Source organism: Variovorax sp. CF313 (assembly GCF_000282635.1).
Taxonomy (GTDB): Bacteria; Pseudomonadota; Gammaproteobacteria; order Burkholderiales; family Burkholderiaceae_C; genus Variovorax.
The window spans coordinates 1-53,544 of record NZ_AKIW01000025.1 but is presented as its reverse complement, the minus strand read 5'-3'; the positions used below and the strand labels follow the sequence as shown (position 1 = coordinate 53,544).

Annotated in this window: 53 protein-coding genes and 1 tRNA gene; 26 read left to right on the top strand and 28 right to left on the bottom strand. The window is 64.8% G+C overall.

The window, feature by feature from the left end:
- Window positions 1–83: 83 nt before the first annotated feature.
- Together frc and oxc are read right to left on the bottom strand one after the other, a co-directional pair.
- The gene (gene frc, locus PMI12_RS08450; RefSeq protein WP_007831046.1) at window positions 84–1,358 is read right to left on the bottom strand and encodes a formyl-CoA transferase; all 1,275 of its coding nucleotides are present in this window, start codon (window positions 1,356–1,358) and stop codon (window positions 84–86) included.
- Window positions 1,359–1,386: 28 nt separating this feature from the next.
- Window positions 1,387–3,219 (bottom strand): oxalyl-CoA decarboxylase, encoded by a 1,833-nt coding sequence (oxc, locus tag PMI12_RS08445; RefSeq protein WP_007831045.1) that lies wholly within the window; start codon window positions 3,217–3,219, stop codon window positions 1,387–1,389.
- 152 nt (window positions 3,220–3,371) lie between these two features.
- On the opposite strand from oxc, the gene PMI12_RS08440 reads away from it, so the two are divergent.
- Window positions 3,372–3,980 carry a Crp/Fnr family transcriptional regulator gene (locus PMI12_RS08440; protein WP_007831044.1) on the top strand — a complete coding sequence of 203 codons (609 nt, stop codon included), beginning with the start codon at window positions 3,372–3,374 and terminating at the stop codon, window positions 3,978–3,980.
- Window positions 3,981–4,142: 162 nt separating this feature from the next.
- Here PMI12_RS08440 and PMI12_RS08435 read toward each other — a convergent pair whose 3' ends face one another.
- The 3 genes from PMI12_RS08435 to PMI12_RS08425 form a co-directional block, all read right to left on the bottom strand.
- Window positions 4,143–5,675 (bottom strand): tripartite tricarboxylate transporter permease, encoded by a 1,533-nt coding sequence (locus PMI12_RS08435; protein ID WP_007831043.1) that lies wholly within the window; start codon window positions 5,673–5,675, stop codon window positions 4,143–4,145.
- Window positions 5,676–5,699: 24 nt separating this feature from the next.
- A complete protein-coding gene (locus PMI12_RS08430) occupies window positions 5,700–6,221 on the bottom strand; it encodes a tripartite tricarboxylate transporter TctB family protein (protein ID WP_007831041.1) in 522 nt (173 codons plus the stop codon).
- Window positions 6,222–6,326: 105 nt separating this feature from the next.
- Complete coding sequence (locus PMI12_RS08425; protein ID WP_007831040.1) at window positions 6,327–7,346, bottom strand: Bug family tripartite tricarboxylate transporter substrate binding protein; 1,020 nt, start codon at window positions 7,344–7,346, stop codon at window positions 6,327–6,329.
- 229 nt (window positions 7,347–7,575) lie between these two features.
- On the opposite strand from PMI12_RS08425, the gene PMI12_RS08420 reads away from it, so the two are divergent.
- The 11 genes from PMI12_RS08420 to PMI12_RS28050 all read left to right on the top strand — a co-directional run bounded on the left by PMI12_RS08420 (window position 7,576) and on the right by PMI12_RS28050 (window position 16,390).
- Window positions 7,576–7,650 (top strand) — tRNA-Arg (locus PMI12_RS08420).
- Between the two features lie 174 nt (window positions 7,651–7,824).
- A complete protein-coding gene (locus PMI12_RS08415) occupies window positions 7,825–9,051 on the top strand; it encodes a tyrosine-type recombinase/integrase (RefSeq protein WP_007831039.1) in 1,227 nt (408 codons plus the stop codon).
- A gap of 186 nt (window positions 9,052–9,237) precedes the next feature.
- Complete coding sequence (locus PMI12_RS08410; protein ID WP_042673052.1) at window positions 9,238–9,750, top strand: hypothetical protein; 513 nt, start codon at window positions 9,238–9,240, stop codon at window positions 9,748–9,750.
- A gap of 110 nt (window positions 9,751–9,860) precedes the next feature.
- The gene (locus PMI12_RS29655) at window positions 9,861–10,067 is read left to right on the top strand and encodes an AlpA family phage regulatory protein (protein WP_081502628.1); all 207 of its coding nucleotides are present in this window, start codon (window positions 9,861–9,863) and stop codon (window positions 10,065–10,067) included.
- Window positions 10,064–10,951 carry a toprim domain-containing protein gene (locus PMI12_RS08405; protein WP_007831036.1) on the top strand — a complete coding sequence of 296 codons (888 nt, stop codon included), beginning with the start codon at window positions 10,064–10,066 and terminating at the stop codon, window positions 10,949–10,951. The genes PMI12_RS29655 and PMI12_RS08405 overlap by 4 nt, the downstream gene beginning before the upstream one ends.
- Window positions 10,948–12,168: an AAA family ATPase gene (locus PMI12_RS08400; protein WP_007831035.1), complete on the top strand. Its 1,221-nt coding sequence runs from the start codon at window positions 10,948–10,950 to the stop codon at window positions 12,166–12,168. The genes PMI12_RS08405 and PMI12_RS08400 overlap by 4 nt, the downstream gene beginning before the upstream one ends.
- On the top strand, window positions 12,168–12,626 hold the full coding sequence (locus PMI12_RS08395) for a hypothetical protein (RefSeq protein ID WP_007831034.1): 459 nt from the start codon (window positions 12,168–12,170) through the stop codon (window positions 12,624–12,626). Before PMI12_RS08400 ends, PMI12_RS08395 begins: the two co-directional genes overlap by 1 nt.
- 3 nt (window positions 12,627–12,629) lie before the next feature.
- On the top strand, window positions 12,630–12,839 hold the full coding sequence (locus tag PMI12_RS08390) for a hypothetical protein (RefSeq protein ID WP_007831033.1): 210 nt from the start codon (window positions 12,630–12,632) through the stop codon (window positions 12,837–12,839).
- A 3-nt stretch (window positions 12,840–12,842) separates the two neighbouring features.
- On the top strand, window positions 12,843–13,370 hold the full coding sequence (locus PMI12_RS08385) for a hypothetical protein (protein WP_007831032.1): 528 nt from the start codon (window positions 12,843–12,845) through the stop codon (window positions 13,368–13,370).
- A gap of 262 nt (window positions 13,371–13,632) precedes the next feature.
- A complete protein-coding gene (locus PMI12_RS08380) occupies window positions 13,633–15,711 on the top strand; it encodes a hypothetical protein (RefSeq protein WP_007831030.1) in 2,079 nt (692 codons plus the stop codon).
- A 178-nt stretch (window positions 15,712–15,889) separates the two neighbouring features.
- Window positions 15,890–16,390: a very short patch repair endonuclease gene (locus tag PMI12_RS28050; protein ID WP_337459788.1), complete on the top strand. Its 501-nt coding sequence runs from the start codon at window positions 15,890–15,892 to the stop codon at window positions 16,388–16,390.
- Here PMI12_RS28050 and PMI12_RS08375 read toward each other — a convergent pair.
- Together PMI12_RS08375 and PMI12_RS28045 are read right to left on the bottom strand one after the other, a co-directional pair.
- Window positions 16,361–17,242 carry a Cfr10I/Bse634I family restriction endonuclease gene (locus PMI12_RS08375; RefSeq protein ID WP_007831024.1) on the bottom strand — a complete coding sequence of 294 codons (882 nt, stop codon included), beginning with the start codon at window positions 17,240–17,242 and terminating at the stop codon, window positions 16,361–16,363. The genes PMI12_RS28050 and PMI12_RS08375 overlap by 30 nt on opposite strands.
- 125 nt (window positions 17,243–17,367) lie before the next feature.
- Window positions 17,368–17,604: a helix-turn-helix domain-containing protein gene (locus PMI12_RS28045; protein WP_081502626.1), complete on the bottom strand. Its 237-nt coding sequence runs from the start codon at window positions 17,602–17,604 to the stop codon at window positions 17,368–17,370.
- A gap of 118 nt (window positions 17,605–17,722) precedes the next feature.
- Between PMI12_RS28045 and PMI12_RS08370 the strand changes: the two genes are divergently transcribed.
- Window positions 17,723–19,012, top strand: a complete 1,290-nt coding sequence (locus tag PMI12_RS08370; RefSeq protein ID WP_007831022.1) for a DNA cytosine methyltransferase — start codon at window positions 17,723–17,725, stop codon at window positions 19,010–19,012.
- 454 nt (window positions 19,013–19,466) lie between these two features.
- On the opposite strand, the gene PMI12_RS28670 is transcribed toward PMI12_RS08370, so the two are convergent.
- Entirely contained in the window at window positions 19,467–19,691 is a 225-nt protein-coding gene (locus PMI12_RS28670; protein WP_157632160.1) for a hypothetical protein, read from the bottom strand.
- 214 nt (window positions 19,692–19,905) lie between these two features.
- Entirely contained in the window at window positions 19,906–20,976 is a 1,071-nt protein-coding gene (locus tag PMI12_RS08365; protein WP_237726057.1) for a GlxA family transcriptional regulator, read from the bottom strand.
- A 124-nt stretch (window positions 20,977–21,100) separates the two neighbouring features.
- Between PMI12_RS08365 and PMI12_RS08360 the strand changes: the two genes are divergently transcribed.
- From PMI12_RS08360 to PMI12_RS08335, 6 genes are all read left to right on the top strand, one after another.
- Window positions 21,101–21,958 carry an ABC transporter substrate-binding protein gene (locus tag PMI12_RS08360; protein WP_007831017.1) on the top strand — a complete coding sequence of 286 codons (858 nt, stop codon included), beginning with the start codon at window positions 21,101–21,103 and terminating at the stop codon, window positions 21,956–21,958.
- Window positions 21,959–21,988: 30 nt separating this feature from the next.
- Entirely contained in the window at window positions 21,989–22,810 is an 822-nt protein-coding gene (locus PMI12_RS08355; protein ID WP_007831016.1) for an amino acid ABC transporter ATP-binding protein, read from the top strand.
- 15 nt (window positions 22,811–22,825) lie between these two features.
- On the top strand, window positions 22,826–23,473 hold the full coding sequence (locus tag PMI12_RS08350) for an amino acid ABC transporter permease (protein ID WP_007831014.1): 648 nt from the start codon (window positions 22,826–22,828) through the stop codon (window positions 23,471–23,473).
- Window positions 23,470–24,159 (top strand): amino acid ABC transporter permease, encoded by a 690-nt coding sequence (locus tag PMI12_RS08345; protein WP_007831011.1) that lies wholly within the window; start codon window positions 23,470–23,472, stop codon window positions 24,157–24,159. The genes PMI12_RS08350 and PMI12_RS08345 overlap by 4 nt, the downstream gene beginning before the upstream one ends.
- 62 nt (window positions 24,160–24,221) lie before the next feature.
- Complete coding sequence (locus PMI12_RS08340; RefSeq protein WP_042673049.1) at window positions 24,222–24,503, top strand: hypothetical protein; 282 nt, start codon at window positions 24,222–24,224, stop codon at window positions 24,501–24,503.
- On the top strand, window positions 24,500–25,909 hold the full coding sequence (locus tag PMI12_RS08335) for an amidase (RefSeq protein WP_007831008.1): 1,410 nt from the start codon (window positions 24,500–24,502) through the stop codon (window positions 25,907–25,909). The genes PMI12_RS08340 and PMI12_RS08335 overlap by 4 nt, the downstream gene beginning before the upstream one ends.
- Before the next feature lie 58 nt (window positions 25,910–25,967).
- On the opposite strand, the gene PMI12_RS08330 is transcribed toward PMI12_RS08335, so the two are convergent.
- The 6 genes from PMI12_RS08330 to PMI12_RS08305 all read right to left on the bottom strand — a co-directional run bounded on the left by PMI12_RS08330 (window position 25,968) and on the right by PMI12_RS08305 (window position 33,531).
- Entirely contained in the window at window positions 25,968–26,885 is a 918-nt protein-coding gene (locus PMI12_RS08330) for an AraC family transcriptional regulator (protein ID WP_049965531.1), read from the bottom strand.
- A gap of 118 nt (window positions 26,886–27,003) precedes the next feature.
- Window positions 27,004–28,053: an ABC transporter ATP-binding protein gene (locus PMI12_RS08325; protein ID WP_007831006.1), complete on the bottom strand. Its 1,050-nt coding sequence runs from the start codon at window positions 28,051–28,053 to the stop codon at window positions 27,004–27,006.
- 26 nt (window positions 28,054–28,079) lie between these two features.
- Window positions 28,080–30,302 carry an ABC transporter permease gene (locus PMI12_RS08320; RefSeq protein WP_007831005.1) on the bottom strand — a complete coding sequence of 741 codons (2,223 nt, stop codon included), beginning with the start codon at window positions 30,300–30,302 and terminating at the stop codon, window positions 28,080–28,082.
- 10 nt (window positions 30,303–30,312) lie between these two features.
- Window positions 30,313–31,362, bottom strand: coding sequence for an ABC transporter substrate-binding protein (locus PMI12_RS08315; RefSeq protein WP_007831004.1), 1,050 nt, complete (start codon window positions 31,360–31,362; stop codon window positions 30,313–30,315).
- A 131-nt stretch (window positions 31,363–31,493) separates the two neighbouring features.
- Window positions 31,494–32,843: a sensor histidine kinase gene (locus PMI12_RS08310; RefSeq protein ID WP_007831002.1), complete on the bottom strand. Its 1,350-nt coding sequence runs from the start codon at window positions 32,841–32,843 to the stop codon at window positions 31,494–31,496.
- Window position 32,844: 1 nt separating this feature from the next.
- A complete protein-coding gene (locus tag PMI12_RS08305) occupies window positions 32,845–33,531 on the bottom strand; it encodes a response regulator transcription factor (protein ID WP_007831000.1) in 687 nt (228 codons plus the stop codon).
- Window positions 33,532–33,858: 327 nt separating this feature from the next.
- Between PMI12_RS08305 and phnD the strand changes: the two genes are divergently transcribed.
- On the top strand, window positions 33,859–34,869 hold the full coding sequence (phnD, locus tag PMI12_RS08300) for a phosphate/phosphite/phosphonate ABC transporter substrate-binding protein (RefSeq protein WP_007830998.1): 1,011 nt from the start codon (window positions 33,859–33,861) through the stop codon (window positions 34,867–34,869).
- A gap of 681 nt (window positions 34,870–35,550) precedes the next feature.
- Here phnD and PMI12_RS08295 read toward each other — a convergent pair.
- The gene (locus PMI12_RS08295) at window positions 35,551–36,456 is read right to left on the bottom strand and encodes a LysR family transcriptional regulator (protein ID WP_007830996.1); all 906 of its coding nucleotides are present in this window, start codon (window positions 36,454–36,456) and stop codon (window positions 35,551–35,553) included.
- 131 nt (window positions 36,457–36,587) lie between these two features.
- Here PMI12_RS08295 and PMI12_RS08290 point away from each other — a divergent pair, with 131 nt between their 5' ends.
- The 5 genes from PMI12_RS08290 to PMI12_RS08275 all read left to right on the top strand — a co-directional run bounded on the left by PMI12_RS08290 (window position 36,588) and on the right by PMI12_RS08275 (window position 40,879).
- Window positions 36,588–38,156, top strand: coding sequence for an MFS transporter (locus PMI12_RS08290; RefSeq protein ID WP_007830994.1), 1,569 nt, complete (start codon window positions 36,588–36,590; stop codon window positions 38,154–38,156).
- 149 nt (window positions 38,157–38,305) lie between these two features.
- Entirely contained in the window at window positions 38,306–38,626 is a 321-nt protein-coding gene (locus tag PMI12_RS08285; protein WP_007830992.1) for a hypothetical protein, read from the top strand.
- A gap of 84 nt (window positions 38,627–38,710) precedes the next feature.
- A complete protein-coding gene (locus tag PMI12_RS08280) occupies window positions 38,711–39,343 on the top strand; it encodes a hypothetical protein (RefSeq protein ID WP_007830991.1) in 633 nt (210 codons plus the stop codon).
- A 329-nt stretch (window positions 39,344–39,672) separates the two neighbouring features.
- On the top strand, window positions 39,673–39,969 hold the full coding sequence (locus tag PMI12_RS28665; RefSeq protein ID WP_157632158.1) for a hypothetical protein: 297 nt from the start codon (window positions 39,673–39,675) through the stop codon (window positions 39,967–39,969).
- 394 nt (window positions 39,970–40,363) lie between these two features.
- Window positions 40,364–40,879, top strand: a complete 516-nt coding sequence (locus PMI12_RS08275) for an ureidoglycolate lyase (protein ID WP_007830990.1) — start codon at window positions 40,364–40,366, stop codon at window positions 40,877–40,879.
- Window positions 40,880–40,889: 10 nt separating this feature from the next.
- On the opposite strand, the gene PMI12_RS08270 is transcribed toward PMI12_RS08275, so the two are convergent.
- From PMI12_RS08270 to PMI12_RS08240, 7 genes are all read right to left on the bottom strand, one after another.
- Window positions 40,890–42,068: an amidase gene (locus PMI12_RS08270; RefSeq protein ID WP_007830989.1), complete on the bottom strand. Its 1,179-nt coding sequence runs from the start codon at window positions 42,066–42,068 to the stop codon at window positions 40,890–40,892.
- A 31-nt stretch (window positions 42,069–42,099) separates the two neighbouring features.
- Complete coding sequence (locus tag PMI12_RS08265) at window positions 42,100–43,110, bottom strand: ABC transporter ATP-binding protein (protein WP_007830988.1); 1,011 nt, start codon at window positions 43,108–43,110, stop codon at window positions 42,100–42,102.
- A complete protein-coding gene (locus tag PMI12_RS08260; RefSeq protein ID WP_007830987.1) occupies window positions 43,107–44,147 on the bottom strand; it encodes an ABC transporter ATP-binding protein in 1,041 nt (346 codons plus the stop codon). Before PMI12_RS08260 ends, PMI12_RS08265 begins: the two co-directional genes overlap by 4 nt.
- 4 nt (window positions 44,148–44,151) lie before the next feature.
- Window positions 44,152–45,051, bottom strand: a complete 900-nt coding sequence (locus PMI12_RS08255; protein WP_007830986.1) for an ABC transporter permease — start codon at window positions 45,049–45,051, stop codon at window positions 44,152–44,154.
- A 19-nt stretch (window positions 45,052–45,070) separates the two neighbouring features.
- Window positions 45,071–46,024 (bottom strand): ABC transporter permease, encoded by a 954-nt coding sequence (locus PMI12_RS08250; RefSeq protein ID WP_007830985.1) that lies wholly within the window; start codon window positions 46,022–46,024, stop codon window positions 45,071–45,073.
- 26 nt (window positions 46,025–46,050) lie between these two features.
- Window positions 46,051–47,712 (bottom strand): ABC transporter substrate-binding protein, encoded by a 1,662-nt coding sequence (locus PMI12_RS08245; RefSeq protein WP_007830984.1) that lies wholly within the window; start codon window positions 47,710–47,712, stop codon window positions 46,051–46,053.
- Window positions 47,713–47,946: 234 nt separating this feature from the next.
- Window positions 47,947–48,303 (bottom strand): cupin domain-containing protein, encoded by a 357-nt coding sequence (locus PMI12_RS08240; protein ID WP_042673053.1) that lies wholly within the window; start codon window positions 48,301–48,303, stop codon window positions 47,947–47,949.
- A gap of 285 nt (window positions 48,304–48,588) precedes the next feature.
- On the opposite strand from PMI12_RS08240, the gene PMI12_RS08235 reads away from it, so the two are divergent.
- Window positions 48,589–48,951, top strand: a complete 363-nt coding sequence (locus PMI12_RS08235; protein ID WP_007830982.1) for a hypothetical protein — start codon at window positions 48,589–48,591, stop codon at window positions 48,949–48,951.
- Window positions 48,952–49,259: 308 nt separating this feature from the next.
- Here PMI12_RS08235 and PMI12_RS08230 read toward each other — a convergent pair whose 3' ends face one another.
- The 5 genes from PMI12_RS08230 to ruvX form a co-directional block, all read right to left on the bottom strand.
- Window positions 49,260–50,006 carry a lysophospholipid acyltransferase family protein gene (locus PMI12_RS08230; protein ID WP_007830981.1) on the bottom strand — a complete coding sequence of 249 codons (747 nt, stop codon included), beginning with the start codon at window positions 50,004–50,006 and terminating at the stop codon, window positions 49,260–49,262.
- Window positions 50,007–50,158: 152 nt separating this feature from the next.
- Window positions 50,159–51,442, bottom strand: coding sequence for a dihydroorotase (locus PMI12_RS08225; RefSeq protein WP_007830979.1), 1,284 nt, complete (start codon window positions 51,440–51,442; stop codon window positions 50,159–50,161).
- 139 nt (window positions 51,443–51,581) lie between these two features.
- Window positions 51,582–52,544, bottom strand: coding sequence for an aspartate carbamoyltransferase catalytic subunit (locus PMI12_RS08220; protein WP_007830977.1), 963 nt, complete (start codon window positions 52,542–52,544; stop codon window positions 51,582–51,584).
- The gene (gene pyrR / locus PMI12_RS08215) at window positions 52,544–53,041 is read right to left on the bottom strand and encodes a bifunctional pyr operon transcriptional regulator/uracil phosphoribosyltransferase PyrR (RefSeq protein ID WP_007830976.1); all 498 of its coding nucleotides are present in this window, start codon (window positions 53,039–53,041) and stop codon (window positions 52,544–52,546) included. Before pyrR ends, PMI12_RS08220 begins: the two co-directional genes overlap by 1 nt.
- Entirely contained in the window at window positions 53,038–53,469 is a 432-nt protein-coding gene (gene ruvX / locus PMI12_RS08210) for a Holliday junction resolvase RuvX (protein WP_042673047.1), read from the bottom strand. Before ruvX ends, pyrR begins: the two co-directional genes overlap by 4 nt.
- Between the last annotated feature and the right edge of the window lie 75 nt (window positions 53,470–53,544).

Below are 53,544 nucleotides of genomic sequence, written 5' to 3'. Positions count from 1 at the left end.
CGGCTCCGCCGGGCCGCAGGTGTCGCCCCCTCGAAGGGGGTGGGCGCTGCCACACGAAGTGGGCAAGCCTGGGGGTGAGCCAACTACACGGCTTTTGATTCCTTCAGGTTGTCGATCTGCTGCTGGGTGTAGCCCAACTCCGCCAGCACCTGGTCGGTGTGCTCGCCCAGCAAGGGCGAGGCGGTGACTTCGGGCTTGAGGTCCGAGAACTTGATCGGGCTGCCGATGGTCCAGTAGCTGCCGCGCTCCTTGTGCGGAACTTCGACGATCGAGCCGCTCTTGCGCAGCGACTCGTCATGCAGCAGTTCCTTCATCGACAGCACCGGGGCGCAGGGAATGTCGTACTTGCGGAAGATGTCCACGGCCTCGAACTTGGTCTTGTCCTTGATGAAGTCCTCGATGGTGGCGAAGATCTGCTCGATGTGCGGCTGGCGGGCCTTGGCCGTCATGTAGTCGGGGTCGGTCTTCCATTCGGGCTTGCCCAGCGCCTCGCAGATCGGCTCCCAGGCGTGACCCTGCACCGTGAAGTAGATGTAGGCGTTGGGGTCGGTCTGCCAGCCCTTGCACTTCAGGATCCAGCCGGGCTGGCCACCGCCGCCGGCATTGCCGCCGCGCGGCACGACCTTGTCGGCGAATGCGCCCATCTCGTGCGGGTACTGCGGGTATTCCTCGAGGTAGCCCACGCTGTCCAGGCGCTGCTGGTCGCGCATCTTCACGCGGCACAGGTTGAGCACGGCATCCTGCATCGAGCAGGCCACCTTCTGGCCCTTGCCGGTCTGCTGGCGGCCGATGATGGCCGTCAGGATGCCGATGGCCAGATGCATGCCGGTGTTGGAGTCGCCCAGCGCGGCGGCCGAGATCGTCGGGGCGGAGTTTTCGCCTTTCCACCAGCCGGTGGTGGAAGCGGAGCCGCCGGCGCACTGCGCCACGTTCTCGTACACCTTCAGGTCCTCGTAGTGGTGGCCTTCGCTGAAGCCCTTGACCGAGGCGACGATCATCTTCGGGTTCAGCTCCTGGAGGCGTTCCCAGGTGAAGCCCATGCGGTCCAGCGCCCCGGGGCCGAAGTTTTCCACCAGCACGTCGGATTCGCGGATCAGCTTTTCCAGCACGATCTTGCCCTCGGGCTTCTTCGTGTCCAGCGTGATCGAGCGCTTGTTGCTGTTGAGCATGGTGAAGTACAGCGCGTCGACGTTCGGAATGTCGCGCAGCTGGCTGCGGGTGACGTCGCCGGCGCCCGGGCGCTCCACCTTGATCACGTCCGCGCCGAACCAGGCCAGCATCTGCGTGCAGGCCGGACCGGCCTGCACGTGCGTGAAGTCGATGATCTTGATGCCGTTGAGGGGCTTGATGCTGCTCATTTGGAAAATCTCCTTGGATGGAATTGAGTTACTTCTTCTTCGCCGTGCTGGGGTTCAGGCTCGTGATGCGCCCGCTTTCCGTGCCCGCGGTTTCGTCGATGACGGCGTTGATCAGGGTCGGCCGGCCCGAGGCGACGGCCTCGGCCAGGGCCTTCTGCAGCTCGTCGGCGGTGGTGGCGTGCACGCCCACGCCGCCAAAGGCTTCCATCAGCTTGTCGTAGCGCGCGTTCTTGACGAACACGGTGGGCGCCACGTCGGCGGTGCCGCTGGGGTTCACGTCGGTGCCGCGGTAGACGCCGTTGTTGTTGAAGACGACGACGCACACCGGCAGGTTGTAGCGGCAGATGGTCTCCACCTCCATGCCGCTGAAGCCGAAGGCGCTGTCGCCCTCGATGGCGATCACCGGCTTGCCCGTGACCACGGCTGCGGCCACGGAGAAGCCCATGCCGATGCCCATGATCCCCCAGGTGCCCACGTCGAGGCGCTTGCGCGGCTCGTACATGTCGACGATGCTGCGCGCGAAGTCCAGCGTGTTGGCGCCCTCGTTGACGACGATGGCATCGGGCCGCGCCTTCACCTGGTCGCGGATCACGCTGAGCGCGCTCTGGAAGTTCATCGGCGAGGGCCGCGCAGCCAGCGTCGCGGCCATCTTCGAGAGGTTCTTGTCCTTGCGCTCGGCGATGGCGCCGGTCCACTCGACCGGGGGCTTGGCCCACTTGGCGTCGATGCCGGCCAGCAGCGCGGCCACGCAGGAGCCGATGTCGCCGATCACCGGCGCCTCGATGGCGACGTTGCTGTCGATCTCGGTCGGCGCGATGTCGATCTGGATGAACTTCTTGGCGCCCTTGTCCTGCGCCCAGGTCTTGCCCTTGCCGTGCGAGAGCAGCCAGTTGAGGCGCGCGCCGACCAGCAGCACCACGTCGGCTTCCTGCAGCACGTAGGAGCGCGCTGCCGCGGCCGACTGCACGTGGGTGTCGGGCAGCAGGCCCTTGGCCATCGACATCGGCAGATAGGGAATACCCGTCTTCTCGACCAGCGCACGGATGTCGGCATCGGCCTGCGCGTAGGCGGCGCCCTTGCCGAGCAGGATCAGCGGCCGCTTGGCGCCCTTGAGCAGGTCGAGCGCGCGCTTCACGGCGTCGGGCGCGGGGATCTGGCGCGGTGCGGGGTCGACCACCTTGATCAGCGACTTCTTGCCGGCTGCGGCGTCCATCGTCTGCGCGAACAGCTTGGCCGGCAGGTCGAGGTACACGCCGCCAGGGCGGCCCGACAGCGCCGCGCGGATGGCGCGCGCAATGCCCACGCCGATGTCCTCGGCATGCAGCACGCGGAAGGCCGCCTTGCACAGCGGCTTGGCGATGGCGAGCTGGTCCATTTCCTCGTAGTCGCCCTGCTGCAGGTCGACGATCTCGCGCTCGCTGGAGCCGCTGATGAGGATCATCGGGAAGCAGTTGGTGGTGGCGTTGGCCAGCGCGGTCAGGCCGTTGAGGAAGCCGGGGGCCGACACGGTCAGGCAGATGCCGGGCTTCTGCGTGAGGAAGCCGGCGGCGGCTGCCGCGTTGCCGGCGTGCTGCTCGTGGCGGAAGGAGATGACGCGCAGCCCTTCGGCCTGTGCCATGCGCGTGAGGTCCGTGATCGGGATGCCGGGCAGGCCGAAGATGGTGTCGATGTCGTTGAGCTTGAGCGCATCGATGACCAGGTGGAAGCCGTCGATGGTCTCGGCCGCCGGCGCGCTGTCTTCGGTCGCGCCACCCTTGAAGGCGCGGACCACCGCTTCGCCGTCAGCATCGCGGCTTTTCGTGGGCTTGAGGGCATCTTCCAGCGTGGTGGCTGCCTCTTTCTCTGTTCTGACTGAAGACATGTCTCTCCTTCTGCATGGGTGAATGGCCAAGGCCCGAGCCGCGACTATGATTCGGGCCCAAGCTTTCGGCCGTTGACCTCGGTCAACTTTCCCGAAAACGGCGACGGCCCCGATGACCGGCGCCGGCAGCGAAATCGAGCAAGACGGTGACCATGACGTTGTTGGAAAACCATCCGGAGAAGAACATCATTCGCGCCCAGCTCCGGCAGAACATCCTGCTCAAGGACCTGAGCGAAGCCGACCGCGCCGAACTGGAAGCCCACCTGGTCATCGTGGACGGCAACAAGGGCGAGTTCCTGCTGCACCAGGGGGTGCGCGAGATGGAGCAGTACTTCATCCTCGACGGCATCCTCAAGCGGGTGGTGAGCAACCCGGAGGGCAAGGAAATGATCCTGCGCTTCGCCGACGAGAACGACATGGAGACGAGCTACGCCGCGCTGCGGCTGGGCACGCCCACGCCCTACGGCATCGTGTGCGTGACGAAGGCGCGGGTCGCGAGCCTGCCGCTGAAGGAATGGATCGCGTTCCTGAACCGGCATGCGGAAACGAAGGAACTGTTCGAGTTCCTCGTGATGCGCGGCATGAGCGAGATCATGGCGCACACGATCACGCTGCATCTTCTGGACGCCGCCGGGCGTGTGCACCGGTTCATGCGCAAGCACCCTGAACTGGAAGACCGGATTCCGAGCAAGGAGCTGGCTTCTTATCTGAATCTCTCGGCGGAAACCCTTAGTCGGCTTCGCAAGCGCGGGAAGATATAGCTCTCTCGGTTGTCCGGGGGCGTGCGAATGACACCGGGCACTCCCCTGCGCGAATGTCTCCCGGCCTGCGGCCTCCTCCTTTATTTCGCTGCGCAAGGCACCCCATCGGCGTGAGCGCGCCCCGAACAACCCGGGTCAGCGCGATCACAGGCAAGTTGCTGGTCAGTCCACCGGCCGCTCGACCGCAAACTCGTCGGGCTTCTTCGGCTTCCTGATCACGGCCAGCGCCTTCGAGATCAGCGGCCAGAACAGCAGCACCAGCGCCAGCGTCGTGATGCCGCCGACCAGCGGGTTCGAGAACATCACCATCACGTCGCCCTGCGAGACCAGCATGGCCTGGCGGAACGAGTCCTCGGCCTTGTCGCCGAGCACCAGTGCAAGCACCAGCGGCGCCAGCGGAAAGTCGAGCTTCTTGAAGAGGTAGCCCACCACGCCGAAGCCGAGCATGAACCAGATGTCGAGCATCGCGTTGTGCACGGTGTAGGCGCCGATGGCGCAGATCACGATGATCACCGGCGCGATGATCGAGAACGGAATGCGCAGGATCGACGCGAACAGCGGCACGGTGCTCAGCACCACGATCAGGCCGACGATGTTGCCGAGGTACATGCTGGCGATCAGGCCCCAGACGAAGTCCTTCTGCTCCACGAACAGCAGCGGCCCCGGCTGCAGGCCCCAGATCAGCAGGCCGCCCAGCAGCACCGCTGCGGTCGGCGAGCCGGGAATGCCGAGTGCCAGCATCGGCAGCAGCGCGCTGGTGCCGGCCGCGTGTGCAGCGGTCTCGGGCGCGACCACGCCTTCCATCTCGCCGGTACCGAACCTGGCGCCCTTCTTCGACATCTTCTTCGCGAGGCCGTAGCTCATGAACGAGGCCGGCGTCGCGCCGCCGGGCGTGATGCCCATCCAGATGCCGATGAGCGAGCTGCGGATGGAGGTCACCCAGTATTTGGGCAACTGCTTCCACGTCTGCCACACGACCTTCGGATCGATCTTGGCGCTCTTGCCCGAGAACTTCAGGCCCTCTTCCATCGACAGCAGGATCTCGCCGATGCCGAACAGGCCGATCACCGCGATCAAAAAGTCGAAGCCGCGCATCAGCTCGGGCTGGCCGAAGGTCAGGCGCAGCTGGCCGGTGACGGTGTCCATGCCCACGCTGGCGAGCGCGAAGCCCAGCGCCATCGACGCGAGGATCTTGAAGGGCGAGCCCTTGCCCATGCCGACGAAGCTGCAGAAGGTCAGCAGGTACACCGCGAAGAACTCCGGCGAGCCGAACTTGAGCGCGAACTTCGCGACCAGCGGCGCGAGGAAGGTGATCATCACCACCGCGAGAAAGGCGCCCACGAACGACGAGGTGAAGGCCGTCGTCAGCGCGGCGCCGGCCTGCCCGTTCTGCGCCATCGGATAGCCGTCGAAGGTGGTGGCCACCGACCACGGCTCGCCCGGTATGTTGAACAGGATCGAGGTGATGGCACCGCCGAATAGCGCACCCCAGTAGATGCACGACAGCATGATGATCGCCGAGGTCGGCGACATCGTGAAGGTGAGCGGCAGCAGGATCGCCACGCCGTTGGCGCCGCCGAGCCCGGGCAGCACGCCGATCAACACGCCGAGGATGATGCCCACGAACATCAGGCCGATGTTCATCGGCGTGAGGATCACCGAGAAGCCCTGCATCAGGGCGCCGATTTCTTCCATTTCGCTTGTGCTCCTTGAACGGGTTCAGTAGCCGAGGAATCGAAGCGGATCGAGCGCGCCCTTGAAGAGCGGCACCTTGAACCAGACCTCGAACATGCAGAAGAACAGCGTGTTCACGGCCAGCGCGGCAAGCACGCTCTTGGTCCATGCGTACTTGCCGAGCACCACCATGAACAGCGCGATATACATCGCCGACGCCACGTAGATGCCGAGAACGGAGATCGCCAGCACGTAGACCGTGGCCGGCACCAGCACCGACAGCACGCGCTTGAGCTGCACCGGGTCGACGAAGACCACGGTGTTGCGGTTCCTGCCGAGCAGCGACTGGTAGAGGATGCCGGCGCCGGAGATCGTGATGATCACGCCGATGAAGAACGGAAAGTAGCCCGCGCCGGGACCGTCGCTGGTCCAGCCCGCGCCGAGCTTGCGCGCCTCGAAGACCACCACCAGGCCGATCGCCAGCAGCAGCAATGCGACCGCCGCTTCGACCAGGTGCGTGGAGATGCCCGGACGCGCCGCGCCCTCGGATGTTTCGTCGTGCTCCATGGAGCCCCCATCGTGATTGTGTGAGAGAAGAAAGCGACGGATGCGGCACGCCCGCGGTCCGCCGGTCAGCCGGCCTCGGTCGGCAGCGCTCGCAGCCGGTGCGGCCTACTTGGCGCTCGCGAGGAAGCCCGCCTCGGACATCAGCGTGCGGTGCGTGGCCTCGGCCTCGGTGAGCCACTTCGCGAAGGCGTCGCCGGTCATGAAGGTCGGGTTGAAGGCGCCCTTCTCCATGTATTCCTTCCAGTCGGGCGTGGCGGCCACCTTGGTCAGCAGGTCCTTGTAGAAGGCGAGCTGGTCGGGCGTAACGCCGGGCGGCATGAAGATGCCGCGCAGCATCGTGTACCTGGTGGGCACGCCCGCCTCCTTGCAGGTGGGGATGTCGTTCCACGACTGCGTGTCGGTGACCTTGGCCTTGAAGGGCATGCGCTCGTCGTCGAACACGCACAGCGCGCGCAGCTTGCCCGCGCGCCATTGCGCCACCGCCTCGATCGGGTTGTTCACCGTCGAGTTCACATGGCCGCCCACCAGCTGCACCGCCACCTCGCCGCCGCCCTTGAACGGCACGTAGATGAACTTGGTGCCGGTGGCCTTCTCGAGAGCGACCGTGATGATCTGGTCTTCCTGCTTCGAGCCGGTACCGGCCATCTTGAACTTGCTCGGCCCCGCGGCCTTCACCGCCGTGACGTACTCGCCGGCGTTCTTGTAGGGCTCGGCCGCGTTGGTCCAGAGCACGAACTGGTCGAGCGCCAGCATCGCGACCGGCGTCATGTCCTTCCAGTTGAAGGGCACGCCGGTGGCCATCGGCGTGGTGAACAGGTTCGACAGCGAGATGACGATCTTGTGCGGATCGCCCTTGGCTTCCTTCACCGCCAGGAAGCCCTCGGCGCCCGCGCCGCCCGACTTGTTGACGACGATCAACGGCTCCTTCATCAGCTTGTACTTGATGACGATGCCCTGCAGCAGCCGCCCCATCTGATCGGCGCCGCCGCCGGTGCCGGCGGGAATCACGAACTCCACCGGCTTGGTGGGTTCCCATGCGAGGGCAGGCGCGGCGGTTGCCAGCGCCAGGACCGCCGCGGCAGCGGCTGTCGCGCGACCCAGAACGTGCGAAGCGAACTTCTTCATCAGGCTGTCTCCTGTGTAGTGTTTCGCTCTTTTTTGTTCTTGGATCTGAGCAGAGATGCAACGGGCACGATGGTGCGCGCCACCGATTCACGCCGGCTTGATCGCGGTCAACTTTTCTGAGATTTCGTATCGGGGTAAGCCCGCGCTGGCAGGGCCAGCGCATCCCGTCATCGGGAACCCTATAAAATCGCGGCGCGCAGCGGGCTTCCAGCTTCCTGCGCCTCCATCCGTCTTCGTAGTTCAATGGATAGAACGGGGTCCTCCTAAGACTCAGATACAGGTTCGATTCCTGTCGAAGGCACCAAGGACCCGGTTCACGGCGTCTCACCAAGCATCAGAACCCGCACGTTTCCCCAGCGTAGCGGGTTTTTCTTTGCCTCAAGCCGTGTCACGGCGTAGCATCACATCGCGGAGAAATACCGTTATTTTTGACGGTATTTTCGGAGCGCCGGCAACGGAATACCGTCAAGGAGCAGCGATGGCACTGACAGACACTTTCGTTCGGCAGGTAAAGGCCACCGGCAAAGCCATCGGCGACAAATATGCCGATGGCGGCGGCATGTACTTGCTGGTCAAGGCGCCGGGCAAGTACTGGCGCCTGGACTACAGCATCCACGGCAAGCGCAAGACCTTGGCGTTGGGCGTCTACCCCAGCGTGACGCTCGCCAAGGCCCGCCAACGGCGCGACAAGGCCCGCGAACAACTGGCAGATGGGATTGATCCTGGCATCGCCAAGCACGAGGAAAAGCGGGCGAAAGCCGACGCTGCGGCGAATAGCTTCGAGGCCGTTGCGAGGGAGTGGCTGACCAAGACCGCCAGCAAGCGCGCCGCGATCACGCAGGCCAAGGTCACGAGTTGGCTTGAGAAAGACGTGTTTCCGTTCATCGGGAAGCTGCCCGTTGCCAGCATCAAAGCCAAGGACGTGCTCGACAAGGTCGCCCGTCGCATGGAAGCGCGAGGTATTCACGAGAGCGCCCATCGGATCGTTCAGATTTGCTCGCAGGTGTTCCGCTATGCCGTCGCCGTGGGGGTGATTGAGCGCGACGTGACCACCGACCTGAAGGGGGCGCTGGTGGCGGTCAAGAAGGCCAACTACGCCGCCATTACAGAGCCCAAGCAGGTGGGTCAGCTCATGCGCTCTATTTACGCCTATGCGGGCCATCCCTGCGCCGTGGCGGGGCTGAAGCTTTCGCCGCTGGTGTTTGTCCGCCCGGGCGAATTGCGCGCCGCGGAGTGGGCCGAGATGGACCTCAACGCCGCCGAGTGGCGCATCCCTGCCGCCAAGATGAAGATGAAGATTGAGCACCTGGTGCCGTTGTCACGGCAGGCTGTGGACATTCTGCGGGCTCTGCAGCCGTTCACCGGCCACGGCCGGTACGTGTTCCCCAGCATCCGCACCGGTGAGCGCTGCATGAGCGAGAACACCATCAACGCGGCGTTGCGCGGCATGGGCTACGCCAAGGACGTGATGACCGCCCACGGGTTCCGGGCTATGGCCCGCACCATCATGGATGAAGTGCTGGAGGAGCGCGCCGACCTGATTGAGCATCAGCTTGCCCACATGGTGAAGGACCCGAATGGCCGAGCCTACAACCGCACGGCGCATCTGCCAGCACGACGGGCCATGATGCAACGGTGGGCCGACTATCTCGACAAGCTGCGAATCGGTGCAGAAGTGATCCCGCTGCGCAAAGCGAAGAAGTAAATCATTCTTGCCAAGCCACGTGCGCTGGCGAGGTCAGCGCACGTGGCTTCGAAGCTCTGGGTTTGCCGAGATGAGTGGCGCGCAGTAAGCAAAGCGGTCGCGTGGATAGCATTGATACCTTCCGGTACCTCATCATGACCCGGGGCCATCGACGCGACCAACGAGATGCGGACGGATAGTGGAGGCATGATCGACAAAGAACTTGAAGAGCAGATCCAGATTTTGACCGCATGGGCACGTCGGAATATGACGTATGAACAGGCGACTTTCCTCTTCGCCGTGCACAAGGTCGTGCTTGATGATCTCAAGGCCACGTTCGATCGATCGAACAAGGACCATCAGCAAGCATCGACCATGTTGGCCGAAGCGGGGGCAAGCGAACTCAAGACCGCGGCGTTGCTGAAGGAAATGGCTGCGGAGTTGGAAGCGGCGATGCCGCGTTTGCTGCGCCAGGCGGCCGCGGCGGGAGGTGCGGTCTACAAACGCCAAGCATCCAAAAGGGCGAAGGACGCAGCTGATCATCGACACAGCAGCCCTGGAGGTGCTCGAGAAAAAGCAGAATCGATCCGACGCGAATGGGCCAGCGGCAAGTACTCAACCCGCGAGAGGTGCGCGGAAGAGGAACACGCAGCACTCGGAATGTCATATTCTTCGGCAATCAAGGCGCTGCGAAACGTGCCGAAACCGAATCCGTCCTAGCCGATGCGTGGCACTGGCTAGCCGGTGCGGCGCACTGGCAATTCACTAAAGTCCTCGCTTTCTCCACAGTCACTCCCGTCGCGCCATGGCGCATTTTCAAGGGGTGTTGAGTGGCACAGCGTGTTATTCGGGTTGCAGACCTGGCAACTACCAAGGACAGGACCGGGCTGCTGCCTGTCAGTCCCGCAACCGTTTGGCGGTGGGTTCGTGAAGGGAAATTTCCGAAGCCGTTCAAGCTCGGCGAATCCGTCACTGTCTGGGATGCTGCAGCCGTCGAAGAATTTATTGCCAGACGCGCCGAAGGCGGTATGCCATGAGCGCCACGGATCAATTCCTGAGTGCAATGGAAGCAGCCGGCCTGACGCCGCCGGACCCGCTCCATGCCGACGGCGATATTCACCGCTTCAGCCCTACAGGCAAACGCGGTGACGATGCCGGCTGGTACGTATTTCACCCCGACGGCGTGCCAGCCGGAGTATTTGGTGACTGGCGTTCTGGGGAGTCACAGACCTGGTGTGCCAAGGGCGAAGACGAGTTGAGCGACGCCGAGCGGCAGGCCATGTGCCGGCGCATCAAGGACGCACAGCGCAAGCGCGCTGCCGAGGAGGTGCGCGTGCATGGCGAGTCCGCGTCGAACGCGCTCGCTGCATGGGAGGACGCAGGCCCGGCGGTGGCGCATCCGTACCTCGCGGCAAAGGGAGTGAAGCCCTACGGCGTCCGAATGGATGGGCACCGGCTGCTCGTCCCGATGCACGACGCCACCGGCAAGCTGAACAGCCTGCAGATCATCTCCCCCGATGGCACAAAGTGCTTCATGCCCGGTGGCCGAGTGCGGGCTTGCTACCACGCAATCGGAAAGCCGATGGGCCGCGTGTTCGTCTGCGAAGGTTACGCCACCGGCGCGACGATTCACGAGGCCATGGGCGATGCAGTTGCGGTCGCCTTCAGTGCCGGGAACTTGCTTCCGGTTGCCGTGGCACTGCGCGCCAAGTACCCATCCCTCGAGATCATCATCGCAGCGGATGACGACTGGAAGACGCCGGAAAATCCGGGTCTGAGTGCGGCGAGATTGGCAGCGCAGGCGGTGGGCGGCAAGGTGGCGGTGCCCGACTTCACCGGTCTGCCACGCGACGACAAGGACACCGACTTCAACGACTTGCATCAGCTCGCTGGCGCGGTTCGGATCGGAGAACAGGCATGAACGCCGGTCTTGCCGCGGTGCGGGCCGGCATGGAGGCCGCAACCCCCGTGCCTGGCGATGTGGTGGTATTGATCAACGGCGCCGACCTGACGCCTGAGCCGATTCGATGGTTGTGGCCAGGGTGGCTGGCGCTTGGGAAGCTGCACATGTTGGCCGGCGCTACTGGCCAGGGCAAAACCACGATCGCCATGAAGATGGCGGCAACAGTCACGGTCGGTGGGCATTGGGCCGATGGTTCGCGCTGCGAGCCGGGCAACGTGTTGATCTGGAGTGGCGAGGATGACCCCGCCGATACCCTGTTGCCGCGCCTCCTGGCGGCCGGCGCCGACCGCACGCGCTGCTACTTCGTCAGCGGTGTGCGGGTCGAGGGTGAGGTGCAATCTTTTGACCCGGCCCGCCACATGGCCGCGCTGGAAGAACAGGCTCGAGCCGTCGGCGGCGTGAAACTGCTGATCGTCGACCCCGTCGTTTCCGCCGTTCGCGGCGACAGCCACAAGAACACCGAGGTGCGGCGCGCTCTGCAGCCCGTGGTTGATCTTGCGAGCCGAATCGACGCAGCGGCGGTCGGCATCAGCCACTTCAGCAAGGCTGGCGCCGGGGCTGATCCCGCGAGCCGGGTGGTCGGATCGATCGCCTTCGCGGCGGTGGCCCGCGTCGTGTTGGTGGCTGCAAAGGTCAAAACCGAAAACGGCGAAGACCGGGGCGTCCTTGCCCGCGGGAAGTCCAACATCGGCCCGGACGAGGGGGGCTTCGAGTACAGCATCGAGCAGGTGGAGCCCTCGCCCGGCATCGTTGCCAGCCGCATTGCCTGGGGCCAATCGGTCGCAGGCACGGCGCGGCAGTTGTTGGCAGAGCCGGACGAACATCGGAGCAAGGCCACCGCGAAGGGCAAAGCCGAAAGCTTCCTGCGCGAGCGCTTGACCGCGCCGACGCCGGTCAATGCCTTGATGCGCGAAGCCGGGGAAGCGGGCCACGCCTGGCACACGGTTCGACGTGCCGCTGACAGCCTTGGAGTCGTTCCCAGGAAAGGTGGTCTCAAGGAAGGCTGGTACTGGCAGCTTCCTGAAGATGCCCAGAAACCTCCGAAGGTGCCCACGCGAAACGATGGGCACCTTCGGCAGAAATTGGGCACCTTCGGTGAATCGGGAGATGCTGCCGGCTGCAGCCCTGCGGTCGACGCTGTGCCGAATGGCGCATGCTCTGAGGAGGTGCTTTGATGAAACCCGTCGACCTCTACCGCGCTGTTCACGACGCTGGCATGTACCTCCGCGCCGACGGCGACAAGCTGGTAATCGGCCCGTCCGAGCGGTTGACTGCCGAGCTTCGGCAGCTTCTGCGCGAACACAAGTCCGCGATGCTCGCGTTCCTGGCCGACGCCCACCAGACCCTCGCCGACCTATTGGAGGCCGCGATGGGCGTGTGCGACCAGCATGGCGACGGCCTTGCCGCCCGCGCCGACATGGAGCGGGATTGTCTGTCGATGCCGTTGCACCTTCGGGGTGATTTGCTCGATCACTTCCGCGGGTGCCACGCGGCACCGGATGAACCGGCCAGGCGCGACTGGCAAGAAGTCGACAAATCGATCGAGGGAAAAGGGAGTGCCCCGACGAAGACCAGTTCGCCACGAGGCGTTGCGCGATCCAGCGCGATCGGGCACATCGCCCAGAAGGAGTAAGCCATGAAGGTTGTCACCTATCGTTTCCGCGCTGACGGCGCCGCCGTCCCCGATGCGGCTGTGCACATGGAGCGCTTGCCGTTCGCTGAGTTCGCTCGCATCCATGGTGGCGCGCTGATTGACCCGCCTGCCGGTTGGGCACCTCCGCCCGACGGCTATTCGTTGTGGCGCACTGCCAGGGGCGAGGTCATGGCAGTGCGGGACGAGGCCTGAACCATGGCCACTATCGCCGTTCCGGTTGCAGCCGGCAATTCGCTGGCCGCCGTCAAGCCCAAGCACAGGGCGAAGAATCGACCCGGCGAAAGCCTGCACAGCCAGCGGCGCCTCGAAGCCGTTGACCAGCAGGTGAAGGCGCTTCACTACCGCAAGATGGGCCTGACCTACGCCGAGATCGCGGACAGGCTCGGCATGGGCAGCCCGCAAACCGCATGGAGCGCCGTGGAAAGCGCGCTCAAGCGCACGCTGCAGGAGCCCGCTGACGACGTTCGGAAGCTGGAGCTTGGGCGACTTGATGCGATGTTCATGCCCGTCTATGCCGACGCCTGCCGAGGTGACCTTGCCGCGCTCAACTCGGCGCTGAACATCATGACGCGGCGTGCTCGGATGCTGGGCCTGGACGCGTCGGTGCGGACCGAGAACCGCACTGACCTCACCGCGAACAGCGCGGCCGGCGTGCTGATAGTGGGTGGCGTCATGACGCCCGAGGCCTGGGCTGCCGCTTCTAAAGAGCAGTCGAACGGTTGATGCAGGCGGGCGTTGGGTCTCGAAGTGACCTCGGCAAGGGCTAGAGCACACCGGCTATGTTCAGCCGCAAGTTGCCCGCCGGCGCGTCGTCAAATACTTCCGTGTGGTACTCACTACGGCGCCCGAAGACTCAAGTGAAGCATCGGCGAAACAGTTGCGTTCGCGCTGCCCTCAAGGTCCCAGCGTATGCTGAGCATGGTTCAGAGGCGCAGCCAGATCCGCGGCGCAGGCATTATTCCTATCCTCCTTAGAAAGCAAGGCAATGTCGTATTCCATCGAAAGTTTTTGGCGCCAGAGGCTCGCAGCTGTGCAAGCTCCCGGGGAAACGCTTAAGTCGAACGGCTGGGCGGTGATCAAGCAAGGCGACGAGTCTTACGTTCAAGCGGATCTCTCGCTGCGACCCGATAGCACTGACCTCAGCCAGCCAGTGTGGCTAATCGCGGCCCCCGGGGCCGTGGGCAAGACGACGCTGGCCAAGGCGATCTGTGCGGCTTCCAACGCGGTCTATGTCGACCTCGCCCAGGCCACTGCCGTAGGCGGAAGCTACGTGGTGGGCGGCTTGGTACAGAACGGCCTGTTGAGTCAATGGGAGGCCGGTCAGACTACGCTGGTCATCGATGCTCTGGATGAGGCCCGGCTTCGCGTAACGCAGGCCGCATTTGAGGACTTTCTAGCGGACGTAGCCAGCGTCGCCCAGAAGGGATCGCTCCCACTGGTTCTCATTGGCCGTGTCGGAATCGTCGAGGAATGTTGGGCAATATTGAACGACAAGGCGGGTCTGGACTGCCCCATATTTGACATTGAATTGTTCGATGCGGAGCGCGCCATCGCGTTCGTGGTCGCTTCCCTAACCAAGCTCGCAAAGAAGGAGTACCCCGACCTCAAGCAGCCGCTCGAGACTCACCCCAGCAAGTATCGGCAAGCGGTCGAGACACTCGTAGAGCGGCTGACGATTGCATCTTCGCAGGACGGCAATCGATTCGTTGGATACGCGCCCGTGCTCGAGGCAGTAGCGAAAGTCATTGCCGGCGAAACGAATCCGTCGCAAGTCGGACCGGCCACGCTGCGCATCTTGGAAGGCAAGATCCTGGAGCGCCTGGTATCGGAGATACTGCAACGCGAGTCGACAAAGCTGGTGAACCAGATGAGGGCCAGCGTTCCCGGTTTCCCGGTCGATGCCACGGTTTACGGCGAGACCGAGCAGTTGGTGCGGCTATCAAGCCGAGTACTTGGGGTTGCCACCCCAGCGATACGGATGGACCTTCCGCAGCATGCGATCGGCCCGTATGAGCATGCCGTTGCGACCTTCCTAGAGCAACACCCATTCCTGGACGGCTCGGGCAGGGCTCCGTCAGGCGCCGTTTTCAGCGCGTGCATCGTTGCCCACGCGCTTCTGCACTCGAATACCGACCTGAGGAGCGCTGCGGAGGCGTACGCACGTAAAGATCACCATGCTCCGAATCCTTTCCTCTTCGACTTCTATCGAGGATCCCCGCAAGTCGGTGAAAAGCTGCCGGCTGCGCACATCGGCTTGTTGTTCGAGTCCGTGCAGGCCAAGTCGCAGTCCGGAGAGGTCGCGAGGCTTTCCGTGGAGGGCGACGCAGACGAAGAACTGGTTGACGTCGAAATCACAGTCGGTAGCGGGCCCCAAGATTCAAGGGTCTTCGAGATGTTCGCGGAGAACGGTGGCACCCTCCAATTCGGTCGCCGCGTTGCTGGAGTGAGCGTGGACGCCGGTGGTATGGACATCGAAATGGGCGAAGGTGGGCAGCTCGAACTCGTGGCGCCCCTAGCCCTGAATGTCCGAACGCTCTTGTTGCACTGCTCAGAACTAGTTGTGAAGCTAGAAGCATCAAAGCATCCGACGGGCGCTGGCAGCTCCGATCAAGCCGACACTGCGGCAGTGCTCGAAGCTCAGCAGTTCGAATCGGCAGAAAGCACCCCTTTAGTGACGGTGCGGCACGGTGCTGAACTCCAGGTGACTTGGCCAGGTTCCAAGGCATATCCGTGGACAAATTTTTCGTCCGAAAGCGGGCCGGCGGAGGATCCCGCCACGGCGGACGCGCTGCGCGCTCTTCGCCGCTTGGTCATGTCGTTCAGATCGCACAGCAAGGGCCAACTCGCACGCTTCCGCGGAAAGATCGAGCATGCTCGAATGACGAAGGGTGTCTTAGGCGAGTCGGTTCGCCACAAGCTGATGGGCGATGAAGTACTGACCATCGAAGGGGCCATGTACGTGCTGGATCCGAAGCGCCTAGGCGACCGCGTCGGCGTTTCTTTTCTGGACATCAAGCTCAAGCGGTACGGGCCCGCGGTTCGCGCCTACGTGCAGGGCGTCTGAGTTGTTGCCGGGTCACGATGGAGGCTTGCTTCTATCGTGGCGCTAGCGGCGCTGGCCCCATGCCGCCCGAGCCTAAGGAACATGCCCGCGACGATGGCAAAAACCTCCTCAATGCGCGCATCATCGATATTGCTGCACCGGGCGTGTCGGTGGTTCAAAGACGCTGTCCCAAGTTACCATGGAGTTTGGGCGCTCTGTTATGCCATCCAACCTGCCCCCTACATCGGACTCGTCGCCGCTTCCACCGACAGCAGCCCGAAGCGCGCTGATGGGCCGCATTCGCTCAGTCGACACCAAACCCGAGCTTGTTGTCCGTCGAATGCTGCACCGCCTTGGATACCGGTATGTGCTGCACGACAAACGACTCCCCGGCAAACCGGACCTCGTGTTCCCTCTGCGTAAGGCGGTCATCTTTGTAGACGGTTGCTTTTGGCACGGACACGACTGTCGGCTAGGGTCGAAGCCAAAAACCAACGCGGCTTTCTGGCAAAACAAAATCCTGGGCAACAAGCGTCGCGATATGCGGCACAGGCGGACCCTGCGCAAGCTCGGCTGGCGCGTGGCTACGGTATGGGAATGCAGTACGCGCCTTGGCGACTTGTCACGACTCGAGAGGCGTCTTGTGCGTTTCCTAGAAGCCCCTCGCTCCCTAGAGCGCAAACAGGGGGAGGTCGTCTAGTACTGACTGGGCGGAGTCCCGCGGCCCGAGGGCCAAATAGAGCGCATCAACAGCTGGGCCGGGGGTACCCCCACGAATCAGGGAGACCAGCGATGCCGCAGCATATCGTCCGCGAACGTCCGCCCCTTCGAATGAATTCAGATGGGCGTAGAAACGGAACGCGGATCCGCGCAAGACGAACTCAATTAGATACTTTAGTACGTTGGCCTCGAAGAGCGGTTGATACAACCGATCGCTTCGCGTCGTACGCTTGACTGCAATCGCCAAAAGAAACCCCGTCGCCTCTATGGTGCCTTCTAGGAGCTTGTGGGCATTTTCTAGCAGCATGAGATTCGCCGCACTCAAGTTGTCGATAGGCCGCAGGAATGCAGCCATCGATGCCGGCATTGGGTCCGGCAATCGCACACCAACAATGTCTGGCGACGAGAGGCCAAGCTCCATCCCGCGCCGTTTCAGGGCAGCCTCATGGGCTTGTATGGATGCACGCACTTCGGGCTTGAAAAGCTTGGTTGCATCGTAGCCACGAGGCAACTTGACGATAGCCACCTTCCTTGTCGGCGTAGGTACGGCATCGGTCGGGCACGTGAACACACCTGAGTCCCACACCCCTCCGTCCATGTAGCGATTCCACGCCGCCGCTGCGCCCCAGAGAGCACCGGCCTCAAGCAACTCAAAGACGTCGCCTTCAACCTTCGCAATGGCAGACGTCCCCAAGTCGAACTCAGCCCCAAACAGCACAGGCCCCGCCAACCGCGCATTCGACTGAAAGCGTGCCAGATACTCGCCATACGTTCGGGTTGGCGCGGGGTCGTTATCGGTACCTGGAATGAAGTCAGCGAAAGTGCAGTTCATCGCCGGTATCTGGTTGAACCGAAACTTGGTCGCCCGTTTGCCTACGGGGCTGGCTCGCAAGTCCTCCGAGCAGCCGCCATATGGACAGCTTGGGCAAGTGTTTGCGTGATCGAACTCGAAGGCCACTATGCGTCCTTATGGGTGCCCACTTCCCGGGCAGTCGCGAACAAGACGTCCAGGTCGGCACCAAGCGCAGTCGCGATGCGCTGCATCACGTCAAGACTGGGATTTCGTACACCACGCTCGACTCCGCTTACGTAGGTTCGGTCCATATCGGCCCGCTCCGCCAACTCCTCTTGACTGAGCCGCAGTAACTCTCGGTGCCGACGCACCGCCGCACCAAAATGGTCAGCCAATCTCATGCGGGGAGGCTATTTTTTAGTTGACTATTGGTCCACGGAATATGAGTCACATATTCGAACTACGACGACAAGCTCCCAGGCATTGATGCCAAGGCACGCATCCCGGTACACTCGATAGATGCCTAAAAGTTTCACAGACTCGCCGGTCGAGCCCGGCAAAACGGTGCCCCGCGAATCCCCTCCCACGGCTCTGTCGCTTTTTTCAGGATGTGGCGGTTTCTGCGAAGGGATCGAGTCGTCCGGGTTCGAGGTACGAGCAGCCGTTGAACTGGATAAATACGCATGTGAGACCTACCGCCACAACTTCCCCCGGACGAAGTTGTTCGAGGGCGACGTCCAATCGTTCTTGACCGAAGGAACCGACCACGTCGAAAGCTTCAGGGTGAAGGGCGTTGACCTAGTTTTCGGTGGTCCGCCGTGTCAGGGATTCAGTCAGATCGGCATGCGCCGGCTAGATGATGAGCGCAATGAGCTGTACCAACAGTACACACGCATCGTTGCCAAGCTCAAGCCCCGCGTCTTTCTGATGGAGAACGTGCCAAATCTAGCCTTGATGAACAAAGGGCACTTCAAGCACCTCATCCTGAAGGAATTCGCGGACCTCGGCTACAGCAATACCGTGATGCTTCGAGTCTCAGCAGATGACTACGGCGTTCCGCAGACTCGCCAACGGGTCATCTTTGTAGGGACTCGGGACGAAGAACAACTGAACGTCGATCTGGGGTCGCTTTGCGAATGGGTACTTGAGGGTCTCAAGGTGGCTCGACCAGTCACCGTCGCGGAAGCTATTAGCGACCTCCCCGCCAAGATCGTTGACAGTGGGGACGTGATGCCCTACCCCAAAACGACAAAGTTGACCCCTTTCCAGAAAGATATGCGGCTGGACCACGACGGCACGCACTACACAAAAGCCGGAAAGCGCAAACGCGGCCTGGGCAACGAACAGGTTGTGCTGCACAACCACCACACAAAGGAAATGCAGGCCAAACGGGCTCACCTTATCTCGTTCCTCAAACCAGGAATGAAGGCGGACAGCCTACCCAAGCATATTTGGAACGGCGCTAGGCCGGAGAAATGGCGGCGACTGCACCCCGACCTGCCCTCGTACACCATCCTTGCCCAGATGCATCGAGACATGAGCGAATGGGTGCATCCGCACCTCGAACGATGGATTACCGTTAGAGAAGCGGCGCGGCTTCAATCCTTCCACGATGGCTTTGTCTTCAAGGGCAGCGAATGGCAGCAACTCAAGCAAGTCGGCAATGCCGTGCCGCCGCTTCTTGGCAACGCATTGGGGCATCTAGCGCAGGAAATTCTGCGCGCCCTCGACAGCAAGCAGCAAAGCCAGGCCATCCGCTCCACTGGGGCGCGCCCGGCCACGGTGCAAAGGCTCCTCGTGCCAGCCTGAGCAAATTTGGGGGTTGCGTTTTGCAGGGGCAGGGCGCACTTCTCACCTTCAACAATGTTGGCATAAGGGCAGCGAGCCGTGGTGCAATGGCTGTGCACGCCTCCAGGCGGCCCGCTGGCGGGTTTTCCCGGTGCAGTGTGCCCCCGGGCCCTTCCTCAATGGAAACAGGCCCCTAGAGGGCTCGGCGGCTTCTTCTGAGGCGGAAACGTACCAGGGCAAATGGTGTTGCGCATGAGCAACGCTGTGCCGTTTGCCGGTATTTTTGTCGGTATCTTTCCATTGGAAAAAGAAAAAACCCAATACTGGCGCAGCCTGCAGCGGGTTTTGCGGTTCCTGTCGAAGCACCACGTTGATGTCCAAAAATGTCCATCAACGTACGGCCGAACCGCAGTTCTCCCCTTGAGACATCAGCGAACCGTCCAGAGTCGTCCAAGACAATGTAACGCCATCCGGATCATTTGGCGTGCGCGCGCGCGTGTTCGTCCTTCTTCTTGAACAGGATCCACGGCTCCTGCCGTTCGCCGCCCTTGGCGATCTTCACCAACTCCCACAGGCCCTCGAGCTTCTGGCCATGCAAGCTGCCATCCGCATCGAGAAGACGTCCAGAGCCTTTATGCACCGTCAAGCGGGTCGCGACCATCCAGCGGCCTGCGGCAGCACCTGACGGGTTGGTGACCATCTCCCTTGCGATGAGACAGCCGCTAAGGTGACGTTGGATCTTTCAGTAGCGCACCCATGGTTCGTAGGAGAACTTCTGCCTCGCGGTTGCCGAGGGGGTAACCCTATCATGCGGTAGGAGCACTGGGGCTTCTGCTTTGCAGTGATTGCCGATATCCCTCGGCCTCGCGCGAATGGGTACTATCGGCCAAACCGGTCGTTCGGATGGGCCACGGTCATGCGCCTCCCTCCAACGCCCGCCGCAAACGACCTGGCGTCATCCCGAACTGCGTCTGAAAGTGGCGGATGAAATGTGACGCGTCGGCGAATCCGCATTCGAAGGCAATCTCGTTGATGCTGATGTCCGAGGTTGTGAGCAGCCATCGCCCGTACTTCAGGCGCAGGGTTCGGTAGTAGTCCGACGGGGTGAAGCCGGTTTCGGCGAGGAAAGCCCGTTCGAGCTGTCGCGGGTTCGAACCTACGAGGCGCGCGATGACGGCGATCTCCAGCGGCGGTGACAGGTTCTTCTCCATCAGCAGCACGACCTGACGCAGCTTGTCCTTCTCGGTCGTGATGTAGCCCAGCGCCTGACGACGCGCCATGTGGCTGCTGGACTTTCGCGGCGCGACGGTCATCTGGTGGATGACCTTGGCTGAGGTACCCGGGCCGCAATGCCGGCGCGCCAGTTCGGCGGCGAGTTCGATGATCGAGATGCCTCCGGCGCAGGTGATGCGATCCCGATCGACGTGGTAGTCGGTGTGAGTAACGAATGGATGGCCCGGAAACATGGCCTTCCAGTCATCGACGTGGAACGGATGAACGCAAGCGACGCGCTCGTCCATCAGTCTGTGACGGGCCAGCACGAAGCTTCCGGTGCAGACGCCGATCAATGGAATGCCGGCCTCCGCCACTTGCTTCAAATAGCGCGGATAGCCCGCGGGGACGCGATCGATCTGCGGTAGCAGACCGCCGATCACCGCCAAGTAGTCAAAGTCGAACGTGGACGAGAAGGCCTGCTGTACCGGCACCTCGATGCCGGAGCTGGCACGCACCGACTCGCCCTCCAGCCCGAGCACGCGCCAGGTGCAACGGACTTGGCGGCTGCGGTCGCCCATGTCGGCGGCGTGGCGCAGCGCATCACTGAGTCCGGCCAGCGACAGCAACGGAAACGTTGGCCACAACACGATGCCAATACGCAGTTCGGCCTGACGTGGCGAGCTGACCCGCGGAGGCGACTCGGCATCGAGCCAATCCAGCGTGGCTGTCTGGTGTGGCGGTGGCGCGGGTTCCCCGCCTCGGCGGCTCACCGGGATATCCCTGAATGTCGCATACGTTCTATTGTTGCTCGCACCGATACAGGAGGGTTTCGGCGTTCATTTCTACCATTTGCTCACGTCCTCTTTCTAGCCCTTCAATCTTTTCGGAGCCTCCATGAACATCGGCAAACTGCCCCGCCCCCTGTGTGCCCTGCTCACCCTCGTCGGCCTGCTTGCGAGTGTGCAGGCTCAAACCATCGAGGTGAACAAGCTGACGATCGCCTTCACCGGCGACATGCCCGGAACCGGTTATCAAGACGGCAAGATGATTGGCTACGACGGCGAGATCCTACAGCGCGTGGCCGACGCGCTGAAGCTGCAGGTCAAGCCTGCGCTGATGGAGTGGTCGGGCACGATCGCGTCCGTGCAAGCCAAACGCGTCGACGTGATGGCTGGCACCATGGGCTGGACCGAGCAGCGCTCGAAGATCATGACCTTGAGCGACCCGATCCACTACTTCAAGAACGGGATCATGCAGTCGTCCAAGACCAACTGGGCGACGCTAAAGGACCTGGAAGGCAAGAAGGTTGGCACGATCACCGGCTTTTCCTTCATTCCCGAGCTGCGCAAGATCACCGGCCTGCAGCTCAGCCAGTACGACACTTCAGACGCAGCGGTGCGCGACCTGCTCGCCGGCCGTATCGATGCCGTGATCGGCGACCCGCCGGTCGTGCAGTACGCCATCTCGCGCAACCCGCAATGGAACTTGCGCTTCAACGCCTTCACCGACAACAACCCAGACTTCCCGCTGCTCACCGGACTTGGTCAGGTGGTGTTCGGCCTTAACAAGGATAGCCCGGAACTGGCTAAGGCAGTGAACGCCGAGATCGCCAAGCTCTGGCAGGGCTGCGAGATCAAGAAGATCGGCGAACGTTACGGCCTGGTGCAAGACGTCTGGTATGTGCCAGTCGGCAAGAACTTCCGCGCCAGCGTGGATCGCCCGGCCGGCTGGCAATTGCCCGGCTGCAAGTAAACCGGTCCGTCATTCAGGCCACGTCAGTCGATGAACGCTATCGCTCCAGCCATCACCCCAGCCAGCGCGCAAGCGCTGCTGCGCGTCCAGTCCCTGCGCAAGTCGTTCGGGAGCCTGGACGTGCTCAAGGGCATCTCGTTTGATCTGCAGCGCGGCGAGACGCTGGCGTTGCTAGGCCCCAGCGGCTCGGGCAAGTCCACCTGCCTGCGCTGCTTGAACTACCTGGAAAAACCCACGGAAGGCTCAGTCTTTCTAGAAGACGAGCGCATCGGTCAGGTGCCGGATCGGCGTGGTGAATTGCGCCTGATGACGGACACCGAACTGGCGCCGCAGCGTGCCGAGATGGCGATGGTGTTCCAGCTCTTCTATCTGTGGCCGCATCTGAGCGTGCGCGACAACGTGGCGCTCGGTCCGATCGAGTGCGCGGGCCTGAGCCGCGCCGAGGCCTACAACCTGGCCGATGAGATGCTGGAGAAGGTGCATCTGCGCCACAAGGCCGAAGAGTACCCGGAGCGCCTGTCCGGCGGCCAGCAGCAGCGGGTCGCGATCGCGCGAGCGCTGGCGCAGCGGCCCAAGGTGATGCTGTTCGACGAACCAACCTCGGCGCTCGACCCGGAACTGGTCGGCGAGGTGCTGGGCGTCATCAAAGAACTCGCGGAAGAAGGCCGCTCGATGATCCTGGTCACACACGAGATCAGCTTCGCTCGCGAGGTGGCCGACCGGGCGATCTTCATGGACGGCGGACACATCGTCGAGCAGGGCACGGCCATCGAGGTCATCGACCGGCCGCAGGCGGCGCGCACCAAGGCCTTCCTGTGTCAGGCGGGCGGCCGTGTCTCGTCTCAGCGCTGAAAAACCTGAGCGGTGATGAATACCTTTCTTGCCATCATCAAGACCTTGTCTGTCGGCGCGCTGACGGCCTTGCAGGTCTCTGTGGGCGCATTCCTGATCGCGGCGCTGTGCGGGCTGGCATTGGCGCTGGCGCGCACCTTCACTCACCGCCGCCTCGTGCAAGGCGCCATCGCGGCCTACAGCGAATGGATGCGCAACGTTCCGGCGCTGGCGCACTTGTTCGTCCTGTACTTCGGGCTCGCGTCCGCCGGCGTCCGGCTGTCGCCGGTGACAGCTGCCTGCGTGGGCTTAGGCCTGGTCGGGGCGGCCGTGTTGTGCGACATCTTCACGGCCGGATTGAGGTCCTTGCACACTGGCCAGCGCGAAGCTGCATTGGCCATCGGCCTCACGCCGACGCAAGTGCTGCGCTGTGTGCTGCTACCGCAGATGCTGCGTGTCACCTTGCCGTCGCTGGGCAACTACGGCAGCCAACTGGTCAAGGACACCTCCATTGCGTCGGCCATCGCTGTTCCCGAAATCATGTTCTACGCCCGCAACCTCGTGACTTCCACCTTCGAGACCACGCTGATCTATCTGGCCGCAATGGCACTCTACGCCGCCATCGTTCTGCCGATCATCTGGGGCTTCGCGAATGTCGAGCGCCGACTGGGAGTGGGTCGATGATCGAATTCTTCGCCACCTGTGCCGACTACTGGGGGGACTGGAGCGGGCGCCTGTGCAGCGCCGCGCTGGTGACCGTGGCACTGTCGCTCGCCGGCTTCGGCCTGGCGGCATTGCTCGGTTCACTGTTGACCTGGGCGCAGCGCAGGGGATCCCGCGGGCTTCAGCGCACCGCCGGCGTCTATGTGCAGTTCATCCGATCGGTGCCGCTGCTCGCGCTGCTACTGGCCATCTACTTCGCGCTGCCACAGGCCGGCGTCACGCTGTCGGGATTCTGGGCAGGCGTGTTGGGCCTGGGTCTGCAGGGGTCGGCCTACGTGGCCGAGATCCTGCGCAGTGGTCTCGGTTCAGTGCACAGGGGCCAGCGCGAGGCGGGCCTAGCCGTCGGCATGACGCCGCGGCAGGTCTTCGTGAACGTGAGCGCGCCGCAAGCCCTGCGCGTGATGATGCCGCCGTTGCTCAATGCCTATGTCTCGCTGCTGAAGGACAGCTCGCTGTGCGCGCTAATTGCTACCGATGAGCTGATGCTCACCGCGCGAGCGATCAGCAGCGAGTCCTTCCTGCCGCTGCACATCTTCCTGCTGGTGGGCCTCTTCTACTTCGCCATTGCATTCCCGCTGTCGCTGCTCTCGCGCTGGCTGGAGGCGCGGTTGGCGCGCGGCCGCCGTGTGATGGGCGGCGCAAACTGAGCGATGACGATGGCAGACACGTCATGCGCCGATCTCCGACGCGACGACCTCACGAACCCGTAATGAACATTCCCTATCTCGACGACGCGCGCATCGACGCGCTGCTGGTTGTCCCTGGCTGCGCGTCCGCGCTCGAAGCTGCCTTCACCGACCTCGCCCTTGGCCGCGCTACGGTGCATGCCCGGCATCGCACCGATTGCAGCGCAGTCAAGCTCAGCACGATGGGCGCGCTGTGGTCAGCGCGCCAGGTGTGGCCTGCGGTTGGCTTGCACTGGAGCGCAGCGGCCTGGCGAACTGGTCCGGCGCCACGAACCACGCTGCGTTCTGAAGGACCTGTGCCATGACCACCCTGGACACTGAACTCGCATTCGCAACCATCGGACGCCTGCAGGCACTACTCGATGCCGGCGAAATCTGCAGCCGCGAACTGGTCGATTTGCATTTGTCGCGGATCGCGCGGCTGGACCCGGGCCTACACGCCTACGTCGATGTGCACGTGGCACAGTCCCAGTCCGCGGCCGATGGCCTCGATGCACTGCGGCGGGCCGGCGTGAAGCTCGGTCCGCTGCATGGCGTGACCGTAGCGGTCAAGGACCTGTTCGACATCGAGGGCTGGCCCACATCGGCGGGGTCGGTCGCACGGCCGCCCCGAATCGGCGAGGTCACCGCCACGGCCGTGCACAGGCTGCGGCAGGCCGGCGCAGTGGTGCTCGGCAAGACGCACACGGTGGAGTTCGCGTTCGGCGGATGGGGCACGAATGCCGTGATGGGGACGCCCTGGAACCCCTGGGACCTGACGACACGACGAGTGCCAGGTGGCTCGAGCAGCGGCTCCGCAGTGGCGGTGGCCGCCGGGATGGCGTGCGCGGCGATCGGCACGGACACCGGCGGCTCGGTGCGCATCCCGGCCGGGCTGTGCGGCGTCGTCGGACTCAAGACCACACACGGCATGGTGAGCCGTCACGGCCTGGTCGAGTTGTGCCCGACGCACGACACGGTCGGCCCGATCACGCGCGACGTTGCTGACTGCGCATTGCTGCTCGATGTGATCGCAGGGCCCGACCCGCTCGACGCGGCATCGCGTTCGTCTCCGGTGCGAAGGCTCGCGCCATCGCTGCGCTTTCCAGTCGCGGGTATGCGGGCGTGGGTGCTGCCGGACGGAGAGCGGCAGCATGTGGACGCCGAGGTGCTCTCGGTCTATGACGCGGCGTTGCAAGCCTTCCAGGACCTCGACGTCACGCTGGTGCGCCAGCCCTTGCCGACGTCGCTGACCGAAGCGATGCAGATCGCAGGTCAGTTGATGAGCGCCGAGGGTTACGCGAATCTCGGCGCGCTGTTCGAGCGCGACGACCTGGACTTCGATCCCCATGTGCGGCGCCGCATTCTGCTCGGACGCGACATCAGCGCGGCCCGCTACCAGCAACTGCTCGCCGCTCGGGCGCACGCCCAGGCGGCGATGCAGCAAGCCATGATGAACGTGGACGTCTGCATCTTCCCGACCAATGCCATCGCAGCGATTCCGGTGTCCGATGTGGACGAACTGCTCACGCCACTGTCGCTTTTGGGGCGTTTCGTGAACTTGCTCGATCTCTGCTCACTGGCCTTGCCCGCCGGCTTCACGCGACAAGGCTTGCCGGTGTCAGTGCAGGTGATTGGTCCCGGCCTCGGCGAACTGCAGGCCTTGCAGCTGGGCCACGCATACCAGCAAGCCACGTGCTGGCACCTGGCTCACCCGCGGGGCCTGGACTGAACGCGATGATCAGCAGGTGGCTTAGTTCCGATGACCCTAGTGCTCCAGTCGATGGGGTTCAGTCCAAGCCGCTGCGTCGGCCCAACTCGCCGAGCGCTCTGTACTCAGTCGGCGTCAGGCCCTTGCGTTTGAGGAAGTGCCTGTTGAAATTCGAAATGTTGTTGAAGCCGACGGCATAGCAGATGGCGCTGATCTGCCGGTCGCTATGGAGGAGCAACTGGCAGGCCTTGGCCACCCTCAGCTCGGCAACGAAGGCGGTGAATGTTCTGCCGGTGAGCTTGCGGAACTGGCGGGAAAGCGCCGCCTCGTGCATCCCGACCATGGCGCCGATCTCGGGCAGGCTGAATTCCTGCATGTAGTTCACCCGGAGGTAGTCCAGCACGGCGTAGATCTTTCCCGACCGGCAGCCGGCCAGGGGTTGCGCCTGCCCGTACTTCAGCTTCGTCAGGACCCTTGTGTCCTTCCATCGCGCGAGCTCGTCCAGAAGCGCCGAAAAAACCGAAAAGCGCTCCAGCCCTCGGCTTTGCTCGATTCGCGCCAAGTACTTCATAGCGGCTTCCCGGAACCCGACGAACTCGACGCCCTGATGGGCCCTGTCCAGAAGGCTTTCGGCCTCGCGCAGCTCCGGCAGCAGGACCATGCTCTTGCGCAAGGGTGCATCGGCGAATCGCAGAACGGGATTCGTCGCCGCGCGAGCGCCATCGGCCGTGCCCGTGAACCGGAAGTTGTGCGGCAGGCGCGGGCCGATCAGGACGACATTGCCCGATGCGAAGCTGTGGATCTCGTCACCGACGAAAGCACAAGCAAACGGAGCCATGATGACGTGGAGTTCGAAATCCTGGTGGTAACGCAAGCGCCCGGGTTGCCATGGCACGCCATGCTCCGAAAAAGACAGGCAGGAATTCATGTCGAACAGCGACTGGCGAGGCTGCAGGTTCCTCGACTGCCTGTCGTCGAATTCGGGAAGCTGCAGCAAGGGATTGCAATCTTCCCCACCGGCGGCAACCGCCGGTTGTCGGAATCTCATCTGCATGATCTGAAGGCTATCTCGCCGGCGTCGACACCGATGTCCTGCGAACGCAGCGGGCGCCCGCCTATTTCACCGAGGAAACGATGGAAACGCCGTGGTCGGCCAGGTGCAGGCTCACTGGCGCGCCATGCGCCAAGGTCTGCCTGACTTCTGGCGACACCACGAAGATCTCGCCGAGCTGGCTGGAGAACGTGTACTCGACGGTGCTGCCAACGTAGGTTCTCTTGATCACCCGCGCCGCGAGGCCGTCGTTGGAGACGGGCCTGATGACCCAGGCCTCCGGACGCACCGCGACCTTCACGGGGCCCTGACCGATTCCCGCAGGTGCGGCGATGCTCAGGGTACCCAGGCCAACCCGTCGCTGTTCATCGCAAAGCCCATCGAACAGCATGGCCTCGCCCATGAAGCCCGCAACGAATTCGGATTGCGGCGATTCGTACAGTTCGTGCGGTGCCCCGCGCTGCGCGATCACCCCCTGATCCATCACGATGATGTGATCGCTGACCGCCAGCGCCTCGCTTTGGTCATGCGTCACGTAGGCCACCGTCAGGGAAAGGCGCTGCTGCAGCGAGCGGATCTCCTCGCGCATGGAGCGCCGCAGCCGGGCATCCAGGTTGGACAGCGGCTCGTCGAACAGGAGCACAGCAGGCTCCAGCGCAAGCGCACGCGCCAGCGCGACCCGCTGCTGCTGGCCACCCGAGAGCTCACTGGGCATGCGCTCGTTCATGCCCTTGAGGCCCACGGTCTCGAGCATCAGCCCCGCCTTTTCCTTGGCCTGAGGCGTTGGCAGGCCTGACATGCGCAGCCCGTAGGACACGTTCTCGATGACGCTCATGTGCGGGAACAACGCATAGCTCTGGAACACAAGGCTCACGTTCCGCAGCGCCGCACCGAGCGTGGTGACATCCGTGCCGTCGATGAAGATGCGGCCCGAGCTGGGGCTTTCCAGGCCCGCGATCATCCGCAGTGTCGTGGTCTTTCCGCATCCCGACGGTCCGAGGATGGTGGTCAGCGTTCCCTTCGGAACACCGAAGCTGATGTCCTTGACGACCATCGGCGCGCCGGCACCCGTGCCGTAGCTCTTGGAGACGTTCTTGAATTCGATGCCGTACATGAGTTTCTTTCGCTGGAGGATTGGGATCACGGCGATGCAGTTGCCGCCGGGCTGCGATGCACGTCGGACGCGCCGGCGGGTGTTGCCGCCGCGGAAGCTCTTCTGCCCAGGCGGCGATTTCCGACCCGCCACTGGACCAGGCCCGTGACCAGTGCCATCAGGACGATCAGGACGGTGCTGTATGCCAGGGCCACGCCATAGTCGCCCTGGCCCACTCGCCCGATGATGAAAGTAGTGGCCAGTTCCGTCTCGGCCGTCACGAGGAAGATCACGGCGGAAACGGTGGTCATCGATCTCACGAAGCTGTAGATGAGCGATGCGGCCAGAGCAGGCTTGAGCAGCGGCAGCGTGACCGACCAGAGCGTCCGCGCCGTCGAGGCGCGAAGCATCAGCGAGGCCTCGTCGAGCGACTTGTCGAGCTGCTTGAATGCCGCGGCACCGGCCCGCACGCCCACCGGGAGATTCCGGAAGATGAAGCACATCACGATGATCAGGCCGGTGCCGGTCATCTCCAGCGGCGGAACGTTGAACACCAGGACATAGCTGACGCCCAGGACGGTCCCCGGAATCGCGAAAGCCATGAGCGCCGAGAACTCGAACACGCCCTGCGCGCGGAACTGGACACGGGCCAGCAGCCAGGCGATCAGCAGGCCCATGGCTGCCGTGAGCGGTGCCGCAATCGCGGCCAGCCGCACCGTCGTGAAGAGCGAGTCCCAGGCCACGCCGATCCATTGCACGGCACCACCCTCGATCGCAACCTCGAAGGCCGTGCGGAAGTGGGCAAGGGTCGGCGAATAGTTCCGTCCCCAGGTCTGCACAAAGCCGCCGCAGAACGCGAAGACGTAGACAACCAGAGTGAAGATCAGCCAGGGCACGACCACGCACAGCGCCGCGCGCCGCAGCCCGTCGGGCAGGCGCATCGCAAGCCCTGCGTCGCCCTTGCCCGAAACGGTGGTGAAGTTCTTCCGGCCGAGGACGCGGCGCTGCAGCGCGAAGACGCCCAGGGCGAACACGGTGAGGATGAGCGCGAGCGCGGCTGCCCTGCCCTGATCGAACTGGGCGCCGACGATGGCGAAGAAGATCTCCGTGGACAGGACCGAGAACTGCCCGCCGACGACGATCGGGTTGCCGAAGTCGGCGATGCTCTCGATAAAGCCGACGAGAAACGCATTCGTGAGCCCCGGCAGCATCAACGGGAAGGTGACGTACAGGAAGGTGCGCCAGCCGCCCGCGCGCAGGGTCTGCGATGCCTCTTCGAGCGAAGGGCTGATGCCCTCGATGACGCCGCGCACGATCAGGAAGGCGATCGGTGTGAACGCGAACAGCTGCGCAAGCCAGACGCCGAACCAGCCATAGAACCAGCGCGTAGGCTCCACGCCGAAGGCCCACTCGATCAGTTGGTTGACGATGCCCGCCCTCCCGAACAGGAGGATGAGGCCCAATCCCACGACGAAGGGAGGCGTGATGATGGGCAGAGGCGCGAGGAATCGAAGCGCGTTGCGGATTCTGGAGTCGCTGCGGTTCTCGATCAGGGCCAGCAGCGTTCCGAGCACCGTCGTTGTGAGGCCGGTCAGCGTGGCCAGTGCCAGCGTGTTCCACGCGACGCCGCAGCTCTGCGCGGAGTATGCGCAGCCGATGCCCCAGATCCGCTCGCTCGCGATCCGTGCGAGCCAGGCCGCAACACTGGGGTGGCCGCTGTCGTCGAGGAAGGCGCCGGACAACGACCTGAAGACCGGAAAGGCGACGAAGGTGACCAGCAGACTGCTGGCGCCGAGCACCGCCGCCGCGACGAACAGGTCGCCGCGGAATGCGCCGGTTCGCGCCATGCCGAATGCGGCCAGCATAAGAAGCGAACACAGCACCAGCATGGCCCCCCAGCCGAAACCTGGCTGGCTTGCGCCGTGGATCACGCTAGTTGCGGGCAATCCGATGGCGAAGCCCTGGAGAAGCATTCCCGCCACGCCCAGCGCGCTGCACCAAGCGAGGAGGCGGCCCTGGGCGACCCCCGGCGTCATGCGCAGGGATACCAGCGCAACGACCAGCGGCCAGACCCCCACGGCAAGCCAGGGACGCCGATGCAGCAGAATCTGGGCGAGCGCGCTGGAGCTGTCATGCCCGGCAAACAATTCGCCGATGCTCTGGAGTCCGGACAAGCCTTCGGGCAGCGCATACCAGGGGAGGACGCAGAAAGCGACGAGGCCGATGATCGACCAGACCACGATCGGTCGGTTGTTGTCGTTGAGTTTCATGCCGGACCGATCAACGTGGCAGGGAATTGACCTCGCGGTCCCAGCGTTCGATCAGGCGCTTGCGCTCTGCCGATTGCCCGTACTTCGCGTAGTCGTAGTCGATGAGGCGGATCTTGCGGAAATCGGGAACGTGGCTGTCCAGCCTGGCCGACTTGTTCGAGGGCAGCTGGAACTGATGCGCCGCGGCTGCCAGCTGCTGCGCCGCCGGCGTCAGGGCCCACTCATAGAACTTCCTCGCGTTATCGAGGTTGCGTGCGCCCTTGACGATCGACATCGATCCGATCTCCGCGCCCGTTCCCTCGCAGGGTGTCGCGGTCGCGATCGGAAAGCCCTGCATCTGCTCGCTGGGCGCGTCATGGACGAAGCTGATGGAAACAGTGGTCTCACCGCGGGCCGCAGCCTTGATGGGACCCGTGCCGGAGCGCGCGTACTGCCCGACGTTCCTGTGCAGAGCCTTCATGTACTCGAAAGCCTTGTCCTCCCCCATCAGCTGCACCAGGGTCGCGATCATGGTGTAGGCGGTGCCCGAGCTCGCCGGGTTGGCAACCTGGATCTCGCCGCGCAGCGCCGGTGAGAGCAAGTCCTTCCAGCACTTGGGCTCGGGCAGCTTCTTCTTCGCCAGCAGCTCGGTGTTGAATGCAAAACCCAGCGGACCGGAGTACACGCCGACGGTCCGCCATTTCGATTGTTCGGCCTGCGACTGCGACCAGGCGTGGAGCTGCGGGAGGGACGGCGACCTGTACTCGAGCGTCAAGTCCTGCTCCGCGGCCTGCAGATGGGGATCGCCCGTGCCGCCGAACCACACGTCGGTCTTCGGATTGCTGCGCTCCGCCAGCAGCTGCGCCAGCGCCTCGCCACTGCCTCGCTTGAGCACATTGACCTTGATGCCGGAACTGCGGGCGAAGGTCGTGCTCATCAGCGAGCACCATTCGTCCTGGACGGAACAGATGACGTTCAGCTGGCCTGCGCCCTGCGCGTGGGCGACAGGCACGCCGGTCAGACCGGTCATGCCTGCCATGGCGAGGACCGCGAGAGCGGCAAGCGCGTTTTTCTTCTTCATGTTCGTCTCCTTGACGGTTGAAACCAGAGAAATTTGTGAAAGCACTGCCCCCAGCCACGCGAAGGCTGTGAAAAGGCACGGATTGAAGGACGCGGCAAGCGCAGCGATGCGGCACGCCGCGCCGTCGGCGGTCAGGGCCCCTGGCTCCAGCGAACCACGGCGTCGACGCCGATGACGCGGCCGCCGTCGACGCGGTTGTGAATCTCCATGGTCGCGCCCATGGCTTCCGCGATCTGCCGACAGATGGACAGCCCCAGCCCAACACCGCCCTTGGTCGCCGAGAACGCCTGGAACAGCCTCGGGCGCAACGCATCGTCCAAGCCGGGCCCACCGTCCCACACCACCAGTTCGATCGTTGCGGCATAGGCGCGCATCAGGATGCCGAGCCGGCCGCCGTCGGGCGTGTGATGTATCGCGTTCGCAAGCAAGTTGCGAAGCAGCTCGCCGAGCATGAGCGGATCGCCGGTGGCGCCAAGCCCATCGTCGCCTTCGAGCGCGAAGTCCAGGCGCTTGGCCGCGACGAGCGGTGCGAGCTCCATTACCGCGTCCAGGGCCACGGCGTGCAGCAGCACGGTCTGCAGCCGGCCCGCACGCTTGATCTGCTCGAGCTTGCTCAGGCTGAGCAGCTGATTGGCCATGTCCGTCGCCCGATCCACCGTATGCAGCATCTGCGGCAGGATCTCGGAGGCCGGCACATCGCCCGCGATGGCCGACTGCAGCTGAGTCCGGAGCACCGACATGGGGGTGCGCAGCTGGTGCGACGCGTCGGCGAGGAAGCGGCGCTGCTCTTCCACCCATTCGCGCTGCCGCAGATGGAGTTCGTGCATACGCGCCATCGCCGGGCGCAGCTCGGACGGCCCGTCGTAGAGACCGACATCCAGTTGCGGCGCATCGAGGGCCTGGCGGGCACGCTCCAGCCATCGCGAGGTCATGGCCACACCCGAGATCACCACCAGGGACATGCCGACGGCTGCCACGCCGATCCATCCGAGCAGCTGCCCGGGGAGCTCGTCCCAGACCTCGAAGCGTGCACGCATCGGTTCGGCAAACTGGACGACCACCTTCCGGTCAGGAGCGTGGGCGTCCTTTCGCAGGGCCGCCACGGCCCGCACGGAGGTCCCGCTCCGCTGGCTCACATAGAAGCGGGGATCACCGGACTCCGGCAGGGTCGCCGTCCACGGAAATGCCTCGAGCATGCGGTCGCCCGCGATCAGGCTTCCGTCGATGGCACTGACCCGATAGAACGATGGCACCGGCGGCACCGGGCCCTGAACGCCTTGCACCTCGCCACCGCCTGCCGCGTCGATCCGCCCAAGCTTCGCGACGAGGCGGGCATCCTGCTCGCGCGCCAAGGTGATCAGGCCCGCCACCAGATGGACGAGCACGAGGCACGCGATCAGGAGCCATAGCCCCCCGAGGAGCCATAGAAGCAGGAAGTGCCGAAGCGACCCAGCGCGCGGCGGTTGAAGCGGCGACTTCATGTCAAGGGGATGGACGCTGCGCTGCCACCGACGCGTCGTCGCACAACAGATATCCGACTCCCCGCAGGTTCAGCACCTCGACATTCGCGCCGACCAGCTTCTTCCGGAGCCGGTGTACGACGACGTCGATGGCGTCCGCCTGCGCCGCGTCCGCGCCGAACACCGCGTCCCTCAGTACCTCCCTGGGGACGACGTGCTCGACGCGTGACATCAGCTTTTTCAGGAGATCGGCCTCGCGCTGCGAGAGATCGAGCGGACTCTGGTCCTTGTAGAAAACATTGGCTGACGCCTCGTAGCGCAGTCGTCCGCACCTGAACTCCCCGTCGCGCCCGAAGCGGCGGGTCAACGCGCCAACGCGCGCGATCAACTCCTCCAGGTCGAACGGCTTGGCCAGATAGTCATCGGCCCCTGCGTTGAGACCGGCGATCCGGTCCCCGACAGCGCCCCTGGCAGTCAGCACGAGCACCGGGGTCGCATTTCCGTCGCCGCGCAGACGGTGAAGGAGCTCGAGCCCGTCGAGCCCGGGAAGCGAGAGGTCGAGCACGATGATGTCGAAGCTCTTCTTGCGAGCCGCGGCCAAGGCCTCGACGCCGTCGCTGCAGCACAGCAGTTCGAAGCCGCGCGACGACAAGCTGCGGGAGAGCACCCCCGACAGGTCAAAGTCGTCTTCCACGAGCAAAAGCTTCATGGACGAATGGTGCCATCAAGGGCCTTGCCATGAACTGGGGCTTGCACCACGCACAGTCGAAAGACAGTCGAAAGAAAGACCGCCCGGCCTGAAGCCGATGCCGCCGGGCTCGCACTTGCGCCCCGGGCGACCGGCACGTTCATGGCCGCCGGCATCCATCTTCCGGACTCGAGTCTTTCAACATGCTTTCGCACAGTCACCGTGCTTTTCCTCTCGGCACCAGCGCATGACGACTCAATCATGGATTCGGGGCTGCGCATCTGGCTGCTCAGGTGTCCGCTCCCTTGCCCACCAACGACACATGCTGAAAAAGCATCAGGAGACACAGTGAAACGACGTCATTTTTTGATCGGGGCCGGCGCTGCCGGATGCACACCCGCCTGGGCGCAAGGCACGCCCCAGGCCGCAAAACCGCCCGGGCCTCAGCCCACCGCCCGGCTGGCCTTCGGACTCATCAGCCCCCGGGATCCCGAAGTCATGCTGAAGAACTGGAATCCGTTCCTCGATCGGATGGCGCTTGCAACGGGTACTTCGATAGACCGGCGCGTGTTCGGCGCCGCCGACGAGATCGTGAAGGAATTCGCAGCGGGGAGCATGGATGTAGCGTGGCTCGGAAATGCAGCCGCGCTGGACGTCGTGGAGATGGGGGTCGGCAGCGTATTCGCCACCATGGTGAACCAGGGCAAGGCTTCCTATCGCTCGATCCTCATCGTGCCGCAAGACAGCAAGCTGCGCGATCTCGAGGACCTGATCCGCTCGGCCCCGCAGCTGCGCTTCGGCGATGGCGACGAAAAGAGTGCTTCGGGACATCTCGTCCCGATGTACTTCGCTTTCGTCAAGAAGGGAGTGATCGACCCGGCGGGACTGTTCAGGGAAGTCCGGCGCGGAAGCCACGAGGCCAACCTGCTGGCCGTTGCCAAGGGGGAGGTCGATGTCGCGACCAACAACACTTCGGAGCTGGACAACCTTCGCTCCCGGCGCCCGGCCGACGCCGCGAAGATCCGCGTGCTGTGGGAGTCGCCTGACATTCCCGAATCCCCGATGGTCTGGCGCACCGAGCTGCCGCAGCAGCTGAAACAGAGGATCGCCTCATTCACCTACGGATTCGGTACCAAGGATCCGGAGGAGAAAAGGATCCTCTGGGACATCAACAAACTGACCGGCTGGCGCCAGTCCTCGAACCGGCAGCTCATCACCATCGCGAACCTGGAAATGTTCAAGGCGAGCCAGCAGATCATGCGCGACCCCGGGCTGAGCGAGAAGGAGCGGATGCAGAAGGCCGGCGCGGTCATGCAGCGCGGCTCGAGGATGGAGCAGCTGCTGCGATCTACGAGCTAAGAATGATCTGAACAAGTCCACAGTCCTGTCGCAGGACGTTGAAGAGACGAAGGTGGAGTGCACCATTTGCCGCAAGGTTGCTCTCGTGGTGAAAGTTGAAGTAGATCGACTGGCGGTTGGCCACAAGCGTGAAGCTGCTGAAATCCCAGTTTATCGCTGCATTGCCGTGGCATGTCGAGCAGGGACGCGCCGCCTTGCAGATCAACATTTGAGATCGAAGAATCTCTTGCGAATCTGATAGAGCCTTACTTCTGCCTCTGCTCGTGCCTTGAACGAAGTGCCCTTCAACTTCGAAGATGTAGTGCCTGAGCCTCGGGCCACCTATACCGTGCGTCTGGCGGACTATGGCCTGCGCCGGGACCAGGACCAGTTCTCATCAACAAGGAAGGCAATCAATGGCGGTGGCACCGTGCACGGTCAATGCGAACGCCTGGGTTCGGGCCGCAGACCGGTCGGCCGTGCTCCGCTGGTCCCTATGGCCACTTGCTGCTACAGCCGGCATTCGTTGTCCAGAAGCGAATGTCGATTGCCAGTCTGAAGCTGCCGTCGGCAAATGGCGGCCGCACATAGCCCTACGCCGCGTAGTCTGTGCTCGTAATACGGGCGCTCGCGCTCATCGAGGACCGCGTACGAGGCCTCCAGGTTCGCGTGGTCCGGTTTCAGCCAGGCGTCGAGGCGGCGTTACGCCACGCGCAGCGTGCGGCGTGGTCGCCGCGCGGGCTTGTCCTGGCGGGCCCACTCGGCCTGTTCGATCAGGCGGCCGAGCTCGACCACGGCCGGACTGCGCTCCTTCGCGTCGCCTTCGCCGTAGGCCAGCGTGAAGTCCAGCGTCGGCAGCGCGGGCAGGCCGTCGCGCTCGTCCAGCGCCACCATGCCCGGGCGCAGGTTGTCGCGGGTGAACGTGGCCACCGCGAGGCCGCTCAGCGCGACCGTGCGCAGGTCCTGCAGGCTGTGCGAGCTGAAGGCGCCGTGCCAGGGGATGCCGGCCTTGTTCAGCGCATCGATGCTGACCTGGCGGCACACGCAGGGCGTCGGCGAATAGGCCAGCGGCAGCGAGGCGCCGTCGGGGCGCTCGAAGCCCTCGGCAGCGGCCCATACCATCGGCAGACGCCGCAGCAGCGTGCCCTCGACCGCGCCCGAGACCGACACCACCACCGCCAGGTCGAGCTCGCGCTCGCGCACCATCGTGGCCAGGTCGAGCGTCAGACCCACGCTCACCTCCAGCCGGACGTTGGGGCAACTGCGCGAGAACTGGCGCAACAGCTGCGGCAGGCCCTCGCTCATGAAGCTCTCGGGCACGCCGAAGCGCACCGTGCCTTCGATGGGCGAGCAGCGGAAGTGCCGCGTCAGCGCGTCCTGCGCCTGAAGGATGCGCTCGGCATGGCGCAGGAAGTCCTCGCCGTCGGCGGTCAGGCTCAGGCGCCGCGTGGTGCGGTGGAACAGCGGGCGCCCGACCAGTTCTTCCAGCCGGCGGATCTGGTGGCTGACCGCCGATTGCGTCAGGTGCAACTGCTCGGCGGCACGGGTGAAGCCGTTGGCCTGGTGGACGGCGATGAATGCCTGCAGCAGGCCGGTGTCGAAGCTCATGGCGCTAGATTAATGAACCAGCTTCTTGAATGGAAGGAAATTTAATCATTTGCGTAATGAAATCAGGGTCTTGAGAATGCCTGGAACCTCCTGTTTCCACTGTCGACCTTCTTTCCTTTCACGACGCGCCGATGTCTTCTTCCACCCCTCGCCATCCCACCCTTGCGCTGGCCGCCATTTGCCTGGCGGCACTGTTGTTCGGCCTGGAGATCTCCAGCGTGCCGATCATCCTGCCGGTACTGGAAGCGCGGCTGCACGCCGACTTCCAGGACCTGCAATGGATCATGAACGCCTACACCATCGCCTGCACCACGGTGCTGATGGCCACCGGCACGCTGGCCGACCGCTACGGGCGGCGCCGCGTGTTCGCGCTCACCGTAATGGCCTTCGGCATCGCATCGCTGCTGTGCGGCCTGGCGCCCAGCACAGCGGTGCTGATCGCCAGCCGCTTCTTGCAGGGCATGGCCGGCGGCGCGATGTTCATCTGCTCCATTGCGATCCTGTCGCACCAGTTCCCCGACGGCAAGGCACGCGGCCGCGCCTTCGCGATCTGGGGCGTGGTAGCCGGCATCGGTCTGGGCTTCGGCCCGGTGATCGGCGGCGTCATCGTCGCGCTGGCCAGCTGGCACTGGGTCTTCCTGGTGCACGCGCCGCTGACGTTGCTGGGCCTGGCACTGATCATGGCCGGCGTGGCGGAGTCCAGCGACCCGCAGGCCCGCCAGCAGAAGCTGGACCTCGCCGGCATCGCCACGCTGACCGTCGCGGTGCTCGGGCTCACCTCCCTCATCACGCAGGGAGAGGGCCTGGGCTGGACCAGCACGGCCGCGCTGGGCTTGGCAGCGGCAACGGTGTTCAGCCTGATCGCGTTCGTCGCGGTCGAGCGATTGCATCCGCATCCGATGTTCGACTTCTCGGTGTTCAAGATCCGCGACTTCTCGGGCGCCATCCTCGGCTGCATCGGCATGAACTGCAGCTACTGGCCGTTCATGATCTACCTGCCGCTGTACTTCTCCGCCGGCCTGGGCTACGACACCACCACTGCCGGGCTGGCGCTCCTGTTCTACACGGTGCCCTTTCTTGTGATGCCGCCGATCGCGCAATGGCTGCTGCTGCGCTACCAGGCGCGCTTCGTGATCCCCGCCGGCCTGTTCCTGATCGGCCTGGGCTTCGCGCTGATGAAGCTGGGCAGCAGCCTCACGCACCTGGGCAACTGGACGGTGTTGCCCGGCGCGCTGATCGCCGGCATCGGTCTGGGCCTGACCACCACGCCCGCGACCAACATGACCACCGCCTCGGTGCCCGCCAACCGCGCCGGCATGGCCTCGGGCATGGACGTCAGCGCACGCCTCATCACCCTGGCCATCAACATCGCCGTGATGGGGCTGGTGCTCGTGGCGGGCATCCTGGCCGCGCTGCGCACGGCGCTGGGGCCGGCGCTCGATGCAGCGCGGCTGCGTGCGCTGGCCGAGCGGCTTGCCGGCGGGGACGTGGCGGGCGCGCAGCAGATGTTGGCGACGCTGGCTGCACCGGATGCCGCCGGCGCGATCCTCCAGGCCGCCGTGACCCATGGCTTCGGATGGGTCATGCTGTACGGCGGGCTCGGAGCTTCGTTGACCGCAGGGCTCAGCCTTGCGGTACTCGGTCGTCGGCGCGCCTCGCCCGCACAGGACGTGTTGCCCGGCGTGGCTCGCGGGCACTGAGGCTCCATCGAGCCCCGGGCGAGCATTTCGCTACCGCCTGCAGGCATCGGCAGAGCTGCCGCGGAGCGCAGCGAGCACCGGACATCGACTTCGATTTGACGGGCTCGCCTCGGTCGATTGCACAATTGCTGCTCACAGGAGCGAACCGAATGCCAGCCCTTCACCTCGTCGAACGCCTCGGAAACACCCACAAAGTCAAAGACGCCGCCAACCCGTACGAATACGACTGCGGCTATTGGGTCGTCTCAGTGCCGACCGCCGAACGGCTCGTGGCCGAGGGCGGAGACCTTTACCTTCATGACGGCCAGAACGAGCCGCCCCGATTCGGCGGAAAGATCGTTGGCTTTCGCGTACACCAAGGCGGCCCTGAGAACGGGCGCCTTGTCTTCCGCATCCAGGCGACGCCGGAACACAGGGGCGTAAAGACGGGGCGCGAAGGTTGGGGAAACGAGAAAAAGATTGTTTGGTAAAGCTCCCATGCAAGCCGTTGAAGGTGCTGGCGTCGCGGGCGGCTGAACTGCTGCATTGCGATAGGAATAAAAGGAGCAAGAGTGATGACAGCCAAGGATTTGCCTGGACAGAGAGTAATCCTGCGCGGCAGCAAGGCATTCAGGAAGAACCTTCCTCGCGAAGCCATGTACAAAACTGCTACCTTCTTGGTGAATCACCACTGGGGAAACGCGCGGGAGGTGGCAGACGGAATGGGTGTTCTCCTTCTCACCTGGAACCAAGCCTTCTATCGGTATGGGCAGTTTGACTTCTTTAAGCTTGAGCGATGCATAGAGAAGAATATGTCCTATCTGGAGAGCCTCCGTACGCGGAACATCTTGGAATTCGGCGAAGCTGACGAGTCTCTCGTTCGAAGGCTCTTCAAAGGTTTTTCTGCTGCGCTGGCGATTCGGAGCGGATCTAAAAAGGGAACGCAGAGTCCCGTTGCCACTGCTAAAGCGCTGCATCTTCTGGCCCCAAGTTTCTTGCCTCTTTGGGACGACAAGATCGCACGCGGCTACGGCTGTCACTACGCAAAAGACCCTGTCGGAAAGTATCTCGATTTCCTGTGGATGACGAAAGCCATTGCAACTGGTTTGTCGAAAAATTTGCAGAATGGCGCTGACGGATCTAGCGCGATTAAGGTCATCGACGAGTACAACTTTGCACGTTTCACAAGAGGCTGGGTTGATGCCTAACAGGTTCTTCGAAACGGACATGCAGCGGTATTGCGCCGCGCTTGTCGACATGGGCTGCTTCCTACTGCTGCAACTGGCGGCTCTTGGCCCGGTAGCTGATACTTCAGCAGTCGCTCGAGCGCGAAGCGGACTTCTGCTAGTCAATCACGATTCATCCCAACGCACCGAGCAGGATGCGCCGAATCTGCAGAGGTCGACTAAGTCATTGAGCGCGATTCGACAACGGCCCTTTTGAGCCGTCAGGGACGGCGGCACGATTGCGGGAATGCATGCCTCGGATGCGAGCGCCAGATGCCCGCTGTTGAGCCACATAAGGAGTGGCTTACAGCATGAGCGCCCCCGATATGTACGTGCGCCCGCCTTCGGATGCCGCGTCGCGTAACACCATGCTATGGCGATCTTGCATTCCATTCCTCTATGAAGCGAGAGGCACGCGACTTCATGCATTCGATCGCGGCTTCACGGGTCGGCTGCTGGGTAACCAACAGCACGCAGCACCGCGTGATTTCGTGCCGCAGTTCGGCCCGCGCGGTGTAGGCGCCATCAAGAGAAATCTCGAGCTCTACCGAGCAGCTCCAGCCTTCAGGCAGATCGGAATCCATCAAGACAGCGGGCATGGTCTCTGAAGCATGAGTGGATCGAAGCGTTGCAGTCCGTGAGCGAAAGCTCCTGGTGGCAGACTGTGCGATTTCATGCGCTTCTCCAGTGTGTCGACGAACCGGCACCGCTTTCTACCGTCTGAGCACAGAGCGTTTGGCCGTCAAGTCACTGTAGAAGTTGCACCGCATGCGCACATGAGCGGTTCGCCCCTTCTCCACCGAGACAAACGCCCCGCCGCTCCTGCGACCGCTCATGACAAAGCGCCTGCCGCCGGGCATCGTAGGAAAGTCCCTCTCAGCCGGAGTCGCTTTTTGAGGATACCGGTCGCCTCGCCAAATGCCATGTTCGGCTCAGTCGGCAGCGTGCCGGTCACACCCGGCACATGACCCGCGTGGGCCACATTTCTGCTGCAATCGAGACATGAACAATGACCTCCCAACAGGCGCCGTGGCACTCGTGGCGAAGCCGTTGACTTCCCAAGCCTTCACGCCGTATGGCATCGCGATCGAGGCGCCCGCCGTCGAAGGCCGGCCCATCAACGGCGGCAATGCGCGGCGCTTCGACCTGCTCGACGACCTGCGGCTCGACGCCGAAGGCGGCCGGCCGATGCTGGCGCTGTTCCGCGCGCAGGCGCGGCGCTTTCCGCACGAGGTATCGGAGATGGAGCGCCATGCGCTCGGCAGCCAGACCTTCGTGCCGCTGGGCGACAGGCGCTTCGTGATCGTGGTCGCCCGCGCGGGCGAGGCGCCCACGTCAGCGAAGCAACTCGCGGCCTTCGTCACCGACGGGCGCCAGGGCGTGGTGCTTGCGCCCGGCACCTGGCATCACGCGCTGCTGGCGGTGGATGCGGGCGACTTCGTGGTGATCGAACGCGCGGGGGGCGGCGTCGATTGCGACATCTGCCTTCTTCGGCAGAGCGGCAGCGTGCGGCTCTGAAGCCCCGGCTTCAGCCCACGATTCGCTGTGCCAGCGCAACCAGCGACCGGTCCGACCCGGCCGGCCCGAGCAGCGAAATACCCAGCGGCGCACCCTCGCGCGTGGCCAGCGGAATCGACAGCTGCGGAAAGCCCGCCAGGCCCGCAATGCACAGCATGCGGATCGCGCGGTTGCGGTAGTCCTCCATCGAAGCCTCGCTGTCGCTGCGCAGCGGCGCGATGTCTGGCATGGTCGGCAGGAGCAGCACGCCGTCGGTGCCGAGCAGGTGGGTCAGGTGCGCGCGAAAGGCCGTGCGGAAAATGCGCGCGGTCGTCACCTGCGCATCGGTCACTTCGCGCGACCAGGCAAAGCGCTCGGCCACGCCCGGTCCGAGCGGCGGCGCGTAGCGCTCGATCAACGGTCCGTCGGTGAGCCAGGCCTCGCGCGACTGCAGGTAGCGGAAGTGCCAGTACATCGCGTCGAAGGATTCCAGCGCCACCGTCGTGCCCTGCGCGGGGCCGAGCAGGTCCTGCACGCGGCCGGCCGCGCCCTGGAGCGCATCGGCCGCGGCGGGCACGGCCAGCGCCCAGACGTCATCGGGCCGCAGCAGCCGCACGCGCTCGGGCAAGGTGGCCGCGTCGGCACCCAGCAGCACATCGGCCACGCGCGCAAATGTGCCGACGTCGCGCGCAAACCAGCCACAGGTGTCGAAGCTCGGCGCCAGGTCGAGCGCGCCTTCGAGGCTCACGCGGCCGTGCGTCGGACGCAGGCCGTACAGGCCGCAGTGGTTGGCCGGCGCACGCACCGAGCCGCCGGTGTCGGTACCAAGCGCGAAGTCGCACAGATTCGACGACACCGCCGAGGCCGAGCCCGACGACGAGCCGCCCGCGATGCGCAGCGGCGCGCCGCCATTGACCGGTGCGCCGAAGTGCGCGTTGTTGCCGTTCATCGAGAACGCAAGTTCGTCGGTCACGGTCTTGCCGGCGAAGCGTGCGCCGGCATCGAGCAGTTTCTGCACCGTGGGCGCGGTGCGGGTCTTGATGCCCGACATCGCCAGCACGATGGGGTTGCCGCCGCCCGTGGGGTAACCGGCCACATCGAACAGGTCTTTTGCTGCAAAGCTCAGGTCGACGAGCGGACCGGTCGCAGCGCGCGGCACTGGCGCATCGGGGTACGGAACGAAGGCGTGGGCGGGGTCGTGCAGGGGCATGGCGATGGATGGGGCGTGTGGGGGTGGTCAGTCAGGCGACGAGCACCGGCGCGATGGCCGCCGCCGCATCGGTATGAATGCAGCGCACGCGATGACTGGGTGCAAGCTCGAGCACCGACGGCTGCGCCGCGCGGCAGGCATCGCTCGCGAGCGCACAGCGCTCGGCAAAGGCACAGCCGGGCGGCAACGCGGACAGGTCGGGCGGCGCGCCGCCGATGGTTTCCAGCCGCGTGCCGCGTGCCAGCGCACCATGCGCGCGGCTCTTGAGCAGTGCAATCGTGTACGGATGGCGCGGCGAGCGGATCAGCTCGCGCGCAGTGCCTTCCTCGACGATGCGGCCCGCATACATCACGGCGATGCGATCGGCCACCTCGACGGCGGCACCGATGTCGTGCGTGACGAAGATCACCGACAGCCCCAGGTAGCGTTGCAGCTCGCGCAGCAGCAGCAGGATCTGGATCTGCACCGTGGCGTCGAGCGCGGTGGTGGGCTCGTCGGCCAGCAGCAGCTGGGGCTTGCAGGCGAGTGCCAGCGCGATCATGGCGCGCTGGCGCATGCCGCCCGACATCTCGTGCGGATAGGCCTGCAGGCGCCGTTCGGGGCTCGGAATGCGCACGCGCTCGAACAGCGCCAGCGCGCGTTGTTGCGCCTCGGCCTGCGTGACCGATTCGTGCCGTCGGATCGACTCGACGATCTGCGCGCCCACCGAATACACCGGATCGAGCGCCAGCAGCGGCTCCTGGAAAATCATCGATGCGACCTTGCCGCGGAAGTCGGCCAGCTCGCGCTGCGACATCGCGAGCACGTCGCGCCCGGCCACCTGCACCGTGCCGCCCATGCGGGTGCGGCGCTCGGGGTGCAGTCGCAGCAGGGTGCGCATGGTCACGCTCTTGCCTGAGCCGGATTCACCGATCAGCGCGACGACCTCGCCGCGCTGCACTTCAAGGCTCACGCCGCTGACGGCGTGCACCGGCTTGCGACCTCCGCTGAAGGTGACGCTGAGGTCGCGCAGGCGGACCATCGGTTTATCGTTGTCGCTCATGCTGCTTTCCTCGGGGTTTCGATGGCCATCGGATGCCCGCTGCCCGCCTCGTGGATCAGGCAGCTCACCGCGTGCTGCGAGCCGGTGACGATGCGCTCGGGAACGACCTTGGCGCACACCGGCGCGGCCAGCGCACAGCGCGGATGAAAGCGGCAGCCCGAGGGCGGGTTGATGGGGTTCGGCGGATCGCCCGCGAGCGCTGCTTCTTCGGTGCGGTGGTCCGGGTCCATCGACGGCATGGAAGAAAGCAGCGCACGCGTGTAGGGGTGAGCGGGTGCGCCGTACAGCGCATCGGCCGGGCCGATCTCGGCCACCTGGCCGAGGTACATCACCATCACGCGGTCGCTCACGTAGCGCACCACGTTGAGGTCGTGGCTGATGAACACGTAGGTCAGCCCGAACTCGGCCTTCAGGTCGAGCAGCAGGTTGATGACCTGAGCCTCCACCGATTTGTCGAGCGCGGAGACGGCCTCGTCGAGAATCACCATGCGCGGCTGCAATGCGAGGGCCCGCGCGATATTTACGCGCTGCCGCTGGCCACCCGAGAGTTCATGCGGGTAGCGCTCGGCAAAGCGTTGCGGCGACAGGCCCACGCGGGCGAGCAGGTCGCGCGCACGTTCAACCGATTCGCGCCGCGACACTCCGTGCACCTGCGGCCCGAAGGCAATCGAATCTTCGATGGTGAGGCGCGGGTTGAGGGAGGCGTAGCTGTCCTGAAACACCATCTGTACCTGGCGGCGGAATTCTTTCAGCGGCAGGTCCCGGCTGCCGACTTCGCGGCCGTCGAACACGACTTCGCCGCGCGTCGGCTCGATCAGCTGCATCAGCAGTCGGGCGGTGGTCGACTTGCCGCAGCCCGACTCGCCGACCACGCCGAGCGTTTCGCCCTTGAGCACCTCGAAGTCCACGCCGTCGACCGCCCGCACGACGCCACCGCCGCGGCCGAGCGGGTCTTTCTTGAGCGGGAAGTGCTTGACCAGGTCCTTGATGGTGAGGAGCGGTTGGGCGGGGCCGCCGATATCCTTCAGTGCGTCCATGGCTTCACCCCTTGTTGTCCATCGCCGAGCGAAGCCCGTCGGACAGGATGTTGAAAGAGATCGAAGTGATGAAGATCATCGCGCCCGGCAACGCAGCGACCCATGGCTGCACGTAGATCGCAGTGCGCAGCGTGTTGAGCATCAGGCCCCATTCGGGTTCCGGCGGTTTCACGCCCAAACCCAGGAACGACAGGCCCGAGGCCAGGATCATCGACACCGCGATCAGGCTGGTGGCGTAGACGAAGATCGGCCCGAGCACATTGCCCAGCACATGCACCCGCACGATGATGAAGGGGCTGGCGCCCGAAGCGCGCGCCGCTTCCACGTAGTCGCGAGTGCGCACCTGCGTGGTGACGCTCTCGGCCACGCGCGCGATCTGCGGAATGAACACGATGGTCAGCGAGATCAACGAATTGACCACCCCCGCACCCAGCGTGCCCGACAGGGCGATGGCCAGCAGCACCGAGGGAAAGGCGTAGAACACGTCGATGGTGCGCATGATCAGCGTGTTGGTCAGCCCGCCCGCATAACCGGCGACGATGCCGATGATCGTGCCCAGCACGAAGGCGCACAGCACTGGCGTGATGCCGATGAACAGCGACAGCCGCGCGCCGACGATAAGGCGCGAGAGCATGTCGCGGCCCAGCTCGTCGCTGCCCAGCGGAAGGCCCTCGGTGCCTATGGGCTTGAGGCGCTTGAGCATCGACGACTGGTAGGGGTCGGCCGGCGCGAACCATGGGCCGAAGACAGCGAGCGCGATCAGCAGCAACACGACGATGGCCGCGCCGACGGCGACCGGGTCGCGCCGCAGACGCAGCCACACCGAGACCCAGTAGCCGCGAGAGCGCTGGGCCGGCAAGGGTTCGACGGCAACGGCGGAAGAGATGGGAAGCACGGTGGACATTGCTTGGCGGCTTTCTTCTTCAGGCGCGCGCGATGCGCGGATCGAGCAAGGTTTGCAGCACGTCGACCAGCAGGTTCAGCAGCACGAAGAACAGCGCCAGCACAAGGATCGTTCCCTGCAGCAGCGGCAGGTCGCGCTGGAAGATGGCCGAGTTGAGCAGGAAGCCGGTGCCCGGCCACGAGAACACGGTCTCGATGAGGATCGAGCCGCCGAGCAGATAGCCCAGCTGCAGGCCCATCACGGCCAGCGCCGTGGGCGCCGCGTTCTTCACCATGTGGCGGAACACGCCGAGGTGAGTGAGCCCCTTGGCGCGCAGGCCCACGATGAACTCCTGGTCGAGGATGTCGGCCACCAGCGCGCGCACCGTGCGCGCGATGATGCCCATGGGAATCACCGACATCGTGAGCGCCGGCAGCAGCAGGAACTGCAGGTGCGCCCAGTCCCACGCCCAGTCGTCCGAGCCGCTGGGGCCCGCGCCGGTGGCCGGCAGCCACATGAGCTGCGACGAGAACACGATCACCATCACCATGCCCAGCCAGTAGTGCGGCACGCTCACGCCCAATACCGAGAACACCGAGGCCAGCCGGTCGACCCACGAGCCGCGAAAGTAGCCCGCTACGAAGCCGAAGAGGCAACCCAGCACGAACCCGATGAAGGTGGCCACCACCGCCAGCCGCAGCGTGTTGCCCACGGCGGTGAACACCTCGCCGGCCACCGCGCGATTGCTCGCGATGGACACGCCCAGGTCGCCGTGCATCGCGCGCCACAGCCACATCGCGAACTGCTCGGGCAGCGAACGGTTGAAGCCGTACAGCTCGCGCAGTTGCGCCTGCAGTTCGGCGGACGCATCGGGCGGCAGGATCGACACCAGCGGATCGCCGGGCGCGATGTGCACGAGCAGGAAGCACACGAGGGCCACGCCGATCATGATCGGCACGGCGTAGATCACGCGGCGCAGGAGGTAGGCGAACATGGCTCGTGGCTGGCTGCGGGAGGGGGTCAGTCCATCGTCATGGTGGCGATGTCGATGAACCAGCTTTTCGGTTGCACCACGTTCTTGATCTTGGACGAGAGTGCGCGCGGCCCCACGTCGTGGGCGATCCACACGAACGGCGCGTCGTCCACGATGTGCGTGTGCAGCTTTGCGAGCGCGGCGTCGCGCACCTTGTCGTCGAAGCTGGTGCGCGCGTCGGCCACCAGCTTGTCGACCTCGGGGCTGCCGTAGTAGCCCCAGTTGTTCGACACCGGTGGGAAGGCCTTGGTGCTCACGAAGCGCACCATCGCGAAGAACGGGTCCATCGCTGCGAAGCTGATGTTGACCGCGTTGGCGCCATTGGCCGAGGGGTCCTTCGCGCCCTTGCGCCAGTTGGTGAAGAGCGTGTTCCATTCGATCACGTCGAACTGCACGTCGAAGTAGCACTGCTTGAGCGACTGCTGCGCGAACTCGTTCATCGGCAGCGGCTGCATCTGGCCCGAGCCCGAGGCCGATATCTGCACCTTCACCTTGATCGGTTTGGCCGCGGAGTAGCCGGCCTGCGTCATGAGGGCCTGCGCGGCCTTCACGTCGTAGCGGATGTCGAAGCTGGGCTTGCCGAACCACGGGTGGCCCGGCGGCACCGTGCCTTTAGGCTCGGCCATCATGCCGCCCAGCAGCTGCTTCATGCCGCCGCGGTCGATGCACAGGTTGGCCGCCTGGCGCACGCGCTTGTCGAGCCAGGGCGAGCCTTCGGCGAACGAGAGTTGCCATGGCCATACGTGCGGCTGCGCGTTCGAATAGATCTTGAAGCCGCGTTGCGTGATCTGCGCCATGGCGTCGGGCGCGGGCGCCTCGATCCAGTCGACCTGACCGCCCAGCAGCGCGGCGGTGCGCGCATTGGCTTCGGGCATCGGCAGCATCACGACCTTGTCGATCTTCGGCACGCGCCTGGCGTCCCAGTAGCCCTTGTTGGCGGCCAGCTCCAGCCGCTCGCGCGCCACGAAGCGCGTGACCTTGAACGGACCCGAGCCGGCGGGGTCGGCGGCGAAGGCGGTCCAGGCGGCCTTGGCCTTGTCGGCAGGCGTGGAACCTGCGGCGACATCGAACTTCTTCTGCCATTGCGCGGGCGAGGCCATGAACAGGTTCGTGAGGTTGATCGGCAGGAAGGCGTCGGGCTCGCTGGTGGTGAGCTCGACCGTCGTGTCGTCGATCTTGCGCGCCGACTTGAGCGTGGGCATGCGCGAAGCCGTCACGCCGACCTGGCTGGGGTCGAACTGCGGGGCGTCCTTGTCGAGAACCTTCTGCACGTTCCACACCACCGCGTCGGCGGAGAAGGCCGAACCGTCATGGAACTTGACGCCGGGGCGCAGCTTGAAGACCCACTTGGTCTTGTCCTTGGCGTCCACTGCCCACGAGGTGGCGAGGCCGGGAACCAGCACGCTCGGTGTGTCGGCCTTCGACAGATCCCACTGCGTGAGCGAATCGTAGATCGGAATGCCGGTGAAGCGGTTGCCCTCGAAGCCCTGGTCGGGCTGGCCCAGCGTGCGCGGAATGTCGGCTGCCGTCATGGCGATGCGCATCGTCTTTTCCTGTGCCATCGCATGGGGGGCGGCCAGGGCCAGGGTCGCGATTGCCGCGCAGGCGGCCAGGGGCTTCAGGAACAGGGCGGGGGCAGCACGCTTCACATGGAACTCCGTTGGGTGGAATGGCGAAAAGGACGAAAGGAAACGCTCAAGCACGACATGTGCCAACAAGCGATCAGTCCCTGGATCCATGTCCACGACCAGCGCAGGCGCGCGAGGTGCCAGGTCAGGCCGGTGGTGAGTGCGCCGCGCTGCACGATCTCGTCGAATGCCGGCGCGCCGATGTCATGTCATGCACCGGCCACGGCGCGATCCACACGCTCGGCTCTCTCCCCCTCAAGCCATGACCCACACCTTGCGCACCGTTTCGATGGTGCGCCAGGTGCCGACGTAGCCAGGCTTCATGATGAAGCAGTCGCCGGCTCCGTAAGTCACCGGGCTCTGACCTGCCTCGGTGATCTCGACCAGGCCGGACAGGATCAGGCAGAACTCCCAGGTCTCACCCTTGATGGAATGGTTCACACCGGGTGTCGACTCCCACACGCCAGCGCGCACCTTGCCGTCCTTGGCGCTGTCGACGTCCCAGTTGCGGCACACGATGTCGCCTTCGATGACGCGTTCGGCCGGCGGCCGGTATTCGCGCGGTTCGCCGAGCTGGTCGAGGTTGAAGTTGACGAGCAGATTGTTTGACATGAAAGGTCTGGTGAAGTTGAACACGGGATCTTTCATGCTAGGGTCGTGCGCTTCCGCGTGGGTGCCGAAGTCGATGCCGGAATCGGTGGCAAATGCGCGATTGGCGGCCCGCCGCAGCGCGATCTGCCTGCACGCAGCGGCTAGGGGCTGACGGCCGCCGCACCGATCGCGACCGGGCTCGTCACATCTGGGAACGTTCTTCACAGCAGCGAAGTGCGCGATTGCGGGGACCGGCGCGTTGGACACCCATGAGGGCTTATTTTTTCCGCCTTCCAGGAGTCCCCAATGACTTTTCGCAGAACTGTTCTCAAGCTCGCCGCTGTCGGCGTCGTCGCCGCAGGCACCTTGGGCATGGCCGCATCGGCCAATGCAGAAACGAGCTGGTCCATCGGCATCGGCGTGCCGGGCGTGGTCGTCAGCGAGCCGCCGCCGGTCTACTACGAGCCGGCGCCCGTCTATACGCCGCCGCCCACCTATTACCAGCCCCCGCCGCCGGTGCGCTACCAGCAGCCCGCGTACTCGGTTCCGCCTCCGGTCTACTACGAGCCCGACTCGCGCTGGGAAGAACGCCGCGCCGAGCGCCGTGAATGGCGTCGCCGGCAATGGGAGCGCGAACAGCACCGCCGCTATTACGAGGAACGCTACTGATCCGACCGGGTTGCTCCTCGTGTAGGCACCCGCCCACGCGCATGGTTTGCTTTCTCCCGCACCGGTGAGGCTGCGCCGCGGCCAGTCTGCAGGCCTGCCTGTTTCAAGGAGACCTGATCGTGAAAAGCATCATCCTCTGGCTGTGCGGCGTACCCCTGATCGTGATCATCGGCCTGAAGATCTTCGGGATTCTTTGACGAAACAAGAAGAAAAGCGAAGTCGAAGAAGAAACGGATCGGTTCCTCCTCACGGCGCATCCGTGCGCCGTTAAGCGCCTCCCTCGTGGGGCGCTTTTTTTGTCTCTCTCGTCAGTGCGTCTCGCGGCGCAGCTGCTGCACGTCTTCATGCAGCGACTGGGCCCAGGCGCGGCGCTCGCGGCCGTGCGGATGCTGCGGTTCGCCGAAGCGCACGATGGCCAGCAGCGGCGGCGCACGCAGCGTGTTCCATAGCGACGCGGCGAGGCTGTCGTCGTCGATGTAGCGCGGGGCCTGGCTGGTTTCGCCGGTGGCCGCATCGGCAAAACGCAGTGCAGCGGGCAGCACGGGTGCGCCCGAGGAAATGGCCGCCTGCAGCAGGTTGGCATGGAACGGCAGCAGGCCGCGGCCGTCGCTGGTCGTGCCTTCGGGGAACACGCCGATCAGGTCGCCGTTGCACAGCGCCTCGGTCATGTGGTGCACCACGCGCAGCGCGTCGCGGCGGCGTTCGCGCTCGATGTAGAGCGTGCCGGAGCCATTCGACAGCGTGCCGATCAGCGGCCAGTTCTTGACGTCCGACTTCGACACGAAGCGCACATGGCGTGCCGCGTGGATGCAGGTGATGTCGAGCCAGGAGAGGTGGTTGCAGATCAGCAGGACCGGACCTTCGGGCGGCGGCGTGCCCTGCACCTTGAGCGTGATGCCCATGATCTCGAGCATGCGCTTCGACCATGCCTGCACGCGTGCATTGCGCTCGGGCTGCGAGAGGCCGGGGAAGGTGAAACGGATCGTCCACCAGCCGGCCAGCGCATGCGCGATCGCATGCAGGAGGCGCCAGCAGGCTTTCAGCGAATGAAACATCAGACGTGCGCCCTCTCAGCTACTTGCTTCAATGTCAATGCATGGTCGCGGAACACCGCGGAACCGGCTCTGCCGGGCCGCTGGTGTTGCCCCCTGCAAGGGGGTTGGCGTAGCGACACGAAGTGCGCGAAGACTGGGGGCGAGCTTCATTTCTAGCCGTGGACGACGCGGCCTGCCACCAGTGTGTGGCGCACGCGGCCCTGCATGGGGTAGCTGGCGAACGGCGTGTGCTTGCCCTGGCTCTTGAGCGCATCGGGCTGCACCTGCCATTCGAGCGCCGGGTCGAACACGCACAGGTCGGCCACGCCGCCTTCGACGAGGCGGCCGATGCCGGTGCCCGCGTCGGCGGACGCCAGCAGGTGCGCCGGCGCCGAGGTGATGACCTCGATGGCGCGCGCCATGCCCGCGCCGCTGCGCTCGCCCCACTGCAGCGCGAGCGGCAGCAGCAGTTCGAGGCCCGTCGCGCCCGGTTCGCTCTCGGCGAAGGGCAGCGTCTTGGCGTCGGCCTCGACTGGCGTGTGGTCGGACACCAGCGCGTCGATGGTGCCGTCGGCCAGCGCGGCCGAGAGCGCGTCGCGGTCGCCCTGCTGGCGCAGCGGCGGGTTCAGGCGGGCGCGGCTGTCGAAGTAGCCGATGTCGGTGTCGGCCAGGTGCAGCGAGTTGATGCTGACGTCGCAGGTCAGCGGCAGGCCCTGCGCCTTGGCCTCGCGCACCAGTGCCACGCCGCGCGCGCTGGAGATGCGGCACAGGTGCACGCGCGCGCCGGTGGCCTTCATCAGCTCGACGATGGTGAAGATGGCGATCGTCTCGGCCGACACGGGCACGCCCGCGAGGCCGAGCCGCGTGGCGAGCGGGCCGCTGGCCGCGACGCCCTTGCCGAGGTCGCGGTCCTGCGGACGCAGCCACACGGTGTAGCCGAAGGTGCTGGCGTACGACAGCGCGCGCTGCAACACCTGCGTGTCGGCCAGCGGCACGTCGGCCTGGCTGAAGCCGATGCAGCCGGCTTCGGTGAGTTCGGCCATCTCGGTCAGCACGCCGCCGGCCAGGCCGCGCGTGAGCGCACCGAGCGGGAACAGGCGTGCGCGCTGCAGCTTCTCGGCGCGGAACTTGAGCATCTCGACAAGGCCGGGCTCGTCGAGCACCGGGTCGGTGTCGGGCGGACACACGAGGCTGGTGACGCCGCCGGCGATGGCCGCGGCCATTTCGCTTTCGAGCATGCCTTCGTGTTCGTAGCCGGGCTCGCGCAGGCGCGCGGCGAGATCGACGAGGCCGGGGGCGACGATGCAGCCCGTGGCATCGAGGGTGCGCTCGGCCTTGAAGCCCGCGGGGATGTTGCCGATGCCGGCAATGCGGCCATCACTGATGACGACGTCGGCCTTCTTGTCGACGCCGGAGGCGGGATCGATCACGCGCCCGTTGGAAATAAGAATGTTCATGCGTCTGTTCTTCCGGTGGCAGTCGGGGCCTTTTCGGGAAACACCGTGGAACCGGCTCCGCCGGGCCACCGGTGTTGCCCCCGGCAGGGGGTTGGCGAAGCGACACGAAGTGCGCGAAGACGGGGGGCGAGCAACATCTTTATGCTTCGTTGCCTGCGACGATGCTCATGACGGCCATCCGGACGGCAATGCCGAAGGTGACCTGCGGCAGGATCACGCTTTGCTTGCCGTCGACCACGGCGGAGTCGATTTCCACGCCGCGGTTGATGGGGCCGGGGTGCATCACGATGGCGTCGGGCTTGGCCAGCTGCAGCTTCTCGGGCGTGAGGCCGAAGGTCTTGAAGAACTCCTGCGACGACGGCAGCAGCGCGCCGCTCATGCGCTCGTTCTGCAGGCGCAGCATGATGACGACGTCGCAGTCCTTGATGCCCTCTTCGAGCGTGTGGCACACGCGCACGCCCATGCCGGCCATGTCGCTCGGCACCAGCGTCTTGGGGCCGACCACGCGCACTTCGGCGCAGCCGAGCGTGGTGAGCGCATGGATGTCGGAGCGCGCCACGCGCGAGTGCAGCACGTCGCCGACGATCGCGACCGTGAGGTTCGCAAAGTCCTTCTTGTAGTGGCGGATCGTGTACATGTCGAGCAGCCCCTGCGTCGGGTGCGCATGGCGGCCGTCGCCAGCATTCACCACGTGTACGTGCGGCGCGACGTGCTGAGCGATCAGGTACGGCGCACCCGACTCGCTGTGGCGCACCACGAACAGGTCGGCGGCCATGGCGCTGAGGTTGGCGATCGTGTCGAGCAGCGACTCGCCCTTGGTGGCCGAAGAGCGCGCGATGTCGAGGTTGATGACGTCCGCGGAGAGGCGCTTGGCCGCGATCTCGAAGGTGGTGCGGGTGCGGGTGCTGTTCTCGAAGAAGAGGTTGAACACGCTCTTGCCGCGCAGCAGCGGCACCTTCTTCACCTCGCGGTCGCTCACGCTGGTGAAGTTGGCGGCCGTGTCGAGGATGTGCGTGACGATGTCCTTGGGCAGGCCCTCGATCGACAGCAGGTGGATCAGCTCGCCGTTCTTGTTGAGCTGGGGGTTTCGCTTGTAGAGCATCAGCGGTTTTCCTCCACCTTGAGGCTGAAGGCGCCATCTTCGGCGCGGGCGAGGGCAAGCAGTTGCGTGTTCGGCAAGGTGAGCGTGGTGGCGGCGAAGTCGGCAGCCACCGGCAGCTCGCGCCCGCCGCGGTCGACCAGTACGGCGAGCCGCACGCTGGCTGGACGGCCGAAGTCGAACAGCTCGTTGAGCACGGCGCGGATGGTGCGGCCGGTGTAGAGCACGTCGTCGAGCAGCAGTACGTCGGCGCCATTCGCGTCGAAGGGCAGCGAGGTCTGCGCGCTGGCCGAGAGCCCGCGGCGCGCGAAGTCGTCGCGGTGCATGGCCGACGAGATGATGCCGGGCGCGCCGCTCAGGCCCAGGTCCTTCTGCAGCCGCTCGACCAGCCAGGCGCCGCCGGAAGTGACGCCCACCAGCTTCGTTTCGGGGCGCATCAGCGGCTTCACGCCGGCGAGCAGCTTCGTGTAGAGCGCTTCGGCGTCGGGGATTGAACTCACGGGAGACTCCTCAAGAATTGCTCCAGGATGATGCAGGCGGAAGCCGCATCGGCATCGCGTGCGCCCGAGGCCAGCGCCTCGGTGGTGCTGTAACGCTCGTCGACCTCGAACACCTGAAGATTGAAACGCCCGCGCAGCTGGCGCGCGAACTTCTGCGCGCGGCGGGTGTTCTCGTGCGAGGCGCCATCGGGGTGGTAGGGCACGCCGACCACCAGCGCGTCGGGCTGCCATTCCTTGATGCGCGCCTCGACCTGCGCGAAGCGGGCATCGGCGCCCTCGGCCTTGATGGTGGCCTGCGGGCTGGCGGTGCGCAGCAGCCGGTTGCCGCTGGCCACGCCGGTGCGCTTGGCGCCGAAGTCGAAGCCCAGGAAGCTCTGGAAATTGGCGGGGACAACGGCAGGTGCTGGGGGCCGAGCGTTGTCAGACATCGCCGGTCCGCTCACAGGGGGCCGCCGCGCACGGCCGCCCGAAGCGGCCGGCACGCCCCCGGTAGGGGGTTGGCG

Excerpts from the sequence above, each read along its gene's own strand:
- PMI12_RS08285 (WP_007830992.1), top strand. The coding sequence starts at position 38,306 with ATGCCAGCCCTTCACCTCGTCGAACGCCTCGGAAACACCCACAAAGTC.
- PMI12_RS08310 (WP_007831002.1), bottom strand. The coding sequence starts at position 32,843 with ATGAAGTCGCCGCTTCAACCGCCGCGCGCTGGGTCGCTTCGGCACTTC.
- PMI12_RS08410 (WP_042673052.1), top strand. The coding sequence starts at position 9,238 with ATGATCGACAAAGAACTTGAAGAGCAGATCCAGATTTTGACCGCATGG.
- PMI12_RS08275 (WP_007830990.1), top strand. The coding sequence starts at position 40,364 with ATGAACAATGACCTCCCAACAGGCGCCGTGGCACTCGTGGCGAAGCCG.
- PMI12_RS08265 (WP_007830988.1), bottom strand. The coding sequence starts at position 43,110 with ATGAGCGACAACGATAAACCGATGGTCCGCCTGCGCGACCTCAGCGTC.
- PMI12_RS08290 (WP_007830994.1), top strand. The coding sequence starts at position 36,588 with ATGTCTTCTTCCACCCCTCGCCATCCCACCCTTGCGCTGGCCGCCATT.
- PMI12_RS08295 (WP_007830996.1), bottom strand. The coding sequence starts at position 36,456 with ATGAGCTTCGACACCGGCCTGCTGCAGGCATTCATCGCCGTCCACCAG.
- PMI12_RS08320 (WP_007831005.1), bottom strand. The coding sequence starts at position 30,302 with ATGAAACTCAACGACAACAACCGACCGATCGTGGTCTGGTCGATCATC.
- PMI12_RS28670 (WP_157632160.1), bottom strand. The coding sequence starts at position 19,691 with ATGGTCACCAACCCGTCAGGTGCTGCCGCAGGCCGCTGGATGGTCGCG.
- PMI12_RS08270 (WP_007830989.1), bottom strand. The coding sequence starts at position 42,068 with ATGCCCCTGCACGACCCCGCCCACGCCTTCGTTCCGTACCCCGATGCG.
- PMI12_RS08255 (WP_007830986.1), bottom strand. The coding sequence starts at position 45,051 with ATGTCCACCGTGCTTCCCATCTCTTCCGCCGTTGCCGTCGAACCCTTG.
- PMI12_RS08240 (WP_042673053.1), bottom strand. The coding sequence starts at position 48,303 with ATGTCAAACAATCTGCTCGTCAACTTCAACCTCGACCAGCTCGGCGAA.
- PMI12_RS08225 (WP_007830979.1), bottom strand. The coding sequence starts at position 51,442 with ATGAACATTCTTATTTCCAACGGGCGCGTGATCGATCCCGCCTCCGGC.
- PMI12_RS08390 (WP_007831033.1), top strand. The coding sequence starts at position 12,630 with ATGAAGGTTGTCACCTATCGTTTCCGCGCTGACGGCGCCGCCGTCCCC.
- PMI12_RS08440 (WP_007831044.1), top strand. The coding sequence starts at position 3,372 with ATGACGTTGTTGGAAAACCATCCGGAGAAGAACATCATTCGCGCCCAG.
- PMI12_RS08385 (WP_007831032.1), top strand. The coding sequence starts at position 12,843 with ATGGCCACTATCGCCGTTCCGGTTGCAGCCGGCAATTCGCTGGCCGCC.
- PMI12_RS08340 (WP_042673049.1), top strand. The coding sequence starts at position 24,222 with ATGAACATTCCCTATCTCGACGACGCGCGCATCGACGCGCTGCTGGTT.
- PMI12_RS08400 (WP_007831035.1), top strand. The coding sequence starts at position 10,948 with ATGAACGCCGGTCTTGCCGCGGTGCGGGCCGGCATGGAGGCCGCAACC.
- frc (WP_007831046.1), bottom strand. The coding sequence starts at position 1,358 with ATGAGCAGCATCAAGCCCCTCAACGGCATCAAGATCATCGACTTCACG.
- PMI12_RS08325 (WP_007831006.1), bottom strand. The coding sequence starts at position 28,053 with ATGTACGGCATCGAATTCAAGAACGTCTCCAAGAGCTACGGCACGGGT.
- PMI12_RS28665 (WP_157632158.1), top strand. The coding sequence starts at position 39,673 with ATGAGCGCCCCCGATATGTACGTGCGCCCGCCTTCGGATGCCGCGTCG.
- PMI12_RS08415 (WP_007831039.1), top strand. The coding sequence starts at position 7,825 with ATGGCACTGACAGACACTTTCGTTCGGCAGGTAAAGGCCACCGGCAAA.
- PMI12_RS08435 (WP_007831043.1), bottom strand. The coding sequence starts at position 5,675 with ATGGAAGAAATCGGCGCCCTGATGCAGGGCTTCTCGGTGATCCTCACG.
- PMI12_RS08355 (WP_007831016.1), top strand. The coding sequence starts at position 21,989 with ATGAACGCTATCGCTCCAGCCATCACCCCAGCCAGCGCGCAAGCGCTG.
- PMI12_RS08220 (WP_007830977.1), bottom strand. The coding sequence starts at position 52,544 with ATGCTCTACAAGCGAAACCCCCAGCTCAACAAGAACGGCGAGCTGATC.
- oxc (WP_007831045.1), bottom strand. The coding sequence starts at position 3,219 with ATGTCTTCAGTCAGAACAGAGAAAGAGGCAGCCACCACGCTGGAAGAT.
- PMI12_RS08370 (WP_007831022.1), top strand. The coding sequence starts at position 17,723 with ATGCCTAAAAGTTTCACAGACTCGCCGGTCGAGCCCGGCAAAACGGTG.
- PMI12_RS08405 (WP_007831036.1), top strand. The coding sequence starts at position 10,064 with ATGAGCGCCACGGATCAATTCCTGAGTGCAATGGAAGCAGCCGGCCTG.
- PMI12_RS08230 (WP_007830981.1), bottom strand. The coding sequence starts at position 50,006 with ATGTTTCATTCGCTGAAAGCCTGCTGGCGCCTCCTGCATGCGATCGCG.
- PMI12_RS08305 (WP_007831000.1), bottom strand. The coding sequence starts at position 33,531 with ATGAAGCTTTTGCTCGTGGAAGACGACTTTGACCTGTCGGGGGTGCTC.
- PMI12_RS08395 (WP_007831034.1), top strand. The coding sequence starts at position 12,168 with ATGAAACCCGTCGACCTCTACCGCGCTGTTCACGACGCTGGCATGTAC.
- PMI12_RS08425 (WP_007831040.1), bottom strand. The coding sequence starts at position 7,346 with ATGAAGAAGTTCGCTTCGCACGTTCTGGGTCGCGCGACAGCCGCTGCC.
- PMI12_RS08280 (WP_007830991.1), top strand. The coding sequence starts at position 38,711 with ATGACAGCCAAGGATTTGCCTGGACAGAGAGTAATCCTGCGCGGCAGC.
- PMI12_RS28050 (WP_337459788.1), top strand. The coding sequence starts at position 15,890 with ATGGAGTTTGGGCGCTCTGTTATGCCATCCAACCTGCCCCCTACATCG.
- PMI12_RS08380 (WP_007831030.1), top strand. The coding sequence starts at position 13,633 with ATGTCGTATTCCATCGAAAGTTTTTGGCGCCAGAGGCTCGCAGCTGTG.
- ruvX (WP_042673047.1), bottom strand. The coding sequence starts at position 53,469 with ATGTCTGACAACGCTCGGCCCCCAGCACCTGCCGTTGTCCCCGCCAAT.
- PMI12_RS08335 (WP_007831008.1), top strand. The coding sequence starts at position 24,500 with ATGACCACCCTGGACACTGAACTCGCATTCGCAACCATCGGACGCCTG.
- PMI12_RS08350 (WP_007831014.1), top strand. The coding sequence starts at position 22,826 with ATGAATACCTTTCTTGCCATCATCAAGACCTTGTCTGTCGGCGCGCTG.
- PMI12_RS08235 (WP_007830982.1), top strand. The coding sequence starts at position 48,589 with ATGACTTTTCGCAGAACTGTTCTCAAGCTCGCCGCTGTCGGCGTCGTC.
- PMI12_RS08250 (WP_007830985.1), bottom strand. The coding sequence starts at position 46,024 with ATGTTCGCCTACCTCCTGCGCCGCGTGATCTACGCCGTGCCGATCATG.
- PMI12_RS28045 (WP_081502626.1), bottom strand. The coding sequence starts at position 17,604 with ATGAGATTGGCTGACCATTTTGGTGCGGCGGTGCGTCGGCACCGAGAG.
- PMI12_RS08260 (WP_007830987.1), bottom strand. The coding sequence starts at position 44,147 with ATGGACGCACTGAAGGATATCGGCGGCCCCGCCCAACCGCTCCTCACC.
- PMI12_RS08345 (WP_007831011.1), top strand. The coding sequence starts at position 23,470 with ATGATCGAATTCTTCGCCACCTGTGCCGACTACTGGGGGGACTGGAGC.
- PMI12_RS08430 (WP_007831041.1), bottom strand. The coding sequence starts at position 6,221 with ATGGAGCACGACGAAACATCCGAGGGCGCGGCGCGTCCGGGCATCTCC.
- PMI12_RS08360 (WP_007831017.1), top strand. The coding sequence starts at position 21,101 with ATGAACATCGGCAAACTGCCCCGCCCCCTGTGTGCCCTGCTCACCCTC.
- PMI12_RS08375 (WP_007831024.1), bottom strand. The coding sequence starts at position 17,242 with ATGAACTGCACTTTCGCTGACTTCATTCCAGGTACCGATAACGACCCC.
- PMI12_RS08315 (WP_007831004.1), bottom strand. The coding sequence starts at position 31,362 with ATGAAGAAGAAAAACGCGCTTGCCGCTCTCGCGGTCCTCGCCATGGCA.